The sequence below is a fragment of the Flavobacterium sp. genome (genome assembly GCF_043780635.1).
In the GTDB taxonomy this organism is placed as follows: domain Bacteria; phylum Bacteroidota; class Bacteroidia; order Flavobacteriales; family Flavobacteriaceae; genus Flavobacterium.
The window spans coordinates 1-57,671 of sequence record NZ_JAYWCK010000030.1 but is presented as its reverse complement, the minus strand read 5'-3'; the positions used below and the strand labels follow the sequence as shown (position 1 = coordinate 57,671).

The window sequence follows — 57,671 nt, the reverse complement described above, 5'->3', positions numbered from 1 at the left end:
GTTGGAGATGTTGTAACAGTTAATACAAAAGGATTGTTTGATGACGATCACAAATTGATGGATACGATGAAAGTGGCTCACGATCATGTTCACGGACTTGAAGTAGATGTAGATTTTACTATCGAAGGCATCAATTCAACAGAATTAGCCGAATTAAACCAAGAATTATTCGACAAACTTTTTGGTCCTGGAAAAGTAACTTCTCTTGAAGATTTGAAAGCCAATATCAAGGAAGGTGCTGAGAGTCAATTTGCTCAGCAAGCAGACCAAAAATTATTAAACGATGTAACTGAATTTTTAATCGAAAACACAAAATTCGATTTACCAGCTGAATTTCTTAAAAAATGGTTGCAAACTGTTGGTGAAAAACAACTTACGACAGCAGAAGCTGAAGTAGAATATACTAGATCAGAAAAAGGATTGCGATTTCAATTAATCGAAGGAAAAGCAATGGCACAAAGTGACATTAAAATCACTTTCGAAGATTTGAAATCTTTTACAACAAAATCTATCCGTCAGCAAATGGCACAATTCGGACAAACAAATCCTACTGATGAAGAAGTTCAGGGAATTGTTGCAAGAGTTTTGGCAAACCAAGAAGAAGTAAAAAGACTTTCTGATCAAGTTGTAGCCGAGAAATTATTAGACTTGTTTAAAGAAAAAGCGAATCCTACAACTAAAGAAGTTAATTATGACGAATTTATTACCGCATTTTACGGAGAATAAATTTTAGAAAAAATTAGTATCTTTGAGCGTCAAAAGAATTATTTTTTTGACGCTCTTTTTTTTAAAAGTTCTTATATTTAAAATTAAGACATATTGGCATCATTTGTAAAGAGGTATGACCTTTGATAAAATAACTATTCAGTATATTACATAAAACTTAGAACAAATAAATATGAACTACGGTAAAGAATTTAAAAAATTTGCTACAAAACACCAAGGTGTAAATGCAATGTACTACGACAAGATTGTAGCGGCAATGAATCCAACAAATATGACTCCTTATATTATTGAAGAACGCCAGTTGAACATTTCTCAATTAGACGTTTTTTCGAGATTAATGATGGACAGAATTATTTTTCTTGGAACAGGAATTGATGACCAAATTGCAAATATTGTTCAAGCACAATTGCTTTTTCTTGAAAGTGCAGATGCTTCAAAAGATATTCAAATTTACTTGAATTCTCCAGGAGGAAGCGTTTATGCAGGATTGGGAATTTATGACACAATGCAATATATCAAACCTGACGTGGCAACTATTTGCACCGGAATGGCCGCTTCAATGGGAGCCGTTTTATTATGTGCCGGAGCAGCAGGAAAACGTTCGGCATTACCTCATTCAAGAGTAATGATTCATCAGCCGTCGGGCGGAGCACAAGGTGTTGCGACTGATATGGAAATCAACCTTCGCGAAATGTTGAAATTAAAAGACGAATTATACCAAATTATTTCTCAGCACACAGGACAAACATTCGATAAAGTTCATAAAGATAGTGAACGCGATTATTGGATGATTGCTGACGAAGCAAAAGAATACGGAATGATTGATGAAGTGTTGAGAAGAAGTTAAATTAGATAACAGGTTTCAGATTTCAGACTGCAGTTTTTTGCAATCTGAAATCTGAAATCTAAAATCTGCAATCTAAAAAGATGGCAAAACCAAAATTAGAATGTTCATTCTGTGGAAGAAAAAAACCGGAAACCAATTTATTGATTGCCGGAATCGACGCACACATTTGTGATAAATGTATCGAGCAAGCCCACGGAATTGTATTAGAAGAATTAAAATCAAGCAGTAAGGCAAAGTTGCCAGCTGATTTGGTTTTGAAAAAACCAAAAGAAATCAGGGCTTTCCTTGATCAATACGTTATTGGTCAAGACCAAACCAAAAAAGTGATGGCTGTTGCGGTTTACAATCACTACAAACGTTTGATGCAACAAGAATTACACGACGATGTGGAGATTGAAAAAAGCAATATCATTATGGTGGGTCAAACCGGAACCGGAAAAACTTTGGTTGCAAAAACTATTGCCAGAATGCTTGACGTTCCCTTGGCAATTGTTGACGCAACAGTTTTGACAGAAGCTGGTTATGTGGGCGAAGATGTCGAAAGTATTTTGACACGTTTACTACAAGCTGCCGATTATGATCTTGCCAAAGCCGAAAGGGGAATCGTTTTCATTGACGAAATTGATAAAATTGCCCGCAAAAGCGACAATCCATCCATCACTCGTGATGTTTCTGGCGAAGGAGTGCAACAAGCATTATTGAAATTATTGGAAGGAACGGTGGTGAATGTTCCGCCAAAAGGAGGAAGAAAACATCCAGACCAAAAATTTGTTGAGGTAAATACCCAAAACATCTTATTTATTGCAGGAGGTGCTTTCGACGGAGTTGAAAAAATTATTTCTAAAAGATTAAATCGCCAAGCCGTTGGTTACAGCACATCAAGAAATGTTGATAATATTGACAAAGATAATTTGTTGCAATATATTATACCAAAAGACATCAAGGATTTTGGATTAATTCCAGAAATCATTGGTCGTTTGCCAGTGTTGACACATATGGATCCTTTGGACAGAGAAACTTTGAGAGCGATTTTGACCGAACCTAAAAATGCCTTGATTAAACAATACCAAAAACTGTTTTTGATGGATGAAGTAGTATTCAATATCACGGATGAGGCTTTGGATTTTATTGTCGAAAAAGCTTTGGAATATAAACTCGGAGCTCGTGGATTGCGTTCTTTATGCGAAGCCATCCTAACCGATGCAATGTATGAATTGCCAAGTTCTGATGATAAAATATTAGAAATTGATGTTGATTATGCAAAAGAAACACTTAATAGAAACTTATTGAAACGATTAGAAATCGCTTCGTAAATTAATTTTTACATAAATTAAAAAACTCCAATTACAATTTAAATGGAGTTTTTTTATGCTTTTATTAAAATATTAATGAACTCTTTTCTTTAATAATTTCCACAAAACAGGAGCGGTTGTCACAAAAACAATTCCAATCACAATATACTCTATATGGCTTTTTAAATCAATATTGAATTTTTCTAAAAATAAGGATGACAAATAATGTCCTGCAAAAATCATACTGAAAGACCAAAGTATGGAACCAACAATATTATTGAACATAAACTTCTTTTTATTCATTCCTGCAATTCCTGCAACTATAGGTGCAAAAGTTCTGAAAATGGGTAAAAACCGTGCAAAAACAATTGCTTTTCCGCCATATTTTTCGAAAAAATCTCGAGATTGTAAAAGGTATTTTTCCTTAAACCAAAATGTATCTTCCTTATTGTAGAGATAAGTACCTCCTTTAACTCCAAACCAATAACCAACCATATTGCCAAAAACACCTGCTAAAGAAACCAATGAGGACAATAAAACCACATTGATAAAATCGTTACCTACTGATATTTGCCGAGTCAATAACTCACTGTAAATCCCTGCTAAAAATAACAAGCTATCTCCTGGTAGAAAAAATCCTGCAAACAAACCTGTTTCGGCAAAAATTATAAAAAGAATAACTAGCAATCCCATTTTTACTCCACCAAATTCCATTAATATATAAAACTCGGGATTTATTAGTTGTGTCCAATCGAAATTATTCATAAAAATACTTTAAAAAAATTTTGGTTGTGAAAGTAATTATAATTTGGCGAAACTGCACTATAAAGGCTATGGATTTCAGGTTTTTTAATAAATATTTAATAAAAAAAAGGTTCTTGTACATTCTTTTTAAAGGTTGAACTCTTGCCCCATCAAAGGAATAACGCAATCAAAACCAAACTTTTCATTAATTTTTATGCTAAGTTCATCTAATGCTTCATTTTCTCCATGAACCAAAAATATTTTTTTCGGGGTGTTTTCCAATTCGGAAAGCCAGTTTAGTAAATCATTTTGATCTCCGTGAGCTGAAAGTGCTTCTATTTCCAGAATAGTAGCTTTTACTTCATAATATTTTCCGTAAACTTTAATTTCTTTAGCTCCTTCCAATAATTTTCTGCCTCGTGTTCCTTCGGCTTGATAGCCAATAATGATTACGGTGGTTTCAGGCAGCCCGATATATCGCTCTAAATAACTCAAAACCCTTCCGCCTGTAATCATTCCGCTGGCTGCAATTATCACTTTGGAGTTTTTATTATAAATTGTTTCTATGGTTTCCTGATAATCAGAAATCATTGTAAACATTTGGCACATTGCTACATATTCATATTCGGGTAATTTGTGCCAATTTCTATTATTTTCAAAAATATCCAACACTTTAATTCCCATTGGCGTGTCAATTATATAAGGAATATTAGGAATTTTACCTTCTGTTTTGAGTTGCCACAACAAATACATTATAGTTTGAGCGCGTTCTACAGCAAAACTCGGAATAATAATTGTTCCTCCTTTTTGAACCGTATTGTTGATGTACATTTCTAGTTCTGCCTTGGCATCAGTATTGGGATGAAGCCGATTTCCGTAGGTACTTTCCAAGAAAATATAATCGGCTTTCTTAGGTTTAGTTGGACGAAACATTAGTACATCATTGTCACGACCAATGTCGCCTGAAAAAACTAAAGTTTTATTTTCTAAAAATAATTCTACGCTGCAAGCACCAATAATGTGACCGGCATTCGAAAAAACAGCAGTAATTTCAGCATCCAAAATAATTTCCTCATTTGGTTTAACCACTCTAAAAAGAGGAGAAACTGCTTCAGCTTGTTTTACAGTATAAAGAGGTTCAGCAATTTCGTGTTTGGAATAATGTTCCTGATTGGCTTTAATTGCTTCTTCTTCCTGAATTTTTGCGCTATCCAAAAGAATCAATTTTGCTACATCTTTTGTGGGACTCGTGCAATAAATTTTGCCTTTGAATCCTTGATTTACTAATCTTGGTAACCAACCACAATGATCTAAATGTCCATGAGTAAGTAATACAAAATCTATTGTAGAAGGTAAAACAGGCAAAGGCTGCCAATTGAGTTCTCTCAAAGGTTTGATGCCTTGAAATTGTCCACAATCTATCAAAATCTTTAAACCATTGCTTTCAATTAATGTTTTTGAACCGGTTACTGTTCCTGCTCCACCAATGAATTTAATTTTCATAATTTCAATATTTTAAATTAATAAAAATCTAATTGTCACCCTGATCTTGTCGATGGGCTAAATATATTCACATAATTCTGATGCTTCTTTCAATACGTTTTTTATTCGATTAGAACTCAATCCAATTCTTTCCAAGCAATCTGAATTGTTTATTATTTCTTTTACCAAAATCACGTCTAATATTAATAATCTGTCTTTTTCGGCCAAAGATAAAGTGGTTAAACAGGTTACCGGATAAAGAAAATTATCGTCGTTTTTAGTTTTTAAATTATTGTTTTCGGGATAATTCCAACTTAACAAACTCAATCCTGAACATTTTGCAAAGGCAATTGCATCCGACGTAAATCGATTATTAGTGGCAATCCAGCATTTTGATATAGAATCTTTTTCCGAAAAAATGGCATGTCGCCTTTCTTTTAAATCATTAAATCGTGACAGAATATACATGGGGACTTTTACGTCAGAATTAGCATCTTTTCCAAGATGAAATTTGCATTCAATCATAGAAATGACATGGTCTTTTTTAATCAACACATCAATTTCGTGCGATACGCATTTGCCTTGTAGAACTAAATTCGTTTGGGTTACATAATGCTCAGCAGCGAAAAGACGAGCAATATATTTTTCGAAAAAAAAGCCTGCTGGACCTAATAATCGTATGGCTTCTTTTAAATTATATCTGGCGGCATGAGAATGAGATACTTTTTTTAATAGGCTAAAAGCCAACTTGTAGATTTGCTTAGTTGAAATTCCTTCGTAGATTTCCTTTTTAATAGTTTGTAAAATAGCTTCAACTATTGACTGGCTTGCTCCTGATTTCAAGAGTGATTGTTTGAGTTTTATTGGGTTAAAATCAACAATATCGCCAGAATGTTTTACAATTTTCATCTGTTATAATTTAACAATTGATAAAACTACTTGGGCTATTAAAGGTATAAAAAAAAACTTAGAAATTTTGGTTTTTGACACTGAAATGATTGAGAAATACAGTTTATTAGGATAAAATTATTTAAAGCAAACAGGAATGATTTCACCTTTGGCCAAACAATATTTCTCAACCAATTCAGGAGTGATTTTATTGGTGTAATCTTCTTCGACAACTGTAAATCCAATGCTTCGCAATTTATCAAAATAATCGCGACCATAAATGCGAACGTGATCGTATTGACCAAATATTTCGGCACGTTCTTTTTGGTCAGTGATGGAATCGTCGGCAAAAGTTATTTCTCTTTTCAAGTCCTGAGGAATTTGCAGAATTGCCATTCCACCTTTTTTCAAAACTCGGAATAATTCCTGCATCGCTTTGGTATCATCAGGAATGTGTTCCAATACGTGATTGCAAAAAATAATATCATAAGAATTGTCATCAAATGGTAAATTGCAAATATCAGCTTTCACATCTGCAAGAGGCGAAAACAAATCGGTTGTGGTGTAATCTATGTTTTTTTGATTTCGGAACAATTTATAAAATGCTTGTTCCGGTGCAAAATGAAGGACTTTTTTTCTTGCTGCAGAAGTAAAAAAATCGGTTTCGTTTTTCAAATATAACCACAATAAACGATGTCTTTCGAGCGAAAGTGTACTTGGCGAAAGCGCATTGTTTCTCTGTTTTCCGTATCCATAAGGCAAAAACATTCTAAAACTTTTTCCATCGATTGGATCCGTGAATGTATTTCCTTTCAAAGCCAAAGCAAGAACAGGACGTGCGGCATAACTCAGTCTAATTAATATTGGACGAGGAATGGTATTGAGTATTAATTTAAAAAGTTTTTTCAAAATAGTAAAATCGGTGTTTAAAGAACAAAAGGAATTTTTCTAAACTCGTCTTCCTCATTACTCACAATTCCTAACGCTTGATAAACATAAGCGAAAGTCGAAAGCAATTCTGGTTTTCCGTCAATTAGAGCTACATCGTGTTCAAAATGAGCACTTGGTTTTCCATCCGCAGTTAGGATTGTCCAGCCGTCTTTTAGCTGTTTTATATTTTTGGTTCCCAAATTAATCATAGGTTCAATAGCAACGACCATTCCTTCGACAAAAAGTTTTCCACGACCACATTTTCCGTAATTGGGCATTTCTGGATCTTCGTGCATTTTTTGGCCTACACCGTGTCCAACAAGTTCCCGAACTACTCCATACCCGTGACTTTCAGTATATTTTTGAATAGCGCTTCCAACATCCTCCACACGATTTCCAGCTTTAAATTCTCGGATTCCTACGTATAGAGATTCTTTGGTAACCTGTAATAATTTTTTGGTTTCCGGAGCAACCTCACCAATTTCGAAAGAATAGGCGTGATCTCCGTGATATCCGTTTTTATAAGCACCACAATCTACCGAAATCACATCGCCACTTTTTAAAGGGACCTTGTTCGGAATTCCGTGTACTACCTGAGCATTTGGACTCATACAAAGCGAGTTTGGAAAGCCATATAATCCAAGGAAACTTGGAACTGCTCCGTGGTCACGAATGAATTCTTCGGCTAATTTGTCTAAATATAAAGTGGTGACTCCTTCTTTTATTTCGGAAGCAATCATTCCTAATGTTTTCGAAACAATTAAGGCACTTTCGCGCATCAATTCTATTTCTTCACGTGTTTTTTGGATAATCATAATTCAATTTTCAGACGGCAAAAATACAACTTAAAAATTATTTAATTAGGATTAGCCATGATTTTATAAAGTTCCGAGTTGGAAGTATAAAAACGATTCTCTAAAGCAATTTGTGAAAGTTGAGCACTGACTAAATTATTTTCTCTGGTGTTGATTAAGAAAAGAGAGCTCTCCCCTAAAGTAAACAATCGCTCCTCAGATTGAAGCATTGTATCATAATCCGTAACTAATTTATTTATTAAATTTTGTTGTTTGGTCAAAGACTGGATTTCTATTTTTTGGGCGCTAATTTTGTTTGTCAATTGCACTTTTTCTAAATCACGTATAAATTCGGATTCCTGAATTTTATATTGCGCCAGCTTTAATCCGCCTCGTTCTTTCCTTAAAAACAAGGGAAAATAAAAATCGACTCCCACTTTGTAATTGTCAGAACTATTGGGCATTGTTGGATTTGGCTGAGCCAAATAAGAATATCCCACGTCAATTTTTGGCAACAGCATATTTGCTTTCATCTTTTTCTCGACGGTCAATAAATCAATTTTACTTTGTAAAGCTTCAATTTTGGGATGATTCATTACTGAAAATTCTGGATTGACTAATTCGCTAATATTCAAAGTTTCTTGAATAGTCTGACCCAATTTTTTCTCGGGGATAATAGCATCTGAAAGTTCTAATGGAATGTTGTTTTCTAACCAAAGAAAGTTTGATAATTCCAGTTTGGCTTTTGTTAATTTTAATTTTGAATCTTCAAGGGCCAACAACCTGTTTTTGACAACGATTCCTGCTTCAACGCTATCAATGGCTGGCTTGTCTCCTTGTTTTATTAAGGACTCAATGCCTTGATATCGCTTTTGCGCATTGGTGCTATAATTTTCATATAGCAAATACTCTTCGTAGTTTTTTTTCCAATTGAAATATGCTACAGAAGCATCGTATAAAACGGCTATGGCTTCTAGTTTTTGCTCCGCTTGACTTAATTTGACTTGGATTTTCGCCTTTTGCAAATCAGCCATTCGCTGATTGATAAGCAAACCTTGACCAAGAGGCACGCTAATTCCAAGTGAAGTTAAACCGTTGCTGGGTGTTTTGTTTTGTGGATTTAGATAATAGCCTTCGTTTTGATCAAATCCTGCTTTTATGTCGATTCCATACCAAGTGGGGATTTTAAAACTGCTGTTTAATATCGAATAATACTCTGTTCCTTGAAATTGCTTTTTGTTATAATCCAATTCTAATTTTGGGTCAAATCCGCCTCGAGCCATCATCAAATTAGCTTGTGCTTTACTGATTTCCAAATTAGCGTTTTTTACCAATGGATGGTATTTTTTTACAAAACCCAAATACTCATTGTAGCTCATTTCTTTGAGATTTAATGGTAGTTGTTCTTCATTATTGGTTTGACCATAAATAGCCGTTCCAAATAAGGTGAGTAATAAAAGAAGGTATTTCATTATTTCTTTTCTTTAGAAGGTTTCTCTTTTCCATTGTAATAATTAGGTGGAAAACCGTTAAGCGTTCTCCAAAATTCAAACCAAACCGGGACTGTATTTAGTAAGGCAATGGTTTGTGCGCCTGATCCTATACTTAATTGTTTTGGCCAAGGAGCTTCATTTTTGTCTGGTGCAATCAGTATTCTGAATTTTCCATTATCGCTGATGAAATTTTCTATTGCCACTACTTCACCACCAAAAGTACCATAAGACATATCAGGCCATCCTGAGAAAACAATTGTTGGCCATCCATCAAACCAAACTCTTACTTTTTCTCCTCTTTTAATTAAAGGTAAATCAATTGGGTCTACAAAAGATTCTACAGCAATATCATATTTAGAAGGCATAATCGTAGCAATGGGAGTTCCTTCTTTAATGTTTTCACCAATTCCCGATTGCAAAGTTCTATTGATGTAACCACTTTGCGGTGCTTTGATGTAATACATTCCATTACGAATACTATAATTAGCATATTGATTTTCGAGTTTGCTAACTTGAGCTTCGGTGTCGTATTGATTGCTCATCGCAGTGTATTGATCACTTTGTGCTTTGGAAGTTTTTTCAGAATACTCGGCAGTTATTCTGCTGATTTCAACTTCGGCATTGATGAATTCATTTTTACTAGTGTAAAATTTATTCTCTTGAGTGATGATTTTGGCTTCAACTTCTTGCAGTTTTAAGCGTTTTTCTTCTACATCAGACAAGGCTTTTAGCCCTTCTTTGTTTAATTGTAAAGAGCGATTGAATTGGGTATTGGCAATTTTCAATTGTGTTTTTACAGCTACGAGATCCATACTGTCACTTTTTATTTTCAAACTTGCTTGTTTAATTTTATTTTCGGCTTGTTTGAGTTTTAACCCTTTTTCTCTTTCGATAGCTTGCATTTGCACGGAAAGTGTTGCTACTTTTGATCCATATGATTCTAAGGACTGTTTTTTTGCATCTACTTGGTTTTTGGTGTTTTTAACCAAATTTGGATCCATATAATCTTCTTTTATCTCGGATATAAAGAGAATTGTATCTCCTTTTTTTACAAAATTTCCTTCTTGAACATACCATTTTTCTATTCGACCAGAAATAACAGATTGAATAGTTTGTGGTCTTTGATTGGGTTTTAATGTTGTTACTGCTCCTGAGCCTGAAATGTTTTGAGTCCAAGGCAAGAAAAGTGCTATAATCGCAAATATAGATACACATAGGATTATTCTATTCAAAATTTTATAATGAGGCCTATTGCTCAGATTCTTTACTGTAGAATATTTCTCAAGAACCTCATTGTTCAAATTATTTTTGTCGGATATATTTAGCATACTCTTATTTTTTAGTGTCAGATAATATGGTTCCTTTTTGCATTGTGATTTCTCTATTGCATTTAGTAAGCCAATGTGGGTTTTGGGAGGAGACAACTACCGTCCATTTGTTTTTGTCGGAAGTAATGAAGTCGATTATTTCATTGGCAACCTTGATATCCATTTTATCGGTTGGTTCTTCATAAAATAAAATGTTGGGTTTGTGGATAATGCTTCTAGCCAACAATATTTTTTGGGCATTTGAAGAAGATAATTCTTTTCCTTCAGGAAATATTTTTGTATCTAATCCTTTTGGTAGTGTTTTAATGAAACTAGTAAGTTGAACCCCATCAAGAGCCCATTTTAAATCTTCGGTACTAATGCTTTTATCGTTGAAAGTGATGTTTTCTAAAATAGTTCCTTCAAAAGTAGTTTCACCTTGAATAATGCTTCCTGTTCTAGAGCGGTATTGGTTAATATCTTTTTTTCTAAAAGTATCGTCATTAATGTAAAAATTGCCTGAGGATGGGTGTAACAAGCCAGAAAGCACTCGAATTAGAGTTGTTTTTCCGGAACCATTTTCTCCGTCAATTATGATTTTCTCTTCTGGATTTATTTTTAAATTAATGTTCTTTAAAATTCCAAACGTCGTTCCTGGGAACTGAAACTCCATATTTTCTGTTTCAATACTGATATTGGTATAACAATTTTTGTTCTCTGCTGCAACTTCTTCTTCCAGTTTCATATCAGTTACTTGACCTATTTTTTCCACTGCTGTCAATACATCATAGAAAGTTTCTAGTCCAAGAATAATTTTTTCAACCGAATTAATTACTAATAATATAATGATTTCTGCAGCGACAAATTGCCCAATATTCATTTGCTGATTCAACACTAAGTAACCGCCAATGATTAGTAAACTTGCCGTAATAATTACTTTAAAAATAATCAAATGGCTAAATTGTCTTTTGATTACATTAAAATGGTTTTCTCTACTGTATAAATATTCTTTTATATAACCATTATTTTTTTCTAAAGCAAAATCATAGTTAAGTTCATTTCTAAAACTAAAATTGTTTCGAGCAATTTCTTGTATCCAACTCGCGGTTTTGTATTTGTTTTTGGATTCTTTCAAGCTGGTTTCAATTCCTTTAGTATACGAAAATTTAAAAATAATATATAATAGAATCAACAATAAAATACCAAAAATAATAAAGAAGGGATGATAAAGAGATAATAAAACGACTCCAAAAACAATTTGCAAAATGGCAGCCGAGAAATCGACTAGTAATTTAGAAGTCCCTTTTTGAATGGTAAGTGTGTCAAAAAACCGATTGGCTAATTCTGGCGGATAATAGCCGTAAAGTTCTTTGAATTCAATTTTAGGTAATCGAGAGGCAAATTCGAAAGACGAACGTACAAACATTTTTTGTTGTAAGTTTTCAGTGATTCGCAATTGCATTAAAGACAAAATACCTACCAGTGCTACTCCAAAAACCACAAGAATTACCAATACAATCCAAGAAGCACTTACTCTACCGGATTGGATGAAATTCACAATGGCTTGAATCCCTAATGGTAAAGATAAACTCACGATTCCTGCAAAAATAGCATAGAAAAAAATTTGTGAAACATCTTTTTTGTCTAATTTTAAAAGATTTAATAGTCGTTTTAATGAATTCATATTTTATTTTTTAATAAATTTTCAATAATGTCGAAATAAAAAGCGGTTGGGCTTGTTGTCTGGTTACAGTCAGTAATAGATTTCATATGATCTTTAAGAAAGTGTTGATGCAAGGCTCCTTCAACAATACTTGACGCGAGGCTTTTGGCATATAAATATTCTGGGTTTACTTCTTTTATTATAGTTGTTAATCTATTGATTATTCGGATATATATAAAATAAAAACCTTCTTTATTTTCTTGGTCTACTTCTTTGGTGTGAAAAGTTTTAGTAAATTCTGCAATAATGATTTTATTTAAAATAGATTCGTTAATATGTAATGTTTTTTGATCATCTTCTACCTTTTCTGTGACTATTGAAATGGCTTTCTTTAGTTTTTCCCAAGAATCAGAATAATTAGATATGGCAAAAACTAATCGATATTCTATCCAACTCCAATACCAAGAGGATAAGTATACCAATAATTTATGCTTATTTTCGAAATAGCGATAGATGGAACTTTCATTTGAACCTATTTTTTCTCCTAATTTTTTAAATGTAAATTCTTCAAAGCCAATACTATCGATTAAAAGTATGCTCTCTTGAATAATTTTTTTGCCTAATGTAGAAGTTTCAGGGTCTTTTACATAGAGCTTTCCGTTTATTTGAATTTTGATGTTTGATAAAATTTGGTCCATTGATTAGTATAAATCTATTAATTGATTTTTTTTCTGCTTTCTATTTTTAAGAATTATAAACTAATTTTGAAACCAAAATTAATGTTTTCAGGGGTTTGTATTGTAGGAGCTATTTTATTGTATTTTAAATCCAAATATTGCAAATGATCCAACCCTTTAACTTCTTTTGGGATTTCTTTAAAACTATTTTGATTCAGGTACAAAAATTCTAGATTTTGCAGATTTTTAATTTCTGCAGGAAGTGAATTCAAATTGTCATTTTCAAGATGCAATGATCTTAAATTGGGAAGTTTTCCCAATAGTCCAAGCGTTTTGGGTAGATTGATGTTTTTCTCTTCATTTAAATACAATTCTTCTAAATTCGTAAGTTTATAAAAATCATCTGAAAGTTCTATAAAGTCATTTCCACTCAAATCAAGTACTTTTAACTTAGAAAGCATGGAAATCGATTCAGGGATTGATTTTAAATGATCATTCTTTAAATTTAAATATTCTAAGTTTTTAAAAACTAAAAAATTTTGATTTTCTAAATCAATATTTTGATTACTCAAATTCAATCGAACCACCAATTCTGGCTCTAATAATGCTTTTTTCAAGTCCGTGTATTCCTTGTTTTTTTCTTTACTTTCTATTTGAGCCAAACCAAATTGAGAAAATATTAAACTAAACAGAACTAATGAATATAGATTTTTCATAATTATAAAATTAAATTTTCAATATATTTATTGCAAATATAATAGTAATACTTTTAATAATGAAATATTAACTTTTATTTAATAAAAAAAAGCGATTCGAATGATTTGAAAAATGGATATTTAGGTTAATATATTTAATATATATTTCCCAAAAACCTTCATTAATTCAAATAGGCCCGTTAAGCCTGTTTTATAAACTTTCACAATAGATTCTTCAATAATTATTATGAATTTTCTTTGTTGGATGTATTCCAAAAAAGATGTACTGTTAAAACTCATTATTTAATAATTTGATTATGTATGAGTTTTATCATATTTTTTTAAAAAATTGCTTGTAACTTTATAGAAAATTATTTTTATGAGTAAATATGTAACTGCCGAGGAAGCTGTAAAAGTGGTAAAATCTGGTAATAGAATTTATCTTCAAGCTGCTGCTGCTGCGCCTACAATATTGGCAAACGCATTAACAGAAAGAGCATCTGAATTGAGAAACGTAGAAATGTGTCATTTGCATATTGAAGGAGAAGCACGTTATGCGAATCCGGAATTAGCCGAAAGCTTTCATGTCAATTCTTTTTTTATTGGCCCAAATATCAGACACACTTTGGCGGCAGGAAATGGTTCTTATACACCTGTTTTTTTGAGTGAATTGCCGTCTCTGTTTAGAAAAAAAGTTTTGCCTTTGGATGTTGCATTTATTCATGTTTCTCCACCTGATAGTCACGGATATTGTTCGCTTGGAGTTTCAGTAGAAGCAACATTGGCAGCAATTGAAAGCGCAAAAACAGTAATTGCACAAGTGAATCCGCAAATGCCAAGAACTTTTGGAGACGGATTTCTTCATATTTCCGAAATTGATTTTTTAGTTGAAGTTGATGCGCCAATATATACTCACGAAATGGGAAAATCTTCTCCATTAGAAGATAAAATTGGGAATTATATTGCTTCATTAATAGAAGATGAAAGCACTTTGCAAATGGGAATTGGCTCTATTCCAAATGCTGCTTTATCCAAATTATCCAATCATAAAAACTTGGGTTTGCACACCGAAATGTTTTCTGATGGCGTGATTGATTTAATAGAAAGCGACGTTATAAATGGTAATTTTAAAGGCGTGTCTAGAGGCAGGGCATTGGCTACTTTTTTAATTGGTTCCCAACGATTATATGATTTTGTTAATGACAATCCGTTTGTTGAAATGAGAGAGTCATCGTATGTAAATGATACAGCCAGAATTCGTAAAAACCCAAAAATGGTGGCGATTAATTCAGCAATCGAAGTTGATGTGACTGGTCAGGTTTGTGCAGATTCTATTGGGGCAAGAATGTACTCAGGCGTTGGAGGTCAAATGGATTTTATTCGGGGGGCTTCATTAAGTGATGGCGGGAAAGCAATTATAGCGCTGCCTTCTGTGACAAAAAATGGCGACAGCAGGATTGTTCCACATTTAAAACAAGGAGCAGGAGTTGTTACCACACGTTCTCATATTCAATACATTATTACGGAGAATGGGATTGCCGATTTGTACGGAAAAACACTGCGACAACGCGCAACGGAATTGGTTAAAATAGCTCATCCAAATCACCAGGAATGGATTGAGAGGGAATATTATAATTTGATAAATTGTAAGTAAAAAAAGAGTCCCGCAATTGCAGGACTCTTTATATAAATTCAAATATATTATTATAAAAGTGAATGTCTAGTCATTACTTCGGGTTTTTCAATTCCCATTAATTCCAAAATGGTTGGCGCCATATCACCCAAAACCCCATCGTGAATTTCCTTTAATTCCCCATCAACTAAAATAATAGGAACTGGATTTGTAGTATGTGCTGTGTTTGGAGTTCCATCAGGATTAATCATCGTTTCACAATTACCGTGATCGGCAATAATTAATGTTGTATAATCATTGGCCAAAGCCGCAGTAATCACTTTTTCGACACATTTATCAACGGCTTCACAAGCTTGTATTGCTGCACTCATAACGCCGGTATGTCCTACCATATCGCCATTGGCAAAATTTAGACAAACAAAATCAACTTCGCCTTTTTCAAGTTCTGGAACCAAAGCATCAGCTAGTTCATAAGCACTCATCTCAGGTTTTAAATCGTATGTGGCAACTTTAGGAGAGTTTTTCAGGATTCGGCTTTCGCCAATAAAAGGCAATTCTCTTCCACCCGAAAAGAAGAATGTCACGTGAGGATATTTTTCGGTTTCAGCAATTCTGATTTGTTTTTTGTTTGCTTTTTCCAAAACTTCACCCAGAGTTTCAGTTACGTTATCTTTGTTGTAAACAACTTTTACGTTCTCATAAGTTTCATCATAATTGGTCAACGTAACATAATACAAATTCAATTTGTGCATATTTTGCTCGTGGAAATCTTGTTGCGATAAGACTTCAGTAAGTTCGCGACCTCTATCTGTTCTGAAATTGAAGAAAATAACAACATCATTTTCTTTAATCGTGGCTAATGGTTTTTCATTTTCATCAACCACAACAATTGGGTTAATAAATTCATCGGTCACGTTGTTTTCGTAGCTTTCTTCAATGCTTTTTATCGCATTTTTAGAATGTGTTCCTGTTCCGTTTACCAACAAATCATAAGCTATTTTTACTCTTTCCCAGCGTTTATCACGATCCATTGCGTAATATCTTCCAACAACTGAAGCAATTTTAACCGAAGTTTTTGCGATATAGTTTTCTAAGTTTTGGATGTAAGTTGCGCCAGATTTTGGATCCACATCACGTCCATCAGTGAAAGCGTGAACAAAGACTTTTTGCAATCCGAAATCCTGTGTAGCATCAATTAAACCTCGTAAATGTGAAGTATGAGAATGAACACCACCATCAGAAACTAATCCAAGAAGATGAATATTAACATTTTTGTCTTTTGCATATTGGAACGCATCAACAAGTACTGGTTCAGTGTTTAATGTTTTGTTTTCAACGGCAAGATTTAATTTTGCCAAATCTTGGTAAATAATTCTACCGGCACCAAGATTCATATGTCCTACTTCGGAATTTCCCATTTGACCTTCAGGCAAACCTACATTTAAACCATCGGTTCGAAGCTGTGCTACGGGATATTTTTTATATAAACTTTTGATGAAAGGAATATTAGCATTGTCAATTGCGGAGACTTTAGGATCAGGAGAATTTCCCCAACCGTCTAGAATCATAAGGATTACTTTTTTGTTCATTGTGATTTATTTTTTGCAAAGATAAAGCTTTCCAAAAAAATATAAGTACGTCAAAACTACTATTATATATAAAAATGAGAAGTACAACAAATACTTTAAAATGTGTTGTAAAATGTATTTTTTTATACCATAAATGCAATAAATAATCTCCGAAAACCTTGTAGAACAAATTTGATTTTTGAATAATATTTTGTAAAATATAAAGGAAATAAATGGCTAGAAGCTAATTTTAGATTTCTAATTTTTTTAGAATATTTTTTTCACTTGATTGTAATCAATAAAATATTTTACACTAATGGATATTATATGGTTTAAGTCTTTATTATTAAGTAAACTAGTATAATTGTTGCCAAAATCTTTATTGATTAAATTGTCATATTTTGCAGCATTACTTCGATATAAAATGGTCATTTGACTTCCTGGAGCAAACCACCAATTGTATGATACATCCAAATTCCAAGTAATCAGGTTTTGATTTTTGTTTTCTGTATAGTCATTATAAGGGCTAAGCCTTCCATCATCTCCTAGTTTAAGAAAATTTTTGTTTTCAGTATATGACCAATAATAACGTGCGGAAAGATCAAAATTCATTTTACTATTTATTGAATATTTTCCATTGAGAGTATTTGTATACGTGACTACATTTCTACTGGCATAAATAATAGTGTTTGGCGTAACACTATTGTTGTCCTCATTTATGCTATCTGTATAGCCTTTATTGTTATTTTGTTTAAAAAAATTAAAAGTATAACTCAATGCTAAATGATCATCGAAGCGATATCTTGGACTGAAATCTACTCCAATTGACTTTCTTCCTGGCTCATTTAAAATGGCAAAAGAAGGATTAATGTCAAAGGCAAATTTATTATTGTAATTAGATGAAATTGAGCACCAACCTCCAAATCTTGTCGGGTCAATACTGTAACGACCTTCTGTTCTTGGTTCGTAGTAATTATAATTTTCCATTGGACGATATTGAAGTCCAAAACCGACATAATGATTCTTTTTGGTAGTTGAATTAACGTTTAAATTGATCTGATTACCCTGCACTGTGCCTGTTTCTTTTTGAATCTGAGTAAAGGCATTGATGTTGGTATTAAAAGAGTTGAAAATTTTCGTTGGATTTAGAATACGGTAGCTAGTGTTACCGTAAAAACTATAAAAGTTGGTTTCAAAATTAATTCCTAAATCGTTGCTGTCAAAATCTTTTGAAACCATATTGGCTCCTATATTATAACGGTATTTTCCACTCTTTTCATAAAAATCCAAAGTGGTATTTATTCCATTTTTTTTGTTAATAATATCATTTACATAACTGTACTCGAAATTTCCGGATAGATTGTAAGTGTTTTTAGAAGTATTTAAATCCCAAACTAATGCTGATACATTTCCGTCTCTAAAGGAGCCATTTCTTGTGACATTTGTATTTAAAAATGAAATTGAAGAGTTTTTGTGAAAACGTTGGTCAAAAACAATGATGTTGTAGTTGGTCAATGGCTCAATTAAAACTGCAGTTGTTTCTTGAGTATCGGTATTTTTAATAGTGGCATACGTTTTTTTTGTTACAGCATTTAGATATCCAATACCTAAACCGCCTTTTGTTCTACCTGAAATTTTGGTCGCATTGTATAATTCTACACTGTTAGGACTTTCGATTACTTCTTCATTTGGTTTTGCCTCAGGGTGATAGGAAGGGGGTCCTCCAATTCTCCTAGAATAAAAAAGGTTTCCTTTGCTGAATAAATCTGTACCTTCTGTAAAAAAACCTCTATTTTCATTAAATTGTTGTTCAAATGGACTTAAATTTAAAATGCGATCATCGTATTTAGTTTGACCAAAATCCGGAATAAGCATGGCATCTAGCGTAAAAGCATCGTTTATTCCGTATTTGATATCCAAGCCACCTTTCAATTCACCATAGGTTTTTTGACCAGCATTGGCATAAGTATAAAAAGATCCATAAGGTAAAAAGAAAAGACGGGTAGGGGTTTTAATGTTTTCAATTCCTTCTAGGGTTCCATTTTGTTGGGTAAATGTTCCAATTTTCGAATCAATATAATTCCAGGAATATTTTTCTCGATCTCTACGTATTTCTCTGAAAAAATTGACTCCCCAGGTTTGTATTTTTTCACTTGAGAAACGCAAAGCAGCATATGGAATTCTCATTTCTACAGCCCAACCAAATTCGGTGATTACGGCTTTACTCTCCCAAACAGCATCCCACGAATAATCCTCCCCATTAGTGTCTGTTGCTAAACAATCAGCTTGGCCATCTGCTGCATTTACGAAAAACTGAAAATTTTGTTGACCGTCATTATAACCATTAATAAACACCCCGAAAAAATCAGATGTTCCAAATTCATCTCTTCTGTTAATTTCTTTTAAGATTTTGTCGGGTTCATTATCATAAAGTAATGCTCCAATGTAAATGGCTTCGTTGTCGTAAAGTACACGAACTTCTGTTCTTTTGTTTTTGGCAACAACTTTGCCATTATCCGGTTGAAACATTATAAAATCTGTTGCAATAGGAACCGATTGCCAAATGGTTTCATCAAGTTTGCCGTCTAAAGTAATCTTTTCGAAAGTGAATTTTGTTTGTAATGATTTCTTCTGTCCGTACCCTAAAGTAAAAAATAAAAGAAAATAAAAGAAATAATGCTTTTTCATGAAAAAGATGGTTTGTTTATTCAAAACTTTAAAAATCTATTTTCTATGGAGAAAAACAAAATTTAAAAATGTTTGTAGAATGAATAGACTATCTAATTGTTGTAATGTTACAGTTTAGAAGGGAAAAATTAAAACTTATTTTTCACTACATTGTAATCAATGTAATAGCGAATACTAACCGATAAAATATTAGTCTGATTGGTATTAAAAAGATTGGTAAGGTTTGATCCAACGTTTGTTTCAACAAGGTTTGTACTTTCTTGAGCATAATTTCGATATAAAACTGAGATTTCGCTTCCAGGCGCAAACCACCAAGAATATGAGAAATCTAAATTCCAGGAGTTGAAATTCCTGTTTTTATTTTCAGAATAATTGGGATTAGGCATTAAATGACCATCGTCTTGAAGGGTAAAAAATTGGTGATTATCAGCATATGACCAGTAATAACGTGCTATAAGATTAAAAGTCATCTTATTAGTTATTGAATATTTACCAGTAAAATAGTGATCAACTATTTCTCGATTGCGCTCGCCAAAAATAATATCAGTATTGTCAAAACCAACCCATCCTCTGTCATTTACCTTGCGGGTATATTGGAAATTGTAAGACAAAGAGAATTTATCGTTGAATCTGTATTTAATTCCACCAAACAATTTATAAGTATTTCTGTTCTCTTCATCAAATTTTTCAGTGGTAACCTCTACTTCATAATGAAATGGCCTGTTGTCGTTAGAATAAAACTGAGCATAACCTATTATGCTTTTAGGAATATAAACATATCTGCCATAAACCCGTGGCTCATAAAAATTGTACCGATCGATGGGATTGACCTGAAATAAACCTTCAAGATAATGATTTTTTAATGTTGTAGCAGTTATTATGGCTTGATACCAACCTTCTTGAGTTTTTTCAGTGGTATTTTGTATTTCAATATTTATGTTTTGTGATGCTTTGAAAGAGTTAAAAACCTTTGTAGGATTTATTATTCTATAGCTCATCTCCGCATAGCCAGCATGATAATTATTTACAAAAATGATTCCTAAATCATTTATATCGTAGTTTTCTGATATATACCCCCCTTTAAACAAATACCTGTATTTTCCACTAGTTTTGGCAAAGTTTAATTGTGTTTTGAAACCATCGTAATCTTCTAATTCGTTGATGGAACTGTATTTAAAATCGCCAGATAGTTTATAAGTGTTTGATTTTGTATTCAAATCGAATAATAAAGCCGAAACATTGGCGTCACGAAAACCTCCATTTCGAACCGTATTTGTATTCACAAACGAAACCGACGAATTTTGATTAAAACGCTGGTCGAAAACCAAAACATTGTAATTAACCAAAGGCTCAACAACTTCTTTTCGGGTTACTCCCGAAATAGTATCTCGAATTGTAGTATATGTTTTTTCGGTGATGGCATTCAAAAAACCAATCCCAAGCCCTTTTTCTGTCCGACCGGATACTTTTACTGCATTTAACAAATCAGTAGAACTTGGATATTCTATAACTTCTTCATTAACTCCAGTTGTAGGTTCAGTCGTTGGTGCACCGCCAATTCTTCTGGAATAAAATAAGTTTCCTTTTGAAAACAGATCAGTTGCTTCGGTGAAAAAAGCTCTATTTTCGTCAAATTGTTGTTCGAAAGGTTCAAGGTTAAGAATGGCGTTGTCAAATTTTGTTTGACCAAAATCCGGAACTAATATTGCATCAAGTGTAAACGCATCATTTATTCCGTATTTAATATCCATACCAGCCTTTAATGTTTTATCAGAAGTATAATCGTCTTGTTGATAATATGCAGAAGTATATGGAATTAAAAAAAGACGAGTAGGTGTTTTTATGTTCTCGATTCCTTCCAGAATTCCTGCTTGGTTAATGATTGACGCTATTTTAGTATCAACAAAATTCCAAGTATAACTTTGATCTTGGGCATCACGTTTTATAACTCGCTTAAAATTTAAACCCCAAGTTTGTTTAGAAGCTTTAGAAAACCGAAGCGCTGCATAAGGAATTTTCATTTCGACGACCCATCCAAAATTCGTTATTTTCACTTCACTATCCCAAATTGCGTCCCAATTATAATCTTCAAGGTCTTCAGTTGCTAAACAATCCATTTGAACTCCTGCGGTACTGACATAAAATCTAAAATCTTGTTGCCCGTCATTGTACCCATTGATGGAAATTGAAAAATGGTCAGAAACCCCAAAAACATCACGATTCGTTAACTCTCTAGAAATTTTATTGGGTTCATCATCATATAAAATGGCAGAAATGTAGACTGCATTATTATCATAAAGGACTTTTACCTCCGTTTTTTTATTTTCACTAATAGGTTTTCCATTATCTGGCTGATACATAATAAAATCAGTCGCAATTGGAGCGGATTTCCAAGCTTCCTCATTAATTTTTCCGTCAATAATAATGCTTTCTATAGTAGATTTTGCCTGAAGTGTCTTTTTTTGGCTGTACAGGCTAAAATTTATAAAAACCAAAAAAAGTAGAATTGAAGAATAAAACTTCGGCATATATTATGATTATGTTTAAGCAAAAATAATATAATTAACACAAAAAGCAAACAAATTGTGATTTTTAACTTCTTATAATGAGTCTAAAATAGCCTTAAATCATATTTTTTTCTTAATTTTTTTTAAGAAGTACATTTCTGTTGTATATTTGCCGTCCTAAGTCTAATGTCTAACCTAAACATTATCAATGATTTATAAGATATTTCCTGCTGTTTTATTTTTATTATTCTCATTATATTCAAGTAAAACAAATTTTACTGATCCAGTAAATCCTTCAAAACCAGAAATTGCAAGTGTTATAAAGTCAAGTTCCGATTCAAATATCGAAACTGTTTATAATAGCTTAAATTCTAATCATTTTGATTTACCTAATCTCGAAAGTTTTAAAGAAGCCCTAAAAGGGTTTTATTTATTGAAAGAAAAAGGATTAATTCAAAAAGATATTTTGACCTTGGTCGATTTTAGTTTGTCTTCCAACATTAAAAGACTTTGGGTAATTGATTTGGATACAAATACTATTTTGTACAATTCTTTAGTTGCACATGGAAGAAATACTGGCGAAGAATACGCAAACAGTTTTTCGAATTCTAACAGCTCGTACAAAAGTAGTCTTGGGTTTTATGCTACAGGTGAAATCTATAGCGGTAAACACGGAATGTCACTTAAATTAGATGGTCTGGAAAAAGGAATTAATGATAATGCCAGAGAACGAGGCGTGGTAATGCATTCAGCAAATTATGTTTCAAATTCGTTCATAAAATGCAATAAAAGATTAGGAAGAAGTCAAGGATGCCCTGCCATTCCGGAAGAATCACTTAAGGAAATTGTTAACACAATAAAGAATAAATCCTGCTTGTTTATTTATCATCCATCAAGAAGCTTTAAAACAATTTCTACTTTATTTTCTTAATTGATTGTACAAATCGGCATCAAGATTATAGATGTCGTCTCTAAAAATCAAAATGTTTTTTTTACTCCAAGCTGTCCAATATAAAATATGGATAAAGACTTCTTTTTTTAAATTAATCTGTTTTGTTTTTTCGCTTTGGAGCGTTTCGGTGATTTTTTCTAAATTCCAATTGGTTGCATCATCCATTAAATATTCAGTCAGTTCTAACGGATTGTCAACTCTTACGCAGCCAGAACTTAGAGAGCGTACTGGTTTTTCAAAAAAATCTCGATGATTTGTATCGTGTAAATAAATCGAAAACCGATTAGGAAAAATTAGTTTGACCATTCCCAGTGAATTAAATGTCCCTGGACTTTGCACATAACGATAGCTTTTCGCCTTTGATAGCCTCCAGTTAGTTGCAGGAACTTCATTTCCGTATCCATCATATAGCTTGATGTTAGTTTTAGCTAAATAATTTCGGTTTTTTAAGATTTCAGGAATTACATCTTCTCTCAAAATGGTTGGAGGAACCGTCCAGGTTGGATTAAAAACAACTTGTGTCAACTTCGAAGACAACACAGGTGTTTTTCTTTTTGGTCTTCCTATGATTACTTTATGGGTCCTAATCGTGTCTTTGCCTTTGACCAAAGTAAATTTATAATCTGGAATATTGATAATTATATATTCCTTTCCCAATTCTTTTGGAAACCATTTCCATCGTTCAAGATTGGCAATAATTTGTTCTTTACGCTGGTTTTTCGAAAAATTGAGCGATTCAACAGTTCCTTTTCCTATAACGCCATCTGCCGACAATCCGTGGCGAATTTGAAATTTTTTTATTGCTTCAAAAGTTTCGCCGTCATAAACCAAGGATAGACTATCTTTTGTTTGTAAATCTTTCCAATAAAGTAATCTTTTTTTAATGTCAATTAATGACGAGTTGGTGTCGTTTAGGACGATTTTGTTATCTATTATTATATTATTAAAATTGTCTTTTGGAAGAGCATTGATAACTGCGAGTGCTTTTTTTAATCTTTTGTAATTAAGATGTTGAGGCTTTAATAGTTCAATTTTTTCTACCAAGGAGTCACTAATTAATAGTTTTGTTATGGTTTCATTAATATCAATTTTATTCTCTTTTAAATCCCAATTTTTATATAATTTTCTTGGATTTAACTTTCCGTTTGTCAAATGAGTAATGTATTTTTGGAAGCAGTGAGTAAGCAAAATGTCATAATTTGCTAATTTATTATCATCTAGGGAAGCAATTTTCCTCTCATTTCTTCGCAATTTATTTATATTATAATCAGCTGGATTTAGTCCTTCTTCAGTGGAATTGTAGAGTTGTTCCAATATGATTTCTCTATTTTTTTTGATTGCCAAACCGTTTTGTAACCGGAAGATTTATAAAAATATTTAAGTATTTTACTGTCAAAAGAATTTAGTAAAACACTGTCAATTGAGACTATTCTTCCTTCGTGTTGCAGGACAGGAATTGAAGTTGTCGGAGTAGAAGGGACTTCTTTTTTCGTCACTTCTTTTTCACAACTAAAAATGTTGAAAATCAATAGTAAAATAAAAAATTTATTCATTTTTATTTTTTTTAAACATCATAATATGCACTCCTACATCAGGTATTTCTAAAGGAGTTCCTGTTTTTTGATATCCCATTTTTTATAGAAAACGCTTGTCTCTATTCTTGATTCTTGCATTGAACCAAATTAAATCCACATTTTGATTTTTGCATTGTTCTTCGCTATAGAGTTTACGTGCTTTGCCAAAATCTTTTTTTCTTTGATTTTCTAAAACAGCCATTTCTCTGATTTGGTATTGATTTTTCTCTTGAAAATCGGGTTGCTTTTTTGAACAATGAAAAGACACCCACTAATTCTTGTTCCAAATAAAGTCCAAAATGCTGCGTTGTTTCTAAATTGTCTCCTTCAAAATGACAACTTTCCATCGGTTTTCCTTTTCGAAGAACAGGATGTTTAATCGAAAAGGTCTCTGCGAACGATATTTTTTTTATGATTCCCATTGTGATATAAAAATAATGAATTTATAACAATTTAGTTTTAAAACTGTTATAAAAAAATAGGAGCTTTAAATAAAAATTTTAAAAAAAACTTGCAAAGAAGCTAAGTTATTAATTATATTTGCACCGTTGTAATGCGAAAGTAGCTCAGTTGGTAGAGCTCCAGCCTTCCAAGCTGGTTGTCGCGAGTTCGAGCCTCGTCTTTCGCTCTAAAAACCTCAAACGAAAGTTTGGGGTTTTTTATTTATTGGTTGTGGCGAGAAGTTTATTCCGAGCGAAGCAAATCGGGAAGCCTCGTTTTTCGCTCTAAAAACCTCAAACGAAAGCTTGGTTTTTTTTATTTTAAAAAACTTAGATCTGTTTCGCTTTCAATTTCTGCAGGGGTTTGGTTTTGTCTAAAAAGGCGAGCTGTCAAATTACCTTTCAATATTATTGTATCACCTTTTACATCTAACCAACTTCCTTCTCGTAAACCTAAAACCGGAATGCTATTGAACGAATGAAACTCGTTAATTCTGGTTTCACGCGTTTCTCCCATATGTTTTGATTGTGTATCGGAATCAAGATAATGCGGATTAAGATTAAATGGAATTAATCCTAATGTTTCGAAACTTGGAGGATAAACAATAGGCATGTCATTGGTCGTTTGTATTGTCAGTCCGCAAATATTACTGCCGGCACTTGTTCCTAAATAGGGAATTCCATCTTTGATCGCTTCGGCAAGAACATTCATAATGTTGTTTTGGTACAATTGGGTAACCAATAAAAAAGTGTTTCCACCACCTGTAAAAATTCCTTCGGCACTTTTGATAGCCTTGGAAAAATCCTCAAATTCATGAATTCCTTTTACTTCTTTATTTATTTTAGCGAAAGCCAAAGCGACTTTTGCGGTATATTCATCGTTTGAAATTCCACCTGGTCGTGCAAAAGGAATAAATAATATCGTTTTGCAATGCTCGAAATGAACATTTAACTCAGGCAGTATATATTCTAAATAATCTCCTCCGTGAACGGTGGAAGTGCTGGCGATAATTATATTTTTCATTTTATACAGTAAAATAAGTTTGGGTTAAAGGTATGAAATCAGACTTTTAATGTTGAATTAACTAATTTTTAATTAACATATTTTTACCAATTCATTGTTCAATAATTGTGAAGGATTAAGATACTTTTACATTGTGTCAATAAATCTTATGCCAGTTTATGAGGGAATTTCTACTTATTTTATTTTATCTCTTTTCTCAAATTACTATTGGGCAAAATGGAAGCCAAAAATTGATTCACGGAAAAATAAGAGTTAAATCCGGAAGTATTGAGGGTGTAACCGTTATTAATCTGGTTAACGAAAAAAGTACAGCAAGTGATAGTAATGGAGACTTTTATATTTTGGCTAAAGCCGACGATTTACTAGTTTTCTCATCAGTAAATTTAGAATATTTCCGCAGGATAATCGAAGAAAATGATTTAAAATCAGAAGTTCTAATCATAAAAATGACTTCAAAAACTACCGAATTAAAAGAAGTAATTGTCAATAAGCATCCTGAAATTAATGCAGTTTCATTAGGGATTTCTCCTAAAGGTGTAAAACATTACACGCCAGCAGAGAGGAAATTATACACGGCAAATTCTACACCCGTCGATGCATTATTGAATTTGATGTCTGGCAGAACGGCGATGCTCAAAAAAGAACTCGAAGTAGAAAAAAAAGAGTATTTATTGATGAAAATTGGAACACTTTTTGACGATGATTATTACATAAAGACACTGAAAATTCCTGCCAATTACATCAAAGGATTTCAGTATTATTGTATAGAAAACACTAACTTTGTTATGGCTTTAAAGTCGAAAAACAAAACAATGACTAAATTTTTGATAGTTCCTTTGGCCGAAAAGTACATTGAAATTATTTCAGATGAAAACTAAAATAGGAATTCTTGCCTTTTGTTTGTTTTATCAATTTTGTCTTGGACAAGCATTGACCAAAAAATCATTACACGGTATGGTTTTAAACGATTCGGTCAATGTAGAAAGTGGTTATGTGTTTAATGTAAATTCCAAAACGAGAACATTTATAAGTCCACAAGGTTTTTTTGATATTTTGGCAAAAACAAATGATACTTTGCTTATTTCAAGTTTAGGATTAAAGTCTAAAAGAATTGTTCTTTCTGAAAAAGATTTTACGCCCTCACTAATAATAATTAGGCTAAACGTATTTGTAAATCAATTAGAGGAAGTTGTGGTTAAAAAAATAGTTATAAAACCTAATTTAGGTAATATTCAATCAATTATTGATACGCAATATTTTGAGGACAAACAGTCTTCGCTAAATAATCCTTTAATGCCTTACCACGAAATAGTATACGGAATGGACGTTATTCGAGTGGGCAAAATGATTTGGAAAATATTCGTCAAAGAAAACCCTGAAAAGACAAAAACTGATGGCTATGGTGATTTTTCTGAAATTGTACCAAAGAGAATTAGTCCCTTTTTCTTCACCAACACATTACAATTAAAAAAAGATGAAATTGGACTTTTCCTGATTTATTGTGAAAATGATCCAAAAGCGAAAGAACTTTTAAATCCCAATTTGGAATTTGAATTGATTGAATTTCTAATTACAAAAAACGAGGAATTCAAAAGATTTACTACATTTGAAAATTGAAAAGTTAAGATTTGATTATAGTTAATTAAATATTAATAATAATATTTTGTAACTGTACATCTTTGTAACTTTGCAACTTAAAAAAATAGATTATGTTTGGAATCGGTGGAGGCGAATTAATTTTTATAATGTTTGTGGTTCTAATGCTTTTTGGTTCTGATAAAGTTCCAGAAATTGCCCGTACAATGGGCAAAGCAATGGCTCAATTAAAAAACGCTACAAACGACATAAAAAGCGAAATCCAAAAAGGAGCCGATGCTAATGGTTTCGACCAAAAAATGTTAAGTGATTTGACTAATAATATCACTTCTGAAATCAACAGTGCCAAAACTAATATACTTGGAGATACAAATGTATTAACTGGAATTTCTACCACTTTTACTTCAGAGATAAATAAAACAAAAAACGATTTACTTGGTGAAACAACAACCTCCATTAGTGAAGTTTCGACTACGGTTACAGTAGAAGTTGAAAAACCTAAAGACGATTTATTAGCTGATGCAACTCCTCCAACAGAAGAAAAAGAAGATAGTGTTGGTCCAATAAAACGCAAAAAATAATGTTGGAGAAAATACTGTCGCTTGACGAAAAATTATTTATTTACTTAAATGGTCTGGGCTCCACAACTTATGATGGGCTTTGGTCAATTATTACCAAACAAACCAGTTGGATTCCGCTTTTTATTTTATTATTATATTTTATTTTCAAGAAATTAGGAACAAAACAAACCTTGTATTTGCTGTTATTTGTGGCGATTTTGTTGCTTTTTACAGACCAAATTACCAATTTATTTAAAAATGGATTTCAAAGACTCCGACCATGCAACAATCCGGCAATAAATTCCTTTATACGTATAGTACAATCAAGAAAATCGTTTAGTTTTTTCTCTGGTCACGCTGCAAACACAATGGCAGTTGCCACTTTTTTATACCTTATTTTCAAGAAGGATTTCAAATACTTTTGGTTGCTGTTTTTATGGCCATTAATCTTTGCTTATAGCAGGATATATCTGGGATTGCATTATCCATTAGATATTATTTGTGGGTATTTGTGTGGAGTAATATTAGGGTCTTTGATGTTTAAATTGTATACAATTACACAAAAAAAATATTTCCCCGTTTAACTTTTAGGAGCTTTTTCCTGCTATTCGTTTCAATCCACGCAAAAAAAGCGTGGGATTTCCACTTCTATCAGGGCTAGGGCTTCAGTTTTCAATTCAATAATCTGTTATTTATAAAACCCGGCTCACCGTCAATCCATCTCGAATAGGCAATAAAACTGTTTCTACTCTAGGATCTTTTTTTAATAATTTATTGTATTCTACAAGGATTTTTGTGCTCAAATCATTTGGTTGTAAAGGTTCGAGAACTTTTCCACTCCACAATACATTGTCCGAAAGAATAATTCCGCCTTTGTTCATTTTTGGAACAATAAATTCAAAATAGTGGATGTAATTTTCCTTGTCGGCATCGATAAAAACCAAATCAAATTTCACGTCCAAAGTAGGAATAATATCCAAAGCTTCACCAAGATGCTGTATAATCTGGTTTCCCCAAGGTGATTTATTAAAATATTTTCTTTGGAAATCTACCAATTCTTCCTTGATATCAATGGTGTGAAGTATTCCGTTTTCCTGCATTCCTTCGCACAAACACAATGCCGAATAGCCGGTATAAGTTCCTATTTCAAGGATATTCACTGGACGAATCAGTTTTGAGAGCATACTCAAAACGCGTCCTTGAAAATGTCCGCTTAGCATTCTTGGCAATAAAACTTTCTGAAAAGTTTCTTTATCTAAAGCCGCCAATAATTCGGGCTCTTTCTGCGAATGTTGCTCGATATAGTCTTCTAATTCTTGGGAAATGAAATGCATTTTTATTAATTTTTGTCAAAGTTATCAAATTATCAAATCAACACACGAGCATTTATACGAATTGATGAAATAATACCATCTATATTTTTTAAAATAGTCCAAAATCAAGTAATATAATGCCGATATAGTATGAAAACAGTCCAATTTTTATTGGACTATTTTGAATACATAATCGGTATAAATCAACAAATAGTCATTAAATTTGCGCTATGCAAATTGAGAAAAAAGATATTAGAGCTTTATCCAAAGAACAATTAAGAAATTTTTTTGTAACCAATGGTGACCAGGCCTTTCGCGGTAATCAAGTTTACGAATGGTTGTGGAGCAAAGGGGCACATAGTTTTGAGGATATGACAAATGTTGCAAAAGCGACTCGTGCTATGCTCGAAAATAATTTTGTAATCAATCACATAAAAGTGGATATAATGCAGCGAAGTGAAGACGGAACGGTAAAAAACGCGGTTCGACTTCACGATGGTTTGGTTGTGGAAAGTGTTTTGATTCCAACAAACACCAGAACAACAGCTTGTGTTTCTAGCCAAGTGGGTTGTAGTTTAGATTGTAATTTTTGTGCCACGGCTCGATTAAAAAGAATGCGAAATCTGGAACCAGGAGAAATTTATGATCAAGTAATCGCTATCGACAAAGAAAGCCGTTTGTATTACAATCATCCTTTGTCTAATATTGTTTTTATGGGAATGGGTGAACCGCTTATGAATTACAATAATGTGATGAAAGCCATCGAAATGATAACTTCAAACGAAGGTTTGGGAATGTCACCCAAACGGATTACAGTTTCGACTTCCGGTGTTCCAAAAATGATAAAAAAATTGGCGGATGATGAAGTGAAATTTAATTTGGCCGTTTCTTTGCATTCCGCAATAGATGAAATTCGTTCACGAATAATGCCTTTTAGCGCAAGTTTTCCATTAGCTGAGTTGAGAGAATCATTGGAATATTGGTATAGAAAAACTAAAAGTAAAATTTCTTTCGAATATGTCGTTTGGAAAGGGATTAATGACAACAAAGAATCCATTGATGCATTGGTAAAATTCTGTAAATATGTTCCTTGTAAAGTCAATTTAATAGAGTACAATCCCATAGATGATGGAGAGTTTCAACAAGCTTCAGAAGAATCAATTAATGCTTACATAAAAGCACTTGAAGCTAATGATATCATAGTAAAAGTTCGTAGAAGTCGCGGAAAAGACATTGATGCCGCCTGTGGCCAATTAGCAAATAAAGAAGCATAAAAAACGTCCCGATAATCTCGGGACGTTTTTGATTTATAAGTTTTTTAAATTATCTTTTCAGATGAATTTCTTTTGCAACACCGTTAACTGTAATTGTTGCAAGATCATCACAATCTCCTTTTCCGTAATCAAGTGTAGCTTTTCCGTCATTTTTCGTGATTTCAATAATACCAGCAACCGGGAAAGGCATTTTGCAACTCATATTAATTCGAAGCGGAGTTTTTATAGTGCTGGTATATTTTGAACCATTAGGAAAAGTTGTAATATTATATCCCCAAACTTTGAAAACGTTATCTTCCCAATTAGTAATAGAAGTCATGCCTTCTACCATTTCTCTAACTCGAGTTCCTATTCTGGTATATATTTTACCATCAGGATATGTGATTTTCATGTCTATAGAATGAGTAGTAACTGGATGTATTGCTGATAATAATTCAGTACTTTTAAGTTCGCGAATAATTGTTTTAGTTCCTTCAATCAACTTGCCATTATGGTAAAATCCTACCAAAGTATATGTAATGGTTTTTATTGGGGTTGTAAAATCTTTTGTAGAACTAACAATTATTTTTCCTTTCACAATGTTACCGTTGTGTAATGTACAACCTTGAGTACCAAAATCAATAGTTCTTGTCCATGTGTCAGTAGTTAAAACAATTGTAACTGTAGCACAAGTAGGCAACATACTTGCCATTCCCATACTTGTTTTGAGAGTCAAACTTTTTTGCATGTCAAATTGGTCTTCTGCAATAATTGAAACGTCATCTATTGAAGCATCAATATCAGAATTGATAACAGCTTCATCTGTTGTTATTGCTGCTGACGGCTGATTAACAGATTCGTTAGTATTACATCCGATAAAAAATGTAATCGAAAGCAATGTTGCAAATAATAAAATTTTTGTTTTCATAATAAAATTTTTTAAGGTTTCTATCTTTGATAGATATATTAATAAAAGGTTTAAATGGGGATATCAAATTTATGTAAAAAAATGCAAAACAAGTGAGTTGCTATCTTAAAATGATGAACTACACATTTTTAAATAAATGTTATGTGTCTAATAATTAGTGATTTATTCATTATTATAGTTAAGATATTGTACAAAATTCAGATTATTTTATTTCATTAAGGAAATTTTTAAAGATGGGTAATCAGATAGAATTCAAAATGGTTTTAACTCAAAATAAAATAATTCAAAAAACACTTTCATTTACAGTAAATAGATAACGTTTTTTTTATTCGAAAATAGTATATTTGAATCCTAGATGAATATCACTTCTCAAATAAAACAGCCTATTTTTATCGAAATGGAACTTTTTGAAAAAAAGTTCTATGAATCGATGACTTCAAAAGTGGCTTTACTGAACAGAATCACTTATTATATCGTCAATCGAAAAGGAAAACAAATGCGCCCAATGTTTGTTTTCTTGACTGCAAAAATGGTTTCTGAAGGAATTGTAAACGAAAGGACTTATCGAGGGGCATCAGTAATTGAGTTGATTCATACTGCTACTTTGGTTCACGATGATGTTGTGGATGACAGTAATCGCCGAAGAGGCTTTTTCTCCATTAATGCACTTTGGAAAAATAAAATTGCCGTACTTGTTGGAGATTATTTATTATCCAAAGGGTTGTTGCTTTCAATAGATAATGGAGATTTTGATTTGCTAAGAATTATTTCTGTGGCCGTGCGCGAAATGAGTGAAGGTGAATTATTGCAAATTGAAAAAGCCAGAAGACTTGATATTACTGAAGATGTTTATTACGAAATCATTCGAAAAAAAACAGCTACACTTATTGCTGCTTGTTGCGCTTTAGGAGCAAAATCGGTTATTGAGGATGAAATTCAGGTCGAAAATATGAGAAAATTTGGAGAACTCATAGGAATGGCTTTTCAAATAAAAGACGATTTATTTGATTATACAGAGGAAGCTATTGGCAAACCTACTGGAATCGACATCAAAGAACAGAAAATGACTTTGCCGCTTATTCACGTTTTGAATAATTGTACTTCAAAAGAAAAATCCTGGGTCATTAATTCAATCAAAAACCACAACAAAGACAAAAAGAGAGTAAAAGAAGTTATTGCCTTTGTGAAAAATAACAACGGACTACTTTATGCCGAACAAAAAATGGCACAATTCCAGCAAGAAGCTCTTTTGCTTTTGGATATTTATCCTAAATCTGAGTTCAAAGATGCTTTGACTTTGATGGTGAATTATGTTATTGAAAGAAAAAAGTAAAGGTTATTTTCATATTTTTTTATTTTGATTTACGTATTTTTACAACTTTCCAATAATTAAATCTTTCAACAGAAATTGATTTCAAAAGCCACTATAGACATTGTTTTCGAAACTGCTCGAGTTGAGGAGGTTATTGGCGATTTTGTACAATTAAAACGAGCCGGAACTAATTTCAAAGGATTAAGTCCGTTTTCTGATGAGCGATCTCCGTCATTTATGGTTTCGCCGGTAAAGCAAATTTGGAAAGATTTCAGCTCAGGCAAAGGTGGAAATTCAGTAGCTTTCTTGATGGAACATTCTCATTTTACCTATCCGGAAGCAATTAGATATTTAGCAAAAAAATACAATATCGAAATTGAAGAGACCGAACAAACGGATGAAGAAAAAGCGAATACTGACGTTCGCGAAAGTATGTATTTGGTTTCTGAATTTGCAAAAGATTATTTTCACAACACACTTTTACATTCAGAAGAAGGCAAAGCTATTGGACTTTCCTATTTCAAAGAACGTGGTTTTACTAGTGAAACTATAAAGAAATTTTTTCTTGGATATTCTCCCGAAGCTTGGGATGCTTTTACAAAAGAAGCTTTGGGAAAAGGGTACAAATTAGAATTTTTAGAAAGCACAGGATTGACAATTCCCAAAGATGACAGACCTTTTGATCGTTTCAAAGGGCGTGTGATTTTTCCCATCCAAAGTATGTCGGGAAGAATTTTGGGTTTTGGAGGAAGAATTTTGGGCAATGATAAAAAAGCAGCAAAATATCTCAATTCTCCCGAAAGTGATATTTACCATAAGAGTAAAGTTTTGTACGGAATTTTTCAAGCTAAACAATCCATTGCTAAACAAAATAATTGTTATTTAGTCGAAGGTTACACCGATGTTATCCAGTTTAATCAAGCCGGAATTGAAAATGTGGTAGCGTCATCAGGCACAGCTTTGACACCAGACCAAATCCGATTAATCAATAGATTGACAAGAAACATAACCGTTCTTTTTGACGGTGATGCTGCAGGATTACGAGCTTCTATTCGTGGAATTGATTTGATTCTTGAAGAAGGAATGAACGTGAAAGTATGTGCATTTCCCGATGGAGAAGATCCTGATAGTTTTGCCAAGAAAACTCCTTATGAAGAGTTGATCAAATATTTAGATGAAAATTCTAAAGATTTTATCCAGTTCAAAGCATCGTTGTTGATGAATGATGCTAAAAATGACCCAGTCAAAAAAGCTGATTTGATTCGAGATATGGTCGTGAGTATTTCCAAAATTCCGGACAGAATTCAGCGCGAAATATATATTCAGGAATGTTCTCGAATTATGGATATTTCCGAGCAAGTGCTTATAAGTACATTGGCCCAATTGGTTAAAAAAGACATTTCGGACATTGGAAAAAAGCAAAAACAAGAGCAAAAAACCTTTGAAGTTGTTAAAAATGATGCTGCAATTCAGGTCGAAAAAGTTGATATTCTTTATGGATTGGAACGCAAAATAATAGAAATTCTTTTGCTTTATGGAAATAAAACAGAGGAATTTGAAGACGTTCTTTTAAAGGCTAATGAAGCTGGAGAAATTGAAAATATAATTGAAAAGAAAGAATACAAAGTATTTCAAAGAATCTATTTGAGTTTACAGGAAGACGAAGTGGAACTGGCCAATCCGTTATTCAGAGAGATCTTTAATAATTTAATAAATTATTATCTTCAAACTGAAAACTTTAGTATAGAGCAATATTTAATGCATTTGCAGCCTGAATTTGCTCAAGAAGTGACAGATATTTTAATGGAAGACGAAAGAGTCGCTTTGCATAACTGGGAAGGTCAAAGCATTTTTCCAAAGACTAAAGAGGATACCATTAGCCAATATGTTTCTGAAACTATTCTAACATTACGTTGGTATTTAGTAGACCGAATTATTGAAGAAATAAAAAGCTCAATATCATCAGAACCAGATTCTGATAACATTGAGCCCTTGTCTATGGCGATGGATTATTATAAACTAATTAATTCTTTTTCGAAAAAATTAGGGAGAGTAATGTCACGCTATAATTAAACTATTTCCAGTGTTTTGGCTTTATTTACCAAATCCACCAAATTAGTAACATTTAATTTTTGCAATAATCTTAATTTATAAGTACTTATTGTTTTTTCGTTAAGTCCTAATATTTTAGAGATTTCGTTGTTTTTCTTACCATCGCTTAAATAGCGCAAAACTTCCACTTCACGATTAGAGAGTTTGCGATATAAACGCTCACTTTTGTTTTGTTTAGCAATCAGGGCAAGGTTTTTCTTAACAGTTTCGTCTATGATAATCTTTCCTTGATGCACTTTAATAATTGCCTGACCCAAGGTTTCTAATTTTTCTTTTTTAGAAACAAATCCTGAAACTCCGGCTTTTATTGCATTTGGCGCATAAATTTGCTCTGAAAGGTCACTAAATATGATGATTTTTGTTTTTGGAAAATTTTTCAAAATATTTTTAACTTCAAAAATACTAGAAAGACCTTCTAATTCTAGATCCAAGATTAAGACATCAATCTCCTTAGTAAGGAGGATGTCTCGTACCATTAAAAAATTCCCCACGTTGGCAACAATTGAAATATCATCATGATCTTTAAAGTAGGATTTTACCCCAAAATGCACAACGGGATGATTATTTGCTAAACAAACTTTTATCATAATATTAAATTTAGAATTGTCAATATTTTATCCACAAGTAAAGTTAATGAAAAAATTTGTAAACTTTCTATAAATATTAGAAAAATACTACTTAAATCCGTTTGAAATCTTACAAACCGGAATTTCTCTCATTTTATGCTGATTAATGGTGTTTAATCGCATATAAATTTCGAGAACATTTTTTTCTCTTCCAGAGAAATCTACTGGAACTTTTCCTTTTTCCACCTCAAGCATCGCCCATTCCAATTCATCATAACTGGCGCCAATTTGGTCTTCGTCTGTTCTGTCATCTCCAAATAATCCATCGGTTGGAGAAGCTTCTAAAATTGAAACCGGGATTTTTAAATAGTTGCCCAAAGCATAAACATCGGACTTCATTAAATCCGCTATTGGACTTAAATCAACTCCGCCGTCACCATATTTTGTATAAAAACCAACACCAAAATCTTCTACCTTATTTCCCGTTCCGGCAACTAACAAGCCTTGAATTCCTGCAAAATAATACAAAGTAGTCATTCGTAAACGAGCCCGAGTGTTGGCCAAAGACAAATTTACCTTATCCGAAATTGCTACATTTGGAACAATATTTTTGAAAGTTTCAAAAACTGAAGTCAAATTTGCTTCAACATTGGTCACGTTTGGAAATCGGTTTTTCAATTGTTCAATATGTTCACGACCTCGACTTACGTGACTTGGAGCCTGATGAATAGGCATTTCAACACACAAAGTAGGCAACCCAGTTTGTGCACAAAGTGTTGAAGTAACTGCTGAATCGACTCCGCCAGAAATTCCCACAACAAAACCATTAACTTTTGCGTTTTCCGCATAGGTTTTTAACCAATTGACAATATGTGTATTTACTTTTTCAACTTGAATGGTGCTTTTTTTAGGCATAATAGTTTGGGTTTTTAAAAAGTAGGAATTGTATATTTGCAAAAATAATAATTTTTAGAAGCTATTCCCGCTATCCGTTGCAATCTTTTCTTTTTCTAAAGGAAAAAAAGAAAAGGATTTCCACTGCTATCGGGGCTAAAAAAATAAAATGAAAAGAATAATTTTTATAATTGCCATAACATTCGCTTTTATTTCTTGTGAAAAAAAATCAAAAGTCGAAAATGCGGTCGAAAAAATTCCGGTAGAAATCAAAGTAGAGCGTTTTGACAAACTATTTTTTGAGACTTCACCTAAGGATTTGAATAAACTAAAAAAAGAATTTCCATTTTTTTTTCCAAATGGAACTCCAGATAGCGTTTGGTTAGAAAAAATGCAAAATCCGCTTTGGAGAGAATTATATACTGAAGTTCAAAAAAAATATTCTGATTTTGAACCCGTAAAAAAAGAACTTAACACTCTTTTTCAACACATCAAATATTATTTCCCAAAAACCAAGACTCCCAAGGTAATTACTGTAATCTCTGAAATGGACTATAATAATAAAGTAATTTATGCCGATAGTTTAGTTATTATTTCCCTTGAATTATATTTGGGTAAAGAACATAAGTTTTATCAATTTCCTAAGTATTTGAAACAAAATTTCGAGCAAAAACAAATTATGCCTGATGTGGTTTCAAGTTTTTCAACACAAAAAATAGCGCCAGTTATAGACAAGAATTTATTAAGTCAAATGATTTATTTTGGAAAACAATTGTATTTAAAAGATGTTCTTTTACCTGATTATAATGATGCCGACAAAATGGGTTACACACCAGAACAAATCAAGTGGTGTGAGGAAAACGAAAGCTATATGTGGCGTTATTTTCTGGAAAATGAAATGCTCTACAGCGACGATCAAAAACTGAGTAATCGTTTTATCAATCCTGCGCCATTTTCTAAATTTTATCTCGAAATTGACAACGAATCGCCAGGAAGAGTTGGAGCCTGGGTAGGATGGCAAATGGTACGGTCCTTTATGAAAAATAATGAAGTTTCGCTCCAGGAAATGTTAAAAATGAATGTTAAAGAACTATTTGAAAAATCTAAATATAAACCCAAAAAAAATGTCGAATAACAATACATCAGAAATTAAAATTCAAATCGAATTAGACGAAAACCGAATTCCCGAAAAACTATCTTGGGCTGCGGTCGAAGGAGGCGTAAATTTAGAAGAAGCAAAAGCTTTTATGCTTTCGGTTTGGAACAGTGACGAAAAAACAACAAAATGTATCGAATTGTGGACTAAGGACATGTCTGTCGAAGAAATGAAAATTTTCTTCCATCAAACTTTGTTGTCTATGACAGAGACTTTTCAACGAGCTACTGGTGACGAAAAAATGTCGGCGACAATGCAGGATTTTTGTGATTATTTTGCAGAGAAATTGGAGTTGAAATTAAAGTAAAAAGCTCAATAAAAATCCCAAACTCCAACTTTAATAGCTTGGAGTTTGGGATATTTTTTTTTCTAAAACTCGTTATTGTTCTTAAATACTTCCTGATTCACTTCTTCGATGTAATTTAAAACATCTTCTTTTCCAGTTGATTCTGTTGCTGAGGTTACAAAATACTGAGGCATTTCGGCCCAATTGTTAGCAAACATTTTCTTTTTGTAAGCTGCAATATGGGAATCAATTTTTACTTTGCTAATCTTATCGGCTTTGGTGAAAACAATACAAAAAGGAATTTCACTTTCGCCCATATAAGCCATAAATTCGATGTCGATATTTTGTGCTTCATGGCGAATGTCAATCAATACAAAAGCACAAACGAGTTGTTCTCTTGTTTCAAAATAATCAGTAATAAATTGTTGAAAAACTGATTTCGTTTTCTTCGACACTTTTGCATATCCATAACCAGGTAAATCGACCAAAAACCAATTGTTGTTAATCTTAAAATGATTTATCAATTGAGTTTTTCCGGGTCTTCCTGAGGTTTTTGCTAAATTTTTATGATTGGTCAACATATTAATCAATGATGATTTTCCAACATTTGATCGGCCTATAAAAGCATATTCCGGCAAAAAGTCTTTTGGACATTTGTCAACTTCAGAGTTGCTAACAATAAATTCGGCGGTTGTAATTTTCATGATTGTGTTTATAAATTCTTCACTAGAACTTAGTGAGCTTTCAAATGTGTGTGTGTTAACCAATCTTCAAGTAAGCTATTGAATTCATCTGGGCATTCCATCATTGCGGCGTGACCACATTTATCTATCCAATACAGGGTAACATTTGGTAATAATTCATTGAATTCTTCGGCAACAGACGGAGGAGTAACTCTATCATTTCTTCCCCAAATTAAACATGTCTGAACATGCATTTTTGGCAAATCCTTTGCCATATTGTGTCTTATAGCGCTTTTAGCAATAGTCAATGTTTTTATCAGTTTTATTCGGTCGTTTACAGAGGCATATACCTCGTCAACAAGTTCTTTGGTGGCCATTTTTGGATCATAAAAAACATCTTGAGCTTTCTTCTTGATGTATTCATAGTCGCCTCTTTTCGGGTAACTATCGCCCATGGCACTTTCGTAAAGACCTGAACTTCCTGTTAATACAAGTCCAGCTACTTTTTCGGGATACATTTTGGTATGATACAACGCAATATGTCCGCCTAACGAATTCCCTAACAAAATTACTCGGTCAAATCCTTTGAAAGTGATAAAATCCTTCACATATTTTGCGAAAGCCTTGACGTTGGTTTTCAAAATATTTTGGGTGTAAATAGGTAAATCTGGAATTACTATTTTGTATCCTTTTTCAGAAAAATAACTTGCAACGGCATCAAAGTTGCTCAAACCTCCCATTAAACCATGTAAAACAACAATCGGAGTTCCTTCACCAGCTTCATAATAGCTGTATCTGCCTTCTTTCTTAAAGTATTTTTCCATACGTTTTATCGCGAATTTTCAATTGCCACAAAGATAGGTTTTAAAAAATTAAAAAAAATTCTTGAATTCAAATTTTATAAATTTTTTCTGTCCATTTGAAATATTGATAAATATTCAAGCTTTTTGCTTTAAAATTTTAGCTAATATTTTTTTTAATCATCCTTTAAAATTCAATTTTAGGAGGTTTTACTTACGGATTTTTTCTAAAATCAATATTTCCAAATCACTAGTCAAAAATAAGCTAACGTTCTGATTGACTAAAAACTAGGCTTTCTTCTTCCAAAGTGGTAAAACTTATCAACAAAGTGGTATTTTGTGGTAAATTGTGGTAATATTTTTTATATTTTTGCTCAACGTCATTTAAAATTTTTTCACTTGAATACAATTGTCGGAACATATGAATGTAAAGTCGATGCTAAGGGAAGGCTGCTTTTGCCTGCGCCTTTAAAAAAGCAATTGGCTTCGTCTCTTCAAAACGGTTTTGTTTTGAAGCGTTCTGTTTTTCAATCTTGTTTGGAATTGTATCCAATGGAAGAATGGGATTTGATGATGCAAAAAATCAATAAACTCAATCGATTCGTTAAGAAAAACAATGACTTCATTCGCCGATTTACTGCTGGCGTAAAAGTAGTTGAAATCGATACTTTGGGAAGATTATTGGTGCCAAAAGATTTGGTGGCTTTTGCAAGTATTTCAAAAGACGTTGTGTTTTCGTCTGCAGTCAATATTGTTGAGATTTGGGACAAGGATTTATACGAAAAATCAATAAGCGGTGAAGATGTCGATTTTGCAGATTTGGCCGAAGAAGTAATGGGAAATACAAATAACGACAATGGAATATCATAATCCAGTTTTGCTTCAGGCTTCAGTTGATGGGATGAATATAAAACCCGACGGTGTTTATGTTGACGTAACCTTTGGAGGCGGAGGGCATTCAAAAGAAATCCTAAAAAGATTGGGTCCAAACGGAAAATTATTTGCTTTTGACCAAGATGAAGATGCTTTAGCGAATGCCTTACCAGATGAAAGATTTACACTGATTAACGAAAATTTCAGGTTTATAAAAAGGTTTTTACGTTTTTATGGTGTTAAAAGTGTGGACGGAATTTTGGCAGATTTAGGAGTTTCTTCTCATCAATTTGATGTGCCAGAAAGAGGCTTTTCGACTCGCTTTGATGCTGAATTGGATATGAGAATGAGTCAGAAAAATGATTTGAATGCGTATCGAGTAGTTAATGAATACGATGATGCAAACTTAAAAAGAGTTTTCTTAGATTATGGTGAATTGAAAAATGCACCAGCTTTGGCAAGAACAATTCTAGAAGCTAGAGATTATCAACCAATTAACACTACAGATGAATTGAAAGAAGTTTTGGCAAAACATTTACCTGAAAGAGTTAGAAATAAAATATTGGCTCAAATCTATCAAGCCATTCGAATTGAAGTCAATCAGGAAATGGATGTTTTGAAAGAATTTCTTGAACAATCCTTAGAAATATTAAATCCAGGCGGAAGATTAAGTGTGATTTCTTACCACTCATTGGAAGACCGTTTGGTAAAAAGATTTATGAAAAACGGAATGTTCGAAGGGGAACCAGAACGCGACTTTTTTGGAAATTTTTCAGTTCCATTTAAAACCATTGGAAAATTAATCGTGCCTGATAATGCTGAAATAAAAATAAATAATAGAGCGAGAAGTGCAAAATTAAGAATTGCTGAAAAGATTTAATTAGTTAGAAAAAAACAATGAAAAACGGAGTTTACGGCATATTGAAAGCGCGGTTTCTTATTGAAGATGATGCCATTAAAAGCTGGCGTTTTATCGTTTTTTTGATTGTTCTCGCTATTATTATGATTGCCAATACCCAGCGTTTTGAACAAAAAGTATTTAAGATTGCCGAGTTGACAAATCAAGTGAAAGAACTGCGTTCAGAGTTTGTCGATAGACGTTCAGAATTAATGAAACTAAAAATGGAATCGACTGTATCAGAAAAAATGGTGGAAAAACAAATTTTTCCATCGACAGTTCCTCCAATTAAAATAAAAGTTAGAAAAGTAGCAGAAGAAAAAAATTTCTTTCAAAAATTATGGCAGTAGAAGATAAAAATATATCCTACAGAATTTATCTGGTAGCTTTCGTCGTCTTTTTGATGGCAATCGCTATTGTCATAAAATTAACAAACATTCAATGGGTCGAAGGCGATTATTATAGAAAATTAGCCAAAGAAAGAACCGTGAGAAATTTTGTAATTCCTGCCAATAAAGGAAATATTTATTCTGCCGATGGAAGTTTATTGGCAACTTCAATTCCAAATTATGAAATACGATTTGATGCTGTCGCGCCAAAAGCGGAAGCTTTCGAAAAAAATGTAAAACCATTAGCCGATTCATTGTCTCTTCTTTTAAGAAAACCAAGTGGTTTTTTTCTAAACGAATTGCGAAAAGCCAGAGCCAATAAAAACAGATATTATCTTGTAGCTCGTGATTTGAGTTATACCGAATTTATAAAAATTAAAGGGTTTCCTTTGTTTAAACTGGGTGCTTACAAAGGTGGAATTATTATCGAGCAAGAAACCGTTCGAGAACATCCAATTGGGAAAATTGCTGAGCGAACCATTGGTTATGAAAGAAGAAATCCAGACGGAACTCCAGATGGGAAAGGTATTGAATGGGCTTACAGGAAATATATTAATGGGAAAGACGGCAAAATTTTAAAGCAAAAAATTGCAAAAGGACAGTGGAAACCCATCCGTGATGTTAACGAGGTTGATCCTCAAGATGGCTATGACGTGATTTCTACGATTGATGTTTTTATTCAGGATATTGCGCATCACGCCCTATTAAAACAATTAGAAGAATATCAAGCAGATCACGGTTGTGTTGTCGTTATGGAAACCCAAACTGGCAAAATAAAAGCTATTTCAAATTTAGGGAGAGCCAACGATGGTTCCTATTATGAAACCACAAATTATGCAGTTGCCGAATCTCACGAACCAGGTTCAACTTATAAATTGGTTGATTTAATGACCTTGCTTGAAGATAAAAAAATAGATACAAGTGCCGTTTTTGATAGTCACGGCGGGGTAGTTAAATACTCAGGGAAATCAGTTCGAGATTCCCACACAGGAGGTTACGGTAAGATATCATTAGCACGCGGATTTGAAGTTTCGTCAAACACAGTAATGGTTCAGGCGGTTTATAATAACTACAAAAATAATCCATCGGAATTCGTTAATCACATCAATAGTTACGGATTAAACAAATGTTTAGGACTTCCAATAAAAGGAGAGGGTAAACCTTATGTTCCTCAGCCAAGTGATAAAAATTGGTCTAATGTTTCGCTTCCGTGGATGGCTTTTGGTTATGGAGTTTCGATTACGCCATTGCAAACCTTGACTTTTTATAATTCTGTAGCTAATAATGGAGTGATGGTAAAACCACAATTTGTTTCAGAAATAAAAGAGTGGAACAGAACCATCAAAAAATACAACACCGAAGTCATAAACCCAAAAGTATGCTCGAAAGAAACCATCTTGAAATTACATGCTGTTCTCGAAAACGTAGTCAAAAAGGGAACTGCATCAAAATTGTATTCTAAAGATTTTTCAATGGCAGGAAAAACAGGAACTGCAGCTGCAAATTATAGAACAAATGGAGGAGCAGATAAATATTACATTTCCTCATTTGTGGGTTATTTCCCAGCCGACAAACCTAAATATTCCTGCATAGTTGTAGTTCATAAACCAAACACTTCGAACAATAATTATTATGGTGCCGATGTTGCAGGTCCGGTTTTCAAACGAATTGCACAGAAAATTTTTACTGATGCACCTTCGACAAACGAGATAAAAAATATTGACAGGAAAATACTAAAACAAGAAAATGATTACGACAGTTATTTTGCAAAATCGCAGAAACAACAATCGTCAATTGTTCCAAATGTAAAAGGGATGTCAGGAATGGATGCTGTTGCTCTTTTTGGAAATCTAGGTGTAAAAGTAAAAATAATTGGCATTGGAAAAGTAAAAACGCAATCCATACAAGCAGGAGAAAGTTTAGATAAAAATACAACCATAACATTAGAATTATCGTGATTATTTTAAGAGAAATAATATACAAAGTCGCTATTGAAGCCGTAAAAGGTTCGACGGATATTGCTATCAATAAAATGGAATTTGATTCTAGAAAAATTGGAGCAAATGACGTCTTTGTGGCTATTCGTGGCACTATTTCAAACGGTCACGATTACATTGAAACTGCTATCTGGAATGGTGCTATTGCAGTTGTTTGTGATACTCTTCCTGAAACAATTACAAAAGGAATCACATATATTCAAGTAAAAGACACCAATAAAGCTTTGGCTTATATGGCCGCCAATTATTTTGAAAATCCTTCTCAAAAATTAAAATTGGTTGGTATTACGGGAACAAATGGTAAAACAACGATTGCTTCTTTATTGTACCAATTATTCAAAAAAGCAGGTTTTAAAGTAGGCCTTTTGTCCACCGTAAAAATCTTAGTTGATGAAATAGAATACAAAGCCACACACACCACCCCTGATTCAATTACGATAAATCATTATCTAAAAGAAATGGTTGATGCCGGTGTTGAATACTGCTTTATGGAAGTCAGTTCTCACGGAATTCATCAGAAGCGGACAGAAGCTTTACATTTCGTTGGTGGAATTTTCACCAATTTATCACACGACCATTTAGATTATCATCCCACTTTTGCAGAATATCGAGATGTTAAAAAATCGTTTTTCGACAATTTACCAAAAACCGCATTTGCCTTATCAAATATCGATGATAAAAACGGTCAAGTGATGTTGCAAAATACGGTTGCTAAAAAATTGACCTATGCTTTAAAATCCTATGCTGACTATAAAGCACAAATCCTAGAGAACCAATTGTCGGGATTGTTATTGAAAATTAACGGCAATGAAGTTTGGGTAAAACTCATTGGCACTTTCAACGCATATAATTTATTGGCAATTTATGGAACGGCAATTCAATTAGGTATGGAAAGTCTGGAAGTACTCCGATTATTATCTGATTTAGAAAGTGTATCGGGTCGTTTCCAATTTATTGTTTCCAATTCGAATATTACAGCAATTGTTGATTATGCCCACACGCCAGATGCATTGGAAAACGTGTTGAAAACTATTTATGATATTCGCACTAAAAACGAACAATTGATTACAGTTGTAGGTTGTGGTGGAAATAGAGATAAAGCCAAACGACCAATTATGGCAGGAATTGCCACTGAACTTAGTGATAAAGTTATCCTGACTTCTGATAATCCAAGAAATGAGGATCCGGAAGTTATTATCAATGAAATGGAACAAGGTGTAGAACCTCAAAATTATAAAAAATCCCTGTCGATTACGGATAGGAAACAAGCTATAAAAACAGCTTGTCAATTGGCCCAGCCAAATGATATTATCCTTATTGCAGGAAAAGGTCACGAAACTTATCAAGAAATTCAAGGTGTTCGACACGATTTTGATGATATGAAAATTGTAAAAGAATTACTAAACCAACTCAATAAATAGAAACCTATGCTATACTACTTATTTGAATATTTAGACAAAACAATGGACATTCCTGGAGCAGGAGTCTTTCAGTATATTACTTTCAGATCAGCATTGGCATTTATGCTTTCCTTGCTTTTATCAACTATTTATGGTAAAAGAGTTGTTACTTTTTTGCGTAAACAACAAATAGGCGAAACTGTTCGTGAACTTGGCCTTGCTGGTCAAAATGAAAAAGCAGGAACGCCAACAATGGGAGGGTTAATCATCATATTTGCCACTTTGATTCCAGTGATTCTTTTTGCCAGATTACAAAACATCTATATAGTATTATTAATTGTAACTACTCTATGGATGGGAACAATCGGTTTTATTGATGATTATATCAAAATTTTCAAAAAAGACAAACAAGGATTAAAAGGGATATTCAAAGTCTTTGGCCAAGTGGGTTTGGGTTTGATTGTTGGATATGTTCTGTATTTTAATCCAGTTGTAACGATTAGAACGGATACTGCCAAAAGCGATATTTTTAAAAGTACCACAGAAAACGTAATTAAACAAGCACCCGTTTACGAAAAATCTACAGCAACAACGATTCCTTTCTTCAAAAATAATGAATTTGACTATGCCGAAGTTTTAGCCTGGACTGGCGAAGGTTATGAAAATTGGGCTTGGTTGATTTTTATTCCAATGGTTATTTTTATTATTACAGCCGTTTCTAATGGAGCCAATTTAACAGATGGAATTGATGGGTTGGCTGCCGGAACTTCTGCGGTTTCGGTCTTGGCACTGGGGATTTTCACTTTCGTTTCAGGAAATATTATTTTCTCCAATTATTTGAACATTATGTATATTCCTTATTCGGGAGAAATGACTGTTTTTATTGCTGCATTTGTAGGAGCATTGATTGGATTTCTTTGGTATAATTCGTATCCAGCATCAGTATTTATGGGTGATACCGGAAGTTTAACTATAGGTGGAGTCATTGCTGTTCTAGCGATTGCCGTTCGAAAAGAACTCCTAATTCCACTATTATGCGGAATATTTTTGGTCGAAAATTTCTCTGTTGTTTTACAAGTTGCATATTTCAAATACACCAAAAAACGTTTTGGCGAAGGCCGAAGAATCTTTTTGATGGCCCCTTTGCATCATCATTATCAAAAGAAAGGCTATCACGAAAGTAAAATTGTAACTCGATTTTGGATTGTTGCTATAATGTTGGCCATTTTGTCAATCGTGACCTTAAAATTAAGATAATGCGACTGGTAGTTTTAGGTGGTGGCGAAAGCGGTGTAGGGACTGCAATTCTTGGCAAGAAAAAAGGATATGATGTTTTTGTGTCCGATTTTGGAAAAATAAAACAAAGTTACAGAGAAGTTCTTATCATTAATGGGATTGCGTGGGAGGAAGAAACTCATACTGAAGCACTGATTTTGAATGCCGATGTGGTGATGAAAAGTCCGGGAATTCCCGATAAATCACCAATAGTAAAAAAATTGGTTGAAAAAGGAATTCCAGTGATTTCGGAAATTGAATTTGCAGCGCCATTTACAAAAGCAATCACGATTGGAATTACGGGGAGCAACGGGAAGACAACAACAACAATGTTGACCCATCATTTGCTGAAATCAGCAGGATTGAATGTTGGATTGGGAGGTAATATAGGAAAGAGTTTTGCTTGGCAGGTTGCAGATGATAAATATGATAGTTATGTGCTGGAATTGAGTAGTTTTCAACTTGATGGAATGATAGATTACAAGCCGCACATTGCAATTATTACGAATATAAGTCCGGATCATTTAGACCGATACGACTATAAATATGAAAATTATATTGCTTCGAAATTTAGAATAACAATGAATCAAACCGAGGAAGATTTTCTCATTTATGATGCAGATGACGAAGCAATTGCAGAATGGTTCAAACGCAATAAAACAAAAGCCCAATTAATTCCTTTTTCCTTGGGAAAAATATTCGAAAAAGGAGCATTTATAAAAGATAAAAATATGGAAGTAAACATCATCAACGAAGAAGAATTCACAATGGAGACTGAGACTATGGCGCTTGAAGGAAAGCACAATATGAAAAATGCAATGGCAGCGACTTCTGTGGCAAAATTGATGAAAATAAGAAATGCGACAATCAGAGAAAGTTTGTCCAATTTTCAAGGAGTCGAACATCGTTTGGAAAAAGTGTTGAAAATCCAAAATGTGCAATACATCAACGACTCAAAAGCAACGAATGTAAATGCTACTTTTTTTGCTTTGGACAGTATGAATACGCCAACGGTTTGGATTGTGGGTGGTGTTGATAAAGGAAACGATTATAATGAATTGATGTCTTTGGTTCGCGAAAAAGTAAAAGCCATCATCTGTCTGGGTATTGATAATAAGAAAATTATTGATGTTTTCGGCAATGTAGTTGATATTATGATTGAAGTCAATAATATGGAAGATGCCGTGAAAATGGGGCAACGTTTAACCGAAAAAGGAGATACGGTATTGTTGTCACCAGCTTGCGCCAGTTTCGATTTATTCGAAAATTACGAAGACAGAGGAAATCAATTTAAACAAGCGGTTAAGAACCTTTAAAAAATATACGATATCAGATATACGATTTTCGATTTGTGTTGGAGAAATAAATCTTTAAAAGCATTTTCAAATATCGTATTTCAAATATCGTAAATCGGATATTAAAATGAAAGAACTAATAAACAATCTAAAAGGGGACAGAGTAATATGGTCATTCGTGGCTTTATTAGCACTGTTTTCGTTTATGCCTGTTTTTAGTGCGAGTAGTAATTTGGCCTATATTGGCCATGGAACAGGAAATACGATTAGCTATTTGTTAAAGCATCTGGCTCATATTTTTATTGGTTTCATCATTATTTATTGGGTTCATAAAGTGCCATTTCATTATTATAGAGGAATTTCTAAGATAGCTTTGCCAATTGTTTGGTTGTTATTAGGTTACACAATGATAAAAGGAACTGTTATTGCAGGTGCTAATGCAAGTCGATGGATACAAATACCTTTTATTGGAATATCCTTTCAAACATCAACATTTGCAGCAATTGTTTTATTTGTTTTTACAGCAAGATATTTAGCCAAAAAACGAGAAGAGGAAATTAGTTTTAAAGACTCACTTATAGAACTTTGGCTTCCTATTTTTATAACTTTAGGATTTATTTTACCATCCAATTTCTCCACAGCAGCCTTGATATTTTCAATGATAATGATGTTGACTTTCGTTGGAAAATATCCATTAAAATATATAGGTTTTATAATTAGCGCCGGATTTGCTGCATTATTATTATTTATTTTATTGGCAAAGGCATTTCCTGATTCTCATTTATTTAGCAGAGTAAATACTTGGCAAAGCCGAATCGAAAATTTCAGAACCAACAAACCTGGCGAAGACGATTACCAAATCGAGAAAGCAAAAATCGCAATTGCTTCTGGCGGAATTTACGGACTTGGACCAGGAAAAAGTGTGCAAAAACATTTTTTACCACAATCTTCTTCGGATTTTATTTATGCCATTATCGTAGAGGAATGGGGATTAATAGGCGGCTTGGGAATTTTATTTTTGTATTTATTGCTGTTTTTTAGATTTGTAATTGCCGCTCATAAAGCAAATTCATTGTTCGGAAAATTATTAGTTGTTGGACTTGGTTTTCCAATGATTTTTCAGGCGATGATTAATATGGCTGTTGCTGTTGAACTATTGCCAGTAACCGGTCAAACGTTACCGCTTATAAGTAGCGGTGGAAGTTCCATTTGGATGACGTGTATAGCTTTGGGTATTATCATAAATGTGACCAAAAAAGAAGAAGAAATTGCTCAGGAAATAAGTGATAAAGCTAGAAGAGAAGCAGCATTACAAAAACTTATTGACAAGCAATTAGAAGAGGAAAATGAGGCAGAAAATGAAGCTAAAAATGAAGCCGAAGAAAACTATTCTATACAAGATAATGCGGGTAATCCAATGAATGCTGTTTTGAATAAATAATTCATAGAAGAGATGGAAAAATTAAAATTTATATTAAGTGGAGGCGGAACAGGAGGACATATCTATCCTGCGGTTGCGATTGCTAATGAATTAAAATCTCGTTTTCCTGATGCTGAATTTCTATTTGTGGGTGCCAAAGACAAAATGGAAATGCAAAAAGTTCCTCAAGCAGGTTACAAGATTGAAGGGCTTTGGATTGCTGGTTTACAACGAAAATTGACTTTGCAAAACGCAATGTTTCCTTTCAAATTAATCGATAGTTTATGGAAATCTCGAAAAATAATTAAGAAATTCAAACCCAATGTTGTTATTGGTACCGGAGGTTTTGCTTCTGGACCGTTATTGCAAATGGCAAATATGTTGAATATTCCAACGGTGATTCAGGAACAAAATTCATATCCGGGAATTACCAATAAATTATTAAGTAAGAAAGCGAATAAAATTTGTGTTGCCTATGAAAATTTAGAGCGATTTTTTCCAAAAGACAAAATGATTTTGACCGGAAATCCAGTGCGTCAGGATTTGATTGACATCGAAAGCAAAAGGGCTGAGGCAATACAGTTTTTTAATTTGGATGCCAATAAAAAAACATTGTTGGTTCTTGGCGGAAGCCTTGGAGCAAGAAGAGTCAACCAATTAATAGAAAAAGAATTAGATAATTTTCTTTCTCAAGATATTCAGGTTATCTGGCAATGTGGGAAATTATATTTTGAAGATTACAAGAAATACAATTCGAATAATGTTCAGGTTTTAGCGTTTATTGACAGAATGGATTTGGTTTATTCGGCTGCAGATATAGTGATTTCGCGAGCTGGAGCATCCTCGGTTTCGGAGTTATGTATCGTGGGGAAACCTGTGATTTTTATTCCTTCTCCAAATGTTGCAGAAGACCATCAAACTAAAAATGCAAAATCAATAGTCGATAAAAAAGGAGCGATAATGATTAGGGAAGCGGAATTGGATTCACAATTCAGTCTTATTTTTGAAGCCTTGTTGAAAGACCAGGGAAAACAAGATCAGTTGAGTAAAAACATTAAGCATTTGGCTTTGCCAAACGCCACAAAACAAATAGTTGACGAAATCGTAAAATTAATAAAATGAAATGAGCATAACGGAAATTCGAAGTAAACATCGATGACAATATATGCGAATTCCATAATCCTTTAAAAAACAAATATTATCTACATATGAATCTAAATCAAATACATAACGTCTATTTCATAGGCATCGGAGGAATTGGGATGAGCGCTTTGGCGCGCTATTTCAAAGCCATCGGCAAGAATGTGTCTGGTTATGATAAAACCGAAACGGAACTTACAAAAGAGTTACATAAACTTGGAATTAACATTCATTTTGAGGATAGTATTGATTTAATTCCTGAGGATTATTATGCAGAAAACACATTAGTAGTTATCACTCCGGCAGTTCCAAAATCACATTCAGAATGGAATTATTTCTTAGAGAGAGAATATGAAGTGAAGAAAAGAGCTGAAGTTCTTGGTATTATTACAAAAGACACTTTCTGTTTTGCAGTTGCAGGAACACACGGAAAAACAACTACTTCAGGAATTCTTGGACATATTTTATTTCAAAGCGGTGTTGATGTTACGGCTTTTGTTGGAGGAATTGTGGAAAATTATAATTCGAATTTAATAGGAAACGGAAAAACGATAACAGTTGTCGAAGCTGATGAATTTGATCGTTCCTTTTTGCATTTGTATCCCAATATTGCTTGTGTAACTTCGATGGATGCGGATCATTTGGATATTTATGGTGATAAATCAGCAATCGAAGCTTCCTTTGTAGAATTTGCAGATAAAGTTGAAGATAAAACTAAACTTTTCATCACAAAAGATTTGCCAATAAAAGGAGTTACTTGTGCTGTAAACGATAAAGCTGATTTTACCGCTTTCAATATAAGAATCAGAAACAGTCAATACGTTTTTGATGTGCGAACACCATCAGAAACATTGTATAATATAGAATTTGGTTTACCTGGTAAACACAATTTGATGAACGCACTAATGGCATTAGCAATGGCAAAAACTTTCGGCCTCCCAACCGAAGACATTGCTAATGCCTTGCTTTCATTCAAAGGAATAAAAAGAAGATTTTCGTATCAAATCAAAACTGAAAAGTTGATTTATATCGATGATTACGCCCATCATCCAACCGAAATTAATGCGGTTCATCAAGCAGTCCGAGAATTATATCCAGGCAAAAAAGTCTTGGCTGTTTTCCAACCACATTTATTTAGTAGAACCAAAGATTTTGCTGATAATTTTGCACAAAGTCTTGCTGCTTTTGACGAAGTAATTTTATTGGATATTTATCCAGCAAGAGAATTGCCAATGGAAGGAATTACCTCAAGTTGGTTATTAGATAAAATTAAAAATAATAATAAGAAATTAGTTTCAAAACAAGAATTGATACCTTCTATTTTAGAAAGTGATGCAACTGTAATTGTGACTATTGGGGCGGGAGATATTGGAGAATTAGTTTCATCAATTAAAAAAGCGCTAAATGAAACTATTTAATTGGACAAATATTCGGTTAGTGCTAATGTTTTCATTGGTAATTTTCCTGTTTTCGTTTACTTCAAATCGGAATAATAATAGAAAATTGTCAAAATCAGTTGTTGTTTTTGTAGGATATAACTTGCCTTTTGTAGATCAGGAAACGGTTAATAAATTGTTAATAGAAAATAATAGAGACGCAAAAAGTATAGGTAAAGATAAATTAGATTTGAATAGATTGGAAAAAGCGCTTAACGCACAAGAAATGATTGAAAAATCAGATGTGTTTGTGAGCATTGATGGGGTTTTAAAAGCAGTAGTAAAACAAAAAACTCCTATAGCCAGAGTTTTTGACGGGGATAATTCTTTCTATATTGATTACGAGGGAAATACAATGCCTTTGTCAGCAAATTTTACGGCTAGAGTTCCACTTGTTTCGGGGGGAATTAATAAAAAAAATAGCGAAGAATTAGCCGAGTTATTTCGGATAATATATGACGATGCGTTTTTGAAAAAAAACATCATTGGTGTTCAGATTATGCCAAATGGAAGTTTAAAAATGCTCAACAGAAATTATAATTATCAAATTGATTTTGGTGGAACCATAAGAATGCAAGCTAAATTCAATAATTACAAAGCGTTTTTTCAAAAAGCGGTTTTAGATAGTTCGCTTTATAAATATAAAACTATTGATCTCAGATTTGCGCAGCAAGTTGTGTGTACTAAATAATATAGATAATGGAAAAAGAGAATATTGCAGTAGGTCTAGATATTGGGACAACAAAAATAGTTGCCATGATAGGCAAGAAAAATGAGTATGGAAAACTGGAGATTTTGGGTGTTGGAAAATCCAAAAGTTTAGGTGTGGCCAGAGGTGTTGTAAACAATATCACTCAAACGATACAATCGATTCAGCAAGCTGTTCTTGAAGCAGAAAATAAGTCTGGTTATAAAATAAAAGACGTAGTTGTTGGCATTGCTGGTCAACATATTCGCAGCATTCAACACAGTGATTATATCATTAGAAAAAATGCCGAAGAAGTAATTGGAGGCAATGATATTCAGCTTTTGATTGATCAGGTAAATAAATTGGCGATGTTACCTGGAGAAGAAATAATTCACGTTTTGCCACAAGAATTTAAAATCGACGGTCAGTCTGAAATCAAAGAACCTATCGGAATGTACGGCGGGAGGTTGGAGTCTAGTTTTCACGTTGTGGTTGGGCAGGCTTCTTCAATTCGAAATGTAGGCAGATGTATTCAAAGTTCCGGAATAGAATTATCTGGATTAACCTTGGAACCATTGGCATCAGCCGATGCAGTTCTAAGCCAAGAAGAGAAAGAAGCTGGAGTTGCGTTAATTGATATTGGTGGGGGAACAACAGATTTAGCCATTTTTAAAGACGGAATTATTCGTCATACAGCAGTTATTCCTTTTGGAGGAAATGTAATTACCGACGATATCAAAGAAGGCTGTTCCATTATCGAAAAGCAGGCTGAATTATTAAAAGTAAAATTCGGATCGGCTTGGCCAGGAGAAAACAAAGACAACGAAATTGTTTCGATTCCAGGATTAAGAGGAAGAGAGCCGAAAGAAATTTCGTTAAAGAATTTGTCCAAGATAATTCACGCTCGCGTTGTTGAAATTATTGAGCAGGTTTTTACCGAAATCAAAGATTACGGTCACGAAGATCCACGTAAAAAATTGATTGCAGGAATTGTATTAACCGGCGGTGGAGCTCAATTGAACCACATCAAACAATTGGTAGAATACATAACCGGAATGGATACAAGAATAGGATATCCTAACGAGCATTTGGCTGGGAATTCTGACGAAGAAATATCAAGCCCTTTATATGCAACAGCGGTAGGATTAGTAATGAATAGCATTGAAAATAAAACACAAAGCGCCATAAGAATTGATACTGTGGTACCAGAAAAGACATCTGTTAAACCGCCAGTTTATCAGAAAGCAGAAATTGAGGAGCCAAGAAATGTGATTATAGAGGAAGAAGTTGTAAAAGAGGAATCTACTGGTAAAAGAATACAGAGGTCTTTCTTTGACAGATACGTCGACAAGATTAAAGATTTCTTGGATAATGCAGAATAAAAATAAGGAACAAATTAAATATATAAAAATAATAAAAACCCAATAAGATGATGAGCAACTCAGAATTTGGAAGCATTTCATTTGATTTACCCAAAAACCAATCAAATGTAATAAAAGTTATTGGTGTAGGTGGAGGCGGAAGTAATGCCATAAACCACATGTTTAAACAAGGTATTAAAGGCGTAGATTTTATCGTTTGTAATACCGATTCACAAGCTTTGGATAACAGTTCTGTGCCAAACAAAATTCAGTTAGGTGTAAACTTGACCGAAGGACTTGGAGCAGGAGCAAACCCAGACGTTGGGCAACAATCAGCAATTGAAAGTATAGCTGAAATTGAAAAAATGCTTGACAGCAACACCAAAATGGTTTTTATAACTGCAGGAATGGGCGGAGGAACTGGCACAGGTGCAGCGCCAGTAATCGCTCAATTGGCCAAAGAAAGAGATATTTTAACTGTTGGAATCGTAACTTTGCCTTTCTCTTTTGAAGGAAAAGTTCGTCAAGAGCAAGCGCTTATTGGTATTGATAAATTACGCAAACAAGTCGATTCGTTAATTGTTATCAATAATAATAAATTAAGAGAAGTATATGGAAATCTTGGTTTCAAAGCTGGATTTTCAAAAGCGGACGAAGTTTTGGCAACAGCCTCAAGAGGTATTGCCGAAGTAATTACGCATCATTACACTCAAAATATCGATTTAAAAGATGCCAAAACCGTTTTGGCAAATAGTGGAACTGCTATTATGGGTTCGTCAGTTTCTTCAGGTGAAAACAGAGCAAAAGAAGGAATTATTTCAGCATTGGATTCTCCTTTATTGAATGATAATAAAATCACTGGTGCCAAAAACGTATTGTTGCTCATAGTTTCTGGTTCTGATGAAATAACAATTGATGAAATAGGTGAAATTAATGATTTTATTCAAGTAGAAGCAGGTCACAATGCCAATATTATTATGGGTGTTGGTGAAGATGAATCGCTTGGTGACGCCATTTCTATTACAATAATTGCAACAGGATTTGATGTTGAACAACAACGCGAAATTGTAAATACAGAACCAACAAAAATAATTCATACGCTTGGAGACGAACAAATTAGTGTTCATGATTTGACAAAAAAGATCGTTCCGGCATTTAATTGGGATAATAATGAAGCCTCGATAGTTAATACAGCGGAAAGAATTGTTTTCGAATTATTGGAAGATGTTGTTGCTGAAGAACCTGCTAAAGTAGTAATCAACAGTGAAGAGCTAATGGGAATGACTGAATTTATTAAAAATTTAGATGTGACTTTCGAAATAGTTTCTCCTATTAAAGATCTTGACTTCGTTGTTTCATCAGCAAAAGTTAAGGAGATAAATGTGGTTGAACCAAAAGTTTTTGTAAAAGAAGAACAAGCTACTTTTTCTTTTGATTTACCGCTTTTTAAATCTGAACCGGCAAAAACAGATGAAAACAAAATCTTGTTTGAACTAAGCAATGAGACTCGAGAAATAAAAGTGAATGAACCTGTTCAATTTGTTCCTGTAACGGAATTGACTGACAACGGAATCATCAGATATTCTCTTGAAGAATATACAGAGATGGAGAATACGTTATTGGAGTCAAAACCAACAACAACAGCTATTGAGGAAGTACCCGAAGAGATGAATATCACGATGAAACAGGTAGATGTTGTTTCTAATACGTCTTCAACTTTTGACAATGTTTCTCCAATGGATATGTCGATTCAGGAAGCGTTGAAATTCAGATCTGATGAAAGAAGAAAAAAACTTAAGGAATTCAATTATAAATTCCACAATAATATTTCAAAAATTGATGAATTAGAAAGAGAACCAGCCTACAAAAGACTAGGAATAGATCTTTCTAAACCACAAGTAAATAGCACGAATTCAAGAATTTCAGTAGGAACAGACAGCAATGACGACCTGCAATTGCGTTCAAACAATTCGTACTTACACGATAATGTTGACTAACTAATTCAAAACTAAATTGCCCGACCCGAAAATTAATTTTAATTTTCGGGTTATTTTTTGCCTTTTCGAGAAGTAACGACGAAGCAATCAGTTGTTAATTCCATTAAATTTCTTTAAATTTGTCGAGCCTTAATCCAGCTGTTCATTTCAAGCTTTTTTTCGAAAATGCTTTTTTTCAAGAACAAAAAAGAGCTTCCTTTGGTCGCTTTTTAAGTTCAGAAAAAAAATACATTTTCTCACAAAAGGCTTTTCATTTCCATCTGGGGCAATTCAGAATTAAATAATATTGTAACACACAAATCATAAATTTATATGAGCTTATCAATACAAATCATGGAGGATATCAAAACCGCCATGAGAGCCAAAGATACTATAGCATTAGAAGCATTAAGAGCTATTAAATCCGAAATCCTTTTAGCTCAAACAGCAACAGGATCAAAAGAAGAAATCACAGCAGCAGACGAAATTAAATTGCTTCAAAAATTAGTAAAAACCCGTAAGGATAGCGCTAAAATTTATACAGAGCAAAATCGTATGGATTTAGCTGAACCAGAATTGGCTCAAATTGCTGTAATAGAAAAATTCTTACCTGCACAAATGAGTGACGCTGAAGTAGAAGCCGTAATTGCGAAAATCATTGCAGAAACTGGAGCAACAGGTATAGCTTCAATGGGAAAAGTTATGGGATTAGCTTCTGCGCAATTAGGTGGAACTGCTGAAGGAAAAACAATTTCGACAATCGTTAAAAAACTTTTAGTATAAATTATTACGAATTTCAAATTACGTTCACATAATCCGTAATTTGAAGTTCGTAATTAAATATTGGCTGCGTAGTTCAACTGGATAGAATATCAGATTTCGACTCTGAGGGTTACAGGTTCGAACCCTGTCGCGGTCACAACAAAAAAATCCAAAGATTTTGTCTTTGGATTTTTTATTTAAAGCTATTTTTTAATTCTTAAAAAGCGGTCAACTTCTTTAAATCGGCAATTGTTTCTGTTGGGTTGTCAGCTTTGAAGACAAAACTTCCTGCTACGAGAACATCTGCTCCGGCTTCTGCTAATTGTTTTGCATTTTTATTGGTTACACCGCCATCAATTTCGATAATTGTATTTGCGCCTTTTCGGGTAATTAAATCTTTTAATTTTTTAACCTTAGAATAGGTGTTTTCAATAAATGATTGTCCTCCAAAACCAGGATTTACGCTCATTATTAAAACCATATCGATATCATTGATGATATCTTCTAATAAATCGACATTGGTGTGTGGATTTAAGGCAACTCCAGCTTTCATTCCTTCGGCTTTGATGGCTTGAAGCGTTCTGTGAAGATGGGGACATGCTTCATAATGAACGCATAATACATTGGCGCCTAATTCCGCAAAAGTTTTGATATATCGATCTGGATCAACAATCATCAAATGGACATCGATAGTTTTCTTGGCGTGTTTTGCAATGGCTGCCAAAACCGGCATTCCAAAGGAAATATTTGGAACAAAGACACCATCCATAATATCAATATGAAACCAGTCGGCTTCAGAATTGTTAATCATTTCGATGTCACGTTGTAAATTGGCAAAATCAGCAGCAAGAATTGATGGAGCAATAAGTGTATTCTTCATTTTATACTGAATTTATTTCAGCATCTTTTAATACTGAAAGTAGTTAGTGTTATTTGTACAAAAGTAAATTATAATTAGAGAACCTGAAACAAGTTCAGGTTAAAAAAATAAAACCTAGGTAATCAGCCGAGGTTTCAATCATCAATCAAAAAACGAACAGTTAATCAGACCGTCGTTACTTGTCACCCTATTTTGTCATCTCGAGCGGAGTCGAGAGGTGAAGGGTTAACCTAAATAGGTTTTTAATATTTTGCTTCTTGAAGTATGTTTTAATCTTCGGATGGCTTTTTCTTTGATTTGACGAACACGTTCACGAGTCAGGTCAAAAGTTTCTCCTATTTCTTCTAATGTCATTGGATGTTGATCTCCAAGACCAAAATATAAGCGAACCACATCAGCTTCTCTTGGAGTTAATGTTTCTAATGAACGCTCAATTTCGGTACGCAATGATTCTTGAATTAAGTTTCGGTCTGGATTTGGCGATTCGCCAGAACGCAA

The 57,671-nt window shown here is 33.2% G+C and carries 52 protein-coding genes, 2 tRNA genes and 1 pseudogene (1 of these 55 running past the window's edge); 30 read left to right on the top strand and 25 right to left on the bottom strand.

Annotation, left to right across the window (positions count from 1 at the left end; genetic code table 11):
* The 3 genes from ACH2BV_RS02655 to clpX form a co-directional block, all read left to right on the top strand.
* Positions 1 to 726, top strand: the 3' portion of a protein-coding gene (locus tag ACH2BV_RS02655; protein WP_395049104.1) for a trigger factor. 600 nt of this gene lie to the left of the window's left edge; 726 of the gene's 1,326 nt are visible here — the last part of the coding sequence; its start codon lies beyond the left edge, outside the window; its stop codon occupies positions 724 to 726.
* Between the two features lie 172 nt (positions 727 to 898).
* Positions 899 to 1,573, top strand: a complete 675-nt coding sequence (clpP, locus tag ACH2BV_RS02650; protein ID WP_395049103.1) for an ATP-dependent Clp endopeptidase proteolytic subunit ClpP — start codon at positions 899 to 901, stop codon at positions 1,571 to 1,573.
* 80 nt (positions 1,574 to 1,653) lie between these two features.
* Complete coding sequence (gene clpX / locus ACH2BV_RS02645) at positions 1,654 to 2,886, top strand: ATP-dependent Clp protease ATP-binding subunit ClpX (RefSeq protein WP_395049102.1); 1,233 nt, start codon at positions 1,654 to 1,656, stop codon at positions 2,884 to 2,886.
* A gap of 72 nt (positions 2,887 to 2,958) precedes the next feature.
* Here clpX and ACH2BV_RS02640 read toward each other — a convergent pair whose 3' ends face one another.
* The 10 genes from ACH2BV_RS02640 to ACH2BV_RS02595 all read right to left on the bottom strand — a co-directional run bounded on the left by ACH2BV_RS02640 (position 2,959) and on the right by ACH2BV_RS02595 (position 13,559).
* Positions 2,959 to 3,630 carry a DedA family protein gene (locus ACH2BV_RS02640; protein WP_395049101.1) on the bottom strand — a complete coding sequence of 224 codons (672 nt, stop codon included), beginning with the start codon at positions 3,628 to 3,630 and terminating at the stop codon, positions 2,959 to 2,961.
* A 126-nt stretch (positions 3,631 to 3,756) separates the two neighbouring features.
* Entirely contained in the window at positions 3,757 to 5,112 is a 1,356-nt protein-coding gene (locus tag ACH2BV_RS02635; protein ID WP_395049100.1) for an MBL fold metallo-hydrolase RNA specificity domain-containing protein, read from the bottom strand.
* A gap of 57 nt (positions 5,113 to 5,169) precedes the next feature.
* Positions 5,170 to 6,000, bottom strand: coding sequence for an ATP cone domain-containing protein (locus ACH2BV_RS02630; protein ID WP_395049099.1), 831 nt, complete (start codon positions 5,998 to 6,000; stop codon positions 5,170 to 5,172).
* Between the two features lie 117 nt (positions 6,001 to 6,117).
* Positions 6,118 to 6,888, bottom strand: a complete 771-nt coding sequence (locus tag ACH2BV_RS02625) for a class I SAM-dependent methyltransferase (protein ID WP_395049097.1) — start codon at positions 6,886 to 6,888, stop codon at positions 6,118 to 6,120.
* A gap of 17 nt (positions 6,889 to 6,905) precedes the next feature.
* The gene (gene map, locus ACH2BV_RS02620; RefSeq protein WP_395049095.1) at positions 6,906 to 7,724 is read right to left on the bottom strand and encodes a type I methionyl aminopeptidase; all 819 of its coding nucleotides are present in this window, start codon (positions 7,722 to 7,724) and stop codon (positions 6,906 to 6,908) included.
* 41 nt (positions 7,725 to 7,765) lie between these two features.
* Positions 7,766 to 9,175 carry a TolC family protein gene (locus ACH2BV_RS02615; protein ID WP_395049094.1) on the bottom strand — a complete coding sequence of 470 codons (1,410 nt, stop codon included), beginning with the start codon at positions 9,173 to 9,175 and terminating at the stop codon, positions 7,766 to 7,768.
* The gene (locus tag ACH2BV_RS02610) at positions 9,175 to 10,524 is read right to left on the bottom strand and encodes an HlyD family secretion protein (protein WP_395049092.1); all 1,350 of its coding nucleotides are present in this window, start codon (positions 10,522 to 10,524) and stop codon (positions 9,175 to 9,177) included. Before ACH2BV_RS02610 ends, ACH2BV_RS02615 begins: the two co-directional genes overlap by 1 nt.
* 4 nt (positions 10,525 to 10,528) lie before the next feature.
* A complete protein-coding gene (locus ACH2BV_RS02605) occupies positions 10,529 to 12,187 on the bottom strand; it encodes a peptidase domain-containing ABC transporter (RefSeq protein ID WP_395049089.1) in 1,659 nt (552 codons plus the stop codon).
* Positions 12,184 to 12,864 (bottom strand): TetR/AcrR family transcriptional regulator, encoded by a 681-nt coding sequence (locus tag ACH2BV_RS02600; protein WP_395049087.1) that lies wholly within the window; start codon positions 12,862 to 12,864, stop codon positions 12,184 to 12,186. The genes ACH2BV_RS02605 and ACH2BV_RS02600 overlap by 4 nt, the downstream gene beginning before the upstream one ends.
* A gap of 53 nt (positions 12,865 to 12,917) precedes the next feature.
* Complete coding sequence (locus ACH2BV_RS02595) at positions 12,918 to 13,559, bottom strand: leucine-rich repeat domain-containing protein (RefSeq protein ID WP_395049085.1); 642 nt, start codon at positions 13,557 to 13,559, stop codon at positions 12,918 to 12,920.
* Between the two features lie 358 nt (positions 13,560 to 13,917).
* Between ACH2BV_RS02595 and ACH2BV_RS02590 the strand changes: the two genes are divergently transcribed.
* Positions 13,918 to 15,192: an acetyl-CoA hydrolase/transferase family protein gene (locus ACH2BV_RS02590; RefSeq protein WP_395049083.1), complete on the top strand. Its 1,275-nt coding sequence runs from the start codon at positions 13,918 to 13,920 to the stop codon at positions 15,190 to 15,192.
* A gap of 50 nt (positions 15,193 to 15,242) precedes the next feature.
* Here ACH2BV_RS02590 and gpmI read toward each other — a convergent pair whose 3' ends face one another.
* The 3 genes from gpmI to ACH2BV_RS02575 form a co-directional block, all read right to left on the bottom strand.
* Positions 15,243 to 16,760: a 2,3-bisphosphoglycerate-independent phosphoglycerate mutase gene (gene gpmI / locus ACH2BV_RS02585; RefSeq protein WP_395049081.1), complete on the bottom strand. Its 1,518-nt coding sequence runs from the start codon at positions 16,758 to 16,760 to the stop codon at positions 15,243 to 15,245.
* Between the two features lie 246 nt (positions 16,761 to 17,006).
* Positions 17,007 to 19,427: a DUF5916 domain-containing protein gene (locus tag ACH2BV_RS02580; protein ID WP_395049080.1), complete on the bottom strand. Its 2,421-nt coding sequence runs from the start codon at positions 19,425 to 19,427 to the stop codon at positions 17,007 to 17,009.
* Between the two features lie 128 nt (positions 19,428 to 19,555).
* Entirely contained in the window at positions 19,556 to 21,955 is a 2,400-nt protein-coding gene (locus ACH2BV_RS02575; RefSeq protein ID WP_395049078.1) for a DUF5916 domain-containing protein, read from the bottom strand.
* Between the two features lie 187 nt (positions 21,956 to 22,142).
* Between ACH2BV_RS02575 and ACH2BV_RS02570 the strand changes: the two genes are divergently transcribed.
* Positions 22,143 to 22,865 (top strand): murein L,D-transpeptidase catalytic domain family protein, encoded by a 723-nt coding sequence (locus tag ACH2BV_RS02570; protein WP_395049077.1) that lies wholly within the window; start codon positions 22,143 to 22,145, stop codon positions 22,863 to 22,865.
* Here ACH2BV_RS02570 and ACH2BV_RS02565 read toward each other — a convergent pair.
* From ACH2BV_RS02565 to ACH2BV_RS02555, 3 genes are all read right to left on the bottom strand, one after another.
* Positions 22,854 to 24,230 carry a murein L,D-transpeptidase gene (locus ACH2BV_RS02565; RefSeq protein WP_395049075.1) on the bottom strand — a complete coding sequence of 459 codons (1,377 nt, stop codon included), beginning with the start codon at positions 24,228 to 24,230 and terminating at the stop codon, positions 22,854 to 22,856. The genes ACH2BV_RS02570 and ACH2BV_RS02565 overlap by 12 nt on opposite strands.
* Positions 24,164 to 24,439, bottom strand: coding sequence for a hypothetical protein (locus ACH2BV_RS02560; RefSeq protein ID WP_395049074.1), 276 nt, complete (start codon positions 24,437 to 24,439; stop codon positions 24,164 to 24,166). The genes ACH2BV_RS02565 and ACH2BV_RS02560 overlap by 67 nt, the downstream gene beginning before the upstream one ends.
* A gap of 173 nt (positions 24,440 to 24,612) precedes the next feature.
* On the bottom strand, positions 24,613 to 24,882 hold the full coding sequence (locus ACH2BV_RS02555; protein ID WP_395049073.1) for a hypothetical protein: 270 nt from the start codon (positions 24,880 to 24,882) through the stop codon (positions 24,613 to 24,615).
* 133 nt (positions 24,883 to 25,015) lie between these two features.
* Between ACH2BV_RS02555 and ACH2BV_RS02550 the strand changes: the two genes are divergently transcribed.
* Positions 25,016 to 25,088: transfer RNA gene (locus tag ACH2BV_RS02550), tRNA-Gly, on the top strand.
* 128 nt (positions 25,089 to 25,216) lie between these two features.
* Here ACH2BV_RS02550 and pepE read toward each other — a convergent pair.
* Entirely contained in the window at positions 25,217 to 25,924 is a 708-nt protein-coding gene (pepE, locus tag ACH2BV_RS02545; RefSeq protein WP_395049071.1) for a dipeptidase PepE, read from the bottom strand.
* Between the two features lie 158 nt (positions 25,925 to 26,082).
* On the opposite strand from pepE, the gene ACH2BV_RS02540 reads away from it, so the two are divergent.
* From ACH2BV_RS02540 to ACH2BV_RS02525, 4 genes and pseudogenes are all read left to right on the top strand, one after another.
* A complete protein-coding gene (locus ACH2BV_RS02540; protein WP_395049070.1) occupies positions 26,083 to 26,802 on the top strand; it encodes a hypothetical protein in 720 nt (239 codons plus the stop codon).
* Positions 26,792 to 27,541 carry a hypothetical protein gene (locus ACH2BV_RS02535; protein WP_395049069.1) on the top strand — a complete coding sequence of 250 codons (750 nt, stop codon included), beginning with the start codon at positions 26,792 to 26,794 and terminating at the stop codon, positions 27,539 to 27,541. The genes ACH2BV_RS02540 and ACH2BV_RS02535 overlap by 11 nt, the downstream gene beginning before the upstream one ends.
* A 92-nt stretch (positions 27,542 to 27,633) precedes the next feature.
* Positions 27,634 to 27,954 (top strand): annotated as a pseudogene (locus tag ACH2BV_RS02530) (twin-arginine translocase TatA/TatE family subunit); the annotation flags it as partial.
* Between the two features lie 146 nt (positions 27,955 to 28,100).
* Entirely contained in the window at positions 28,101 to 28,664 is a 564-nt protein-coding gene (locus ACH2BV_RS02525; RefSeq protein ID WP_395049068.1) for a phosphatase PAP2 family protein, read from the top strand.
* Positions 28,665 to 28,772: 108 nt separating this feature from the next.
* Here the strand turns inward: ACH2BV_RS02525 and ACH2BV_RS02520 are convergent, their stop codons facing one another.
* A complete protein-coding gene (locus tag ACH2BV_RS02520; protein WP_395049066.1) occupies positions 28,773 to 29,414 on the bottom strand; it encodes an O-methyltransferase in 642 nt (213 codons plus the stop codon).
* A 209-nt stretch (positions 29,415 to 29,623) separates the two neighbouring features.
* On the opposite strand from ACH2BV_RS02520, the gene rlmN reads away from it, so the two are divergent.
* Complete coding sequence (gene rlmN / locus ACH2BV_RS02515; RefSeq protein ID WP_395049065.1) at positions 29,624 to 30,667, top strand: 23S rRNA (adenine(2503)-C(2))-methyltransferase RlmN; 1,044 nt, start codon at positions 29,624 to 29,626, stop codon at positions 30,665 to 30,667.
* A 49-nt stretch (positions 30,668 to 30,716) separates the two neighbouring features.
* Here rlmN and ACH2BV_RS02510 read toward each other — a convergent pair whose 3' ends face one another.
* Positions 30,717 to 31,574 carry a hypothetical protein gene (locus ACH2BV_RS02510; protein WP_395049064.1) on the bottom strand — a complete coding sequence of 286 codons (858 nt, stop codon included), beginning with the start codon at positions 31,572 to 31,574 and terminating at the stop codon, positions 30,717 to 30,719.
* Positions 31,575 to 31,929: 355 nt separating this feature from the next.
* Here ACH2BV_RS02510 and ACH2BV_RS02505 point away from each other — a divergent pair, with 355 nt between their 5' ends.
* Positions 31,930 to 32,907 carry a polyprenyl synthetase family protein gene (locus tag ACH2BV_RS02505; protein ID WP_395049063.1) on the top strand — a complete coding sequence of 326 codons (978 nt, stop codon included), beginning with the start codon at positions 31,930 to 31,932 and terminating at the stop codon, positions 32,905 to 32,907.
* 75 nt (positions 32,908 to 32,982) lie between these two features.
* A complete protein-coding gene (dnaG, locus tag ACH2BV_RS02500; protein ID WP_395049062.1) occupies positions 32,983 to 34,959 on the top strand; it encodes a DNA primase in 1,977 nt (658 codons plus the stop codon).
* Here the strand turns inward: dnaG and ACH2BV_RS02495 are convergent.
* A complete protein-coding gene (locus tag ACH2BV_RS02495) occupies positions 34,956 to 35,585 on the bottom strand; it encodes a LuxR C-terminal-related transcriptional regulator (protein ID WP_395049060.1) in 630 nt (209 codons plus the stop codon). The genes dnaG and ACH2BV_RS02495 overlap by 4 nt on opposite strands.
* Positions 35,586 to 35,672: 87 nt before the next feature.
* A complete protein-coding gene (gene nadE, locus ACH2BV_RS02490) occupies positions 35,673 to 36,479 on the bottom strand; it encodes an NAD(+) synthase (protein ID WP_395049058.1) in 807 nt (268 codons plus the stop codon).
* A gap of 148 nt (positions 36,480 to 36,627) precedes the next feature.
* Between nadE and gldB the strand changes: the two genes are divergently transcribed.
* Both gldB and gldC read left to right on the top strand, forming a co-directional pair.
* The gene (gene gldB, locus ACH2BV_RS02485; RefSeq protein WP_395049057.1) at positions 36,628 to 37,593 is read left to right on the top strand and encodes a gliding motility lipoprotein GldB; all 966 of its coding nucleotides are present in this window, start codon (positions 36,628 to 36,630) and stop codon (positions 37,591 to 37,593) included.
* The gene (gene gldC, locus ACH2BV_RS02480) at positions 37,583 to 37,921 is read left to right on the top strand and encodes a gliding motility protein GldC (protein WP_194312630.1); all 339 of its coding nucleotides are present in this window, start codon (positions 37,583 to 37,585) and stop codon (positions 37,919 to 37,921) included. Before gldB ends, gldC begins: the two co-directional genes overlap by 11 nt.
* A gap of 62 nt (positions 37,922 to 37,983) precedes the next feature.
* Here gldC and yihA read toward each other — a convergent pair whose 3' ends face one another.
* Together yihA and ACH2BV_RS02470 are read right to left on the bottom strand one after the other, a co-directional pair.
* Entirely contained in the window at positions 37,984 to 38,604 is a 621-nt protein-coding gene (yihA, locus tag ACH2BV_RS02475) for a ribosome biogenesis GTP-binding protein YihA/YsxC (protein WP_395049056.1), read from the bottom strand.
* A 29-nt stretch (positions 38,605 to 38,633) separates the two neighbouring features.
* Entirely contained in the window at positions 38,634 to 39,407 is a 774-nt protein-coding gene (locus tag ACH2BV_RS02470) for an alpha/beta fold hydrolase (RefSeq protein WP_395049054.1), read from the bottom strand.
* Between the two features lie 375 nt (positions 39,408 to 39,782).
* Here ACH2BV_RS02470 and mraZ point away from each other — a divergent pair, with 375 nt between their 5' ends.
* From mraZ to ACH2BV_RS02395, 15 genes are all read left to right on the top strand, one after another.
* Complete coding sequence (gene mraZ / locus ACH2BV_RS02465; protein WP_395049053.1) at positions 39,783 to 40,253, top strand: division/cell wall cluster transcriptional repressor MraZ; 471 nt, start codon at positions 39,783 to 39,785, stop codon at positions 40,251 to 40,253.
* Entirely contained in the window at positions 40,240 to 41,136 is an 897-nt protein-coding gene (gene rsmH / locus ACH2BV_RS02460; RefSeq protein ID WP_395049051.1) for a 16S rRNA (cytosine(1402)-N(4))-methyltransferase RsmH, read from the top strand. The genes mraZ and rsmH overlap by 14 nt, the downstream gene beginning before the upstream one ends.
* Positions 41,137 to 41,153: 17 nt before the next feature.
* Positions 41,154 to 41,504, top strand: a complete 351-nt coding sequence (locus ACH2BV_RS02455) for an FtsL-like putative cell division protein (protein ID WP_395049049.1) — start codon at positions 41,154 to 41,156, stop codon at positions 41,502 to 41,504.
* The gene (locus ACH2BV_RS02450) at positions 41,495 to 43,501 is read left to right on the top strand and encodes a penicillin-binding protein (RefSeq protein ID WP_395049048.1); all 2,007 of its coding nucleotides are present in this window, start codon (positions 41,495 to 41,497) and stop codon (positions 43,499 to 43,501) included. Before ACH2BV_RS02455 ends, ACH2BV_RS02450 begins: the two co-directional genes overlap by 10 nt.
* Positions 43,498 to 44,961, top strand: coding sequence for a UDP-N-acetylmuramoyl-L-alanyl-D-glutamate--2,6-diaminopimelate ligase (locus tag ACH2BV_RS02445; protein ID WP_395049047.1), 1,464 nt, complete (start codon positions 43,498 to 43,500; stop codon positions 44,959 to 44,961). Before ACH2BV_RS02450 ends, ACH2BV_RS02445 begins: the two co-directional genes overlap by 4 nt.
* A 6-nt stretch (positions 44,962 to 44,967) precedes the next feature.
* Positions 44,968 to 46,197, top strand: a complete 1,230-nt coding sequence (gene mraY / locus ACH2BV_RS02440) for a phospho-N-acetylmuramoyl-pentapeptide-transferase (protein ID WP_395049045.1) — start codon at positions 44,968 to 44,970, stop codon at positions 46,195 to 46,197.
* Positions 46,197 to 47,531, top strand: a complete 1,335-nt coding sequence (gene murD / locus ACH2BV_RS02435) for a UDP-N-acetylmuramoyl-L-alanine--D-glutamate ligase (protein WP_395049043.1) — start codon at positions 46,197 to 46,199, stop codon at positions 47,529 to 47,531. Before mraY ends, murD begins: the two co-directional genes overlap by 1 nt.
* A 106-nt stretch (positions 47,532 to 47,637) precedes the next feature.
* Positions 47,638 to 48,951, top strand: a complete 1,314-nt coding sequence (locus ACH2BV_RS02430; protein ID WP_395049042.1) for an FtsW/RodA/SpoVE family cell cycle protein — start codon at positions 47,638 to 47,640, stop codon at positions 48,949 to 48,951.
* 12 nt (positions 48,952 to 48,963) lie between these two features.
* The gene (gene murG / locus ACH2BV_RS02425; RefSeq protein ID WP_395049041.1) at positions 48,964 to 50,052 is read left to right on the top strand and encodes an undecaprenyldiphospho-muramoylpentapeptide beta-N-acetylglucosaminyltransferase; all 1,089 of its coding nucleotides are present in this window, start codon (positions 48,964 to 48,966) and stop codon (positions 50,050 to 50,052) included.
* Positions 50,053 to 50,138: 86 nt separating this feature from the next.
* Positions 50,139 to 51,488, top strand: a complete 1,350-nt coding sequence (gene murC, locus ACH2BV_RS02420; protein ID WP_395049039.1) for a UDP-N-acetylmuramate--L-alanine ligase — start codon at positions 50,139 to 50,141, stop codon at positions 51,486 to 51,488.
* Positions 51,475 to 52,197, top strand: a complete 723-nt coding sequence (locus ACH2BV_RS02415) for a cell division protein FtsQ/DivIB (RefSeq protein WP_395049038.1) — start codon at positions 51,475 to 51,477, stop codon at positions 52,195 to 52,197. Before murC ends, ACH2BV_RS02415 begins: the two co-directional genes overlap by 14 nt.
* Before the next feature lie 8 nt (positions 52,198 to 52,205).
* On the top strand, positions 52,206 to 53,576 hold the full coding sequence (ftsA, locus tag ACH2BV_RS02410) for a cell division protein FtsA (RefSeq protein WP_395049036.1): 1,371 nt from the start codon (positions 52,206 to 52,208) through the stop codon (positions 53,574 to 53,576).
* Positions 53,577 to 53,623: 47 nt separating this feature from the next.
* Entirely contained in the window at positions 53,624 to 55,552 is a 1,929-nt protein-coding gene (gene ftsZ / locus ACH2BV_RS02405; protein ID WP_395049034.1) for a cell division protein FtsZ, read from the top strand.
* 312 nt (positions 55,553 to 55,864) lie between these two features.
* Positions 55,865 to 56,314 (top strand): GatB/YqeY domain-containing protein, encoded by a 450-nt coding sequence (locus ACH2BV_RS02400; RefSeq protein WP_395049033.1) that lies wholly within the window; start codon positions 55,865 to 55,867, stop codon positions 56,312 to 56,314.
* 62 nt (positions 56,315 to 56,376) lie between these two features.
* Positions 56,377 to 56,450: transfer RNA gene (locus tag ACH2BV_RS02395), tRNA-Arg, on the top strand.
* Positions 56,451 to 56,510: 60 nt separating this feature from the next.
* Here ACH2BV_RS02395 and rpe read toward each other — a convergent pair.
* Both rpe and ACH2BV_RS02385 read right to left on the bottom strand, forming a co-directional pair.
* Positions 56,511 to 57,173: a ribulose-phosphate 3-epimerase gene (gene rpe, locus ACH2BV_RS02390; RefSeq protein ID WP_395049032.1), complete on the bottom strand. Its 663-nt coding sequence runs from the start codon at positions 57,171 to 57,173 to the stop codon at positions 56,511 to 56,513.
* A 225-nt stretch (positions 57,174 to 57,398) separates the two neighbouring features.
* Positions 57,399 to 57,671 (bottom strand): sigma-70 family RNA polymerase sigma factor (locus tag ACH2BV_RS02385; protein WP_395049030.1); only part of this gene is annotated, 273 nt, incomplete at its 5' end.

Excerpts from the sequence above, each read along its gene's own strand:
- clpP (WP_395049103.1), top strand. The coding sequence starts at position 899 with ATGAACTACGGTAAAGAATTTAAAAAATTTGCTACAAAACACCAAGGT.
- clpX (WP_395049102.1), top strand. The coding sequence starts at position 1,654 with ATGGCAAAACCAAAATTAGAATGTTCATTCTGTGGAAGAAAAAAACCG.
- ACH2BV_RS02640 (WP_395049101.1), bottom strand. The coding sequence starts at position 3,630 with ATGAATAATTTCGATTGGACACAACTAATAAATCCCGAGTTTTATATA.
- ACH2BV_RS02635 (WP_395049100.1), bottom strand. The coding sequence starts at position 5,112 with ATGAAAATTAAATTCATTGGTGGAGCAGGAACAGTAACCGGTTCAAAA.
- ACH2BV_RS02630 (WP_395049099.1), bottom strand. The coding sequence starts at position 6,000 with ATGAAAATTGTAAAACATTCTGGCGATATTGTTGATTTTAACCCAATA.
- map (WP_395049095.1), bottom strand. The coding sequence starts at position 7,724 with ATGATTATCCAAAAAACACGTGAAGAAATAGAATTGATGCGCGAAAGT.
- ACH2BV_RS02615 (WP_395049094.1), bottom strand. The coding sequence starts at position 9,175 with ATGAAATACCTTCTTTTATTACTCACCTTATTTGGAACGGCTATTTAT.
- ACH2BV_RS02610 (WP_395049092.1), bottom strand. The coding sequence starts at position 10,524 with ATGCTAAATATATCCGACAAAAATAATTTGAACAATGAGGTTCTTGAG.
- ACH2BV_RS02605 (WP_395049089.1), bottom strand. The coding sequence starts at position 12,187 with ATGAATTCATTAAAACGACTATTAAATCTTTTAAAATTAGACAAAAAA.
- ACH2BV_RS02600 (WP_395049087.1), bottom strand. The coding sequence starts at position 12,864 with ATGGACCAAATTTTATCAAACATCAAAATTCAAATAAACGGAAAGCTC.
- ACH2BV_RS02595 (WP_395049085.1), bottom strand. The coding sequence starts at position 13,559 with ATGAAAAATCTATATTCATTAGTTCTGTTTAGTTTAATATTTTCTCAA.
- ACH2BV_RS02590 (WP_395049083.1), top strand. The coding sequence starts at position 13,918 with ATGAGTAAATATGTAACTGCCGAGGAAGCTGTAAAAGTGGTAAAATCT.
- gpmI (WP_395049081.1), bottom strand. The coding sequence starts at position 16,760 with ATGAACAAAAAAGTAATCCTTATGATTCTAGACGGTTGGGGAAATTCT.
- ACH2BV_RS02580 (WP_395049080.1), bottom strand. The coding sequence starts at position 19,427 with ATGAAAAAGCATTATTTCTTTTATTTTCTTTTATTTTTTACTTTAGGG.
- ACH2BV_RS02575 (WP_395049078.1), bottom strand. The coding sequence starts at position 21,955 with ATGCCGAAGTTTTATTCTTCAATTCTACTTTTTTTGGTTTTTATAAAT.
- ACH2BV_RS02570 (WP_395049077.1), top strand. The coding sequence starts at position 22,143 with ATGATTTATAAGATATTTCCTGCTGTTTTATTTTTATTATTCTCATTA.
- ACH2BV_RS02560 (WP_395049074.1), bottom strand. The coding sequence starts at position 24,439 with ATGAATAAATTTTTTATTTTACTATTGATTTTCAACATTTTTAGTTGT.
- ACH2BV_RS02555 (WP_395049073.1), bottom strand. The coding sequence starts at position 24,882 with ATGGGAATCATAAAAAAAATATCGTTCGCAGAGACCTTTTCGATTAAA.
- pepE (WP_395049071.1), bottom strand. The coding sequence starts at position 25,924 with ATGAAAAATATAATTATCGCCAGCACTTCCACCGTTCACGGAGGAGAT.
- ACH2BV_RS02540 (WP_395049070.1), top strand. The coding sequence starts at position 26,083 with ATGAGGGAATTTCTACTTATTTTATTTTATCTCTTTTCTCAAATTACT.
- ACH2BV_RS02535 (WP_395049069.1), top strand. The coding sequence starts at position 26,792 with ATGAAAACTAAAATAGGAATTCTTGCCTTTTGTTTGTTTTATCAATTT.
- ACH2BV_RS02525 (WP_395049068.1), top strand. The coding sequence starts at position 28,101 with ATGTTGGAGAAAATACTGTCGCTTGACGAAAAATTATTTATTTACTTA.
- ACH2BV_RS02520 (WP_395049066.1), bottom strand. The coding sequence starts at position 29,414 with ATGCATTTCATTTCCCAAGAATTAGAAGACTATATCGAGCAACATTCG.
- rlmN (WP_395049065.1), top strand. The coding sequence starts at position 29,624 with ATGCAAATTGAGAAAAAAGATATTAGAGCTTTATCCAAAGAACAATTA.
- ACH2BV_RS02510 (WP_395049064.1), bottom strand. The coding sequence starts at position 31,574 with ATGAAAACAAAAATTTTATTATTTGCAACATTGCTTTCGATTACATTT.
- ACH2BV_RS02505 (WP_395049063.1), top strand. The coding sequence starts at position 31,930 with ATGAATATCACTTCTCAAATAAAACAGCCTATTTTTATCGAAATGGAA.
- ACH2BV_RS02495 (WP_395049060.1), bottom strand. The coding sequence starts at position 35,585 with ATGATAAAAGTTTGTTTAGCAAATAATCATCCCGTTGTGCATTTTGGG.
- nadE (WP_395049058.1), bottom strand. The coding sequence starts at position 36,479 with ATGCCTAAAAAAAGCACCATTCAAGTTGAAAAAGTAAATACACATATT.
- gldB (WP_395049057.1), top strand. The coding sequence starts at position 36,628 with ATGAAAAGAATAATTTTTATAATTGCCATAACATTCGCTTTTATTTCT.
- gldC (WP_194312630.1), top strand. The coding sequence starts at position 37,583 with ATGTCGAATAACAATACATCAGAAATTAAAATTCAAATCGAATTAGAC.
- yihA (WP_395049056.1), bottom strand. The coding sequence starts at position 38,604 with ATGAAAATTACAACCGCCGAATTTATTGTTAGCAACTCTGAAGTTGAC.
- ACH2BV_RS02470 (WP_395049054.1), bottom strand. The coding sequence starts at position 39,407 with ATGGAAAAATACTTTAAGAAAGAAGGCAGATACAGCTATTATGAAGCT.
- rsmH (WP_395049051.1), top strand. The coding sequence starts at position 40,240 with ATGGAATATCATAATCCAGTTTTGCTTCAGGCTTCAGTTGATGGGATG.
- ACH2BV_RS02455 (WP_395049049.1), top strand. The coding sequence starts at position 41,154 with ATGAAAAACGGAGTTTACGGCATATTGAAAGCGCGGTTTCTTATTGAA.
- ACH2BV_RS02450 (WP_395049048.1), top strand. The coding sequence starts at position 41,495 with ATGGCAGTAGAAGATAAAAATATATCCTACAGAATTTATCTGGTAGCT.
- mraY (WP_395049045.1), top strand. The coding sequence starts at position 44,968 with ATGCTATACTACTTATTTGAATATTTAGACAAAACAATGGACATTCCT.
- murD (WP_395049043.1), top strand. The coding sequence starts at position 46,197 with ATGCGACTGGTAGTTTTAGGTGGTGGCGAAAGCGGTGTAGGGACTGCA.
- ACH2BV_RS02430 (WP_395049042.1), top strand. The coding sequence starts at position 47,638 with ATGAAAGAACTAATAAACAATCTAAAAGGGGACAGAGTAATATGGTCA.
- murG (WP_395049041.1), top strand. The coding sequence starts at position 48,964 with ATGGAAAAATTAAAATTTATATTAAGTGGAGGCGGAACAGGAGGACAT.
- murC (WP_395049039.1), top strand. The coding sequence starts at position 50,139 with ATGAATCTAAATCAAATACATAACGTCTATTTCATAGGCATCGGAGGA.
- ACH2BV_RS02415 (WP_395049038.1), top strand. The coding sequence starts at position 51,475 with ATGAAACTATTTAATTGGACAAATATTCGGTTAGTGCTAATGTTTTCA.
- ftsA (WP_395049036.1), top strand. The coding sequence starts at position 52,206 with ATGGAAAAAGAGAATATTGCAGTAGGTCTAGATATTGGGACAACAAAA.
- ftsZ (WP_395049034.1), top strand. The coding sequence starts at position 53,624 with ATGATGAGCAACTCAGAATTTGGAAGCATTTCATTTGATTTACCCAAA.
- ACH2BV_RS02400 (WP_395049033.1), top strand. The coding sequence starts at position 55,865 with ATGAGCTTATCAATACAAATCATGGAGGATATCAAAACCGCCATGAGA.
- rpe (WP_395049032.1), bottom strand. The coding sequence starts at position 57,173 with ATGAAGAATACACTTATTGCTCCATCAATTCTTGCTGCTGATTTTGCC.